This is a genomic window from Fibrobacter sp. UWH4 (assembly GCF_900142475.1).
Classification (GTDB): domain Bacteria; phylum Fibrobacterota; class Fibrobacteria; order Fibrobacterales; family Fibrobacteraceae; genus Fibrobacter.
Genome location: NZ_FRAY01000013.1, coordinates 1 through 43,605, shown reverse-complemented (window position 1 = coordinate 43,605; position 43,605 = coordinate 1). Strand labels below are relative to the sequence as shown.

Here is a 43,605-nt window from a genome sequence, read left to right as displayed (position 1 = left end):
GGGCGGCGGTGCTTTAGGAATCGCGCTCGAAAAGTTCACCGGCACGGAATACGGCCTCGAAGGATTCGCCTGGGGCGTGCCGGTGGGCGCCTTCAATCTTATAGGGGCTCTTTATGAGCGGGGATAAAACTAAAAAAGAACGCGAGGCAGGGCGACAAACTCCTGCATACGGTTCAAGGCTCACGAAGTCCAAGGTAACCCAAGTGGCCAATCTCGTTCCACTAACTCAGCGCGTTCTTTATTCGTAATATACCTCTTTTTTCGGAGAAAAGGAATGATCAAGTCTAAAATTGATGACAAAAATTGCAAAATTCTGATCTTATAGGGGCTCTTTACGAGACGAGGTAAAACTAAGAAGCTTTAGGCGCCTCTCGCCTTCTTCAACAGAAACAAATTCGCTGTTTTGACATCTATATCCCGATAAAGCGGAGTCGGCCTTTATATGGTCTAAAGGGCAATTCTCCCGAATTTGACATTGCTCTTCATAAGTTATACTGCAGGGACTCTTGAAGCAGACGCCGTATTCGTTTATGTTACGGAGCCTCCGTGCTTTTATCGTGTCTAAAATATCTTGTTCGCATTCGCTATAGTCTTTCCCTGTCATGGCATCGTAATTAATCTCTGGAACACAATCCAAAGCTGGATCGTAGCAGTTTTCTTCACAAGGTTCGTCGGTGCCGTAAGCGCAGGCAATATGTTGCAATGCTGTAAAACTTAAGAGGATGGGTGCGCAATCAGACCAACAAAGGGAGCTTAACAGCAAGGTTATTTTTCTAATAAGCTTTCGCATAGACACGAATATACCTTATTTTTGAGAAAAAAATGGAGGGGGCTGGAAAATTGATGGCTAGAGGAGGCTTTTGTGCGTTTCCGAAACAAAAACTTGTCGATATCGGCAAGTTTTTGATATTTCTTGATCGAAGAAAGGCTGAAATTTGCCTATGCCGGCAAATTTTGGGATATCCTTGGCGATGCCTCACAGCCCAGGACAACTACAAGGCCCTGCTGGATTATTTCAAGATAAAGCACTGAGAGAATATTCTATTAATCTTATAGGGGCTCTTTACGAGCAAAGTTTAAACTGAAAAAATAAAAGACTCCCCGAAATTCAGGGAGTTGTTAGGGTATTTGAACACACAAGGGGGTAAGTAATGATCGCAAAGATTATTTCCTTTTGCGGAAAAAATTTGCCCAATAAGGATTCTCTTTATCGAATAAAACTTTCTGCTCTGGAGTGAAATTATGAGGATAATCTTTGAATAGAAATAAAATCGTTTTCTTGTCAAAAGAAACTGCATGAAGACCTGTTTGATCAAAATAATCGACCCACCAGACTTTATCATCCTCATTTTCCTTGTAAAATTCAAATTTGCTCGTTTCTTTGTCAACCGTGATCATGATTAACCTCGCTCTCTAATATACCATTTTACCCAAGGAAAAGCAACCCCATGTCAAAGTCTTATAAGGGCTCTCTATGAGCGGAGGTAAAAGAAAGGCTCTCAAAAATTCAGAGAATTATTGGGATGTTTCAACACGCCAAAGGAGAGATGAAATAATTAGTTTCCGTCACTAAAATAATTTGCCCAATAGGGATTTTCTTTATCAAATAAAGTTCTTTCCTCTTGGGTAAAATTCTTCGGATAATCGCCAAAAAGAAACAAAACCTTTTTCTTATCGAATGAAACAGCATGAATACCTCGCTGACCAATATAAGCAACATGCCAGATTTTATCACCTTCATGCTTCTTATAAAACTCAATTTTTCTCGTCTCTTTGTCAACCGTGATCATGATTAACCTCGCTCTCTAATATACCATTTCACCCAAGGAATTGCAATCCCATGTCAAAGTCTTATAGGGGCTCTTTATGAGCGAAGGTAAAACTCATAAACACTCAGGGGCTATAACGCTTTGTACTAACCGCCAAGTAATTTTTTCCAATAAGGATTCTCCTTATCGAATAAGGCTTTTTCCTCTTTGGTAAAATTCTTGGGATAGTCTTCAAAAACAAAAAGAATTTTTTTCTTGTCAAAAGAAACAGCGGATATTCCAATTTGACCAATATAATCAACCCACCAGATTTTATCACTATCGTCTATCTTAAAGAACTCAATCTTTCTTGTTTCTTTGTCAACCGTAATCATGATTACCCTCGCTCTCTAATATACCATTTCACCCAAGGAATTGCAATCCCATGTCAAATTTTATCAAGTCTTATAGAGGCTCTTTATGAGCCGAGTTTAAACTAAAGCCCCGAGCCGCACGCCCAAAGGAAACAATTTTCATATTTCGAACCACCATTTTTTCATTGCCACAAGAAATTCCGCATTCAACGGAATACCCGACACTTCAGGAAAAATTCAAAATTTTACTTTACTTCAAAAAGGAACAATTTTTTCACCCGAAGCTGATTTCCTAACCCCCAAGGCAAGTAAGAATATCGACCACACAGAAATTCGCCCTTATGTCCAACCTTTTTCAAAACATCCTTATCATCTTGAGTAATTGGCATAGCGGCAGTTCTCATCGAAAAAGAATAAAGTCCCTTTTCAAGAGGATTTTCTGACGTGCCAAAAAACATATCAAAAGCGCCATTTTTCACGACAGCTGATGTATCTCTATACTCCAAGCTATCAATTCTTTCATTTTGTAAGCTAGCATAAGCCCTAAAACCTTCTGGAAGATTTGTTTCTACACGGATATGTGCAATACGTTCCTTGGAAGGATAAATGCGAGGCTTAAAAGAAATGTAGGTCACCTTGCTTTCACGGGGATACTTTTTTACAGAAGCAGGTACAGGTCTAGGCTTTCCCATATTCACTTTAATCCCATCATAAAACCAAGATCCTGATTTACTTCTAAAACCAATATCTTTTACCATTGCAATCGTTTGCGCATCAATTTCACCATCAGTCAAGACATCTTCTGGGCATGTTTCCATATGAACAAGGCGCTGAATTTCTAAAATACTTTTCTTATGTTCTTCCGCAGTTTTCAACAAAGCATATGCCACAGCCCTATCCGTTCCATACTTATCTTCGTAATACTCTCGCAAATTATCGAACATTTCTGTTTCTTTCGAGATGTATGACTTTTGCCAACCGGGCTCATCATCTGCTTGAAGTTCCATTAGACTTGTTTGCCGCTGTACATTTTTTCGAATGGCGCGAACCTCATTATAGATTTTATATTCAGGCCAAGAGAAACCGTAAAAAATCATCTCTGTTATTGAGAAATGATCGGCGGTAAAAGCAAGTGTGCAAGACGTTAGCAGAAATAATAGAGACTTTTTCATAACAAAACCTCCACGTCTAAATATACATTTCATCTATGTCAAAAGGTGACAATTAAACGAAAATGTCCGATTATTTTAAAAATCAGTAAGAATACACATGAGGGCGAGTTTTTCGACCACCCCACATCAGATCAGTTTAGACACCCGAACATAAGAAAAACGATAAGTCGTTTTTTTAATAAACCCTTAGAACATCACCCGGTACGGGATCTGCTTTTCAAAGCTTCGGCCCTTGAGGTCGCGATAGGCCTTGCGGGCGGGTGCCGGAGAAACGAGGCGTACAGCACGCGGGGCAATCGCGGTCGTTCCGCTGCTGGAACTAGACTGCGGTTCAGCGGTTCCTGAGCTGGTCGAAGGGTCGCTGGAGCTGGAAACCGGGTCACCACACGGTGCTTGGTTGCAGACAACCTGCATCGGCTCAAAGATGAGATTCCCGAGAATCGCCTCGCCGGAAATTCCCGATGCCGTCAGGTACAGGTCCTTGATGCCGCGCAGGCCCATGTCGCCCGAGCATTTCGCCGCAGACCAGCCGCCACCCATGAGAGATCTATTTGACAGGTCACATGTGAAGACCGCAGTCCCGTCCTTCTTGCCGTCGCGAATCACGATCTTACCCGACGAAGCATTTTTCACCTGAAGGAAAACATTGCCGATATCCTTGAGCGAATCAAGCACAACGTTCTCGAAAATCGCGTAACCGCCGTCCTTGATGGCGAACTCGTCGTCCTTCGTGAGACGCACGCGGATGCCGTTGTCAAAGCCGTTCGTCGGAATCGTATCGCGGATAATGCGCAAGAAGTCGATGCGGTCGAGTTCCGCAAAATTTCCGTTCGGCGAAGGTTCCAGTTCGATGAAGTTGCCGCCGCGTTTGAGTTTCGCAGGCACCATCACCACAGAATTTTCGGGGAAAGTGCCCCAGGAACCCGTCGGCGGAAGCGTCACCGTCTGCGACTTGCCATTCACCGTCACCTTGTGTTCTGCAGCCGCATCGCCACCGTTCGCGTAGCGGTAACGCAGCAGGTAATCGCCCGCCTGCATAATGTTCATCGGCAGACGAATCTTGGAACCCTCGGTATTCACGTAAGCGAGGTATTCCCCGTTCGAGGCCGTATTGCTGCGGGTAATCGCGAGGTCGCCCGAAACGGCGCGGGTCAGCACGCCGTGCTCGACTTCGGCACTCAAATAACGCCCGAGGAAGGGCTGTCCCATCTCAGCCCAGTTGTCCTCGGTGAAGACGACATCACGAATGTGGATATGGTTGAACTTGTCGCCTGCGTTATCGTAATAATGATGCACAAATCGCACGCGGTTCAGGTCCTGGAAGGCCTCGCCGCCGCCCGGGCCCACATAGCGCCCGTAGCGTTCCAACAGAATCGTGCCGCCGCCGTTCGCCATGGTGTAACCCGCGCGGTCTTTGTACGGCCCAGTTACTTTGTCTGCACGGCCGTAAGCCGTCTTGTACGTTGTCTGCTCGATGTTTGCGCCCTGCTGGCAGCACTTGTCCCATGCGGTAAACAAGAAATACTGCCCGCCATGCTCAATCAGGCTCGGGCCTTCTTCGGCTCCGCCGCTCGCGCTGCTGGTACGGCGTGCAATGTTGTAGACCGTCTTGTCGTCGCTCGCCTGGTAGCCTGTCGTTGCATCTAACTTAATCAGCTGAATGCCGAGCCCGAAGGAACCGAAAGCCATCCAGTAATTGCCCTCGGTGTCACGCACAACGTCGGCATCGATGGCATTGTACTTATCCGTTCCTTCTTTGGTGTGGAAAACATGGCCATGGTCCTTCCAGCCGTAGCCATTGCTACCCGGTACAATCGAGGTCGTTGCGGTATAGCCGATGGCCGAATTGCGCACGCCGAATTCCGACACGCAGTAGTAAACGCGGTACTCGCCGTTCATGTAGAAAATATCCGGAGCCCAGATGCCCTCGGTCTTGGGCGCGTAGGTGTAGGCCCACTGCGGAACCCCGCTCACTGTAGAACGATGGTCCTTCCACGTGTAAGCATCTTCGCTTGTCCAGAGCTGCAGATTGTTGTTCGTGCTCATGAGGGCGTAGCCGTCCTCGAACCGTACCATGCTCGGGTCGTGACCGGGTTGCAAATTGTCCTTCGCGTACCAATCGGCCGCAAAGGTTGCGGTGGCACCCAAAGCCATCGCAACGCCCAACGCACCACGAAATTCCAAGCACATAAAACACTCCCTGACGGTTTACGATTAATATACCTTTTATTTTAGCGAAAGTCAATGTAATTTTTATTAAAAGTCCACAATTAAGCAAAATTTAAGATATATTTACATATTTTACATATAATAAACAAATAAAAAGTCTACATTAAGTTCTGGATCCCGCACTACGTGCAGGATGACAGAGGGTGGGACGTGCAGGATGACTGAGGGGGAACATGCAGGATGACAGAGGGGAGGACATACAGGATGACTGAGGGAGGGATGAGCAGGATGACTGGCGGCGGGATACCCCTCATCCAAAAAGATTGTATACGAAATCACACTTTTTTGCAAATAACATAAAAACAGACAATTTTCATCTTAATTTATCACAAAATTTCTATCATTGTGACATTATTTTAAGATATTAGGAGATCAAAATGAAAAAAATTATCGCTCTCGCCGTTTTCTTGATGGCATTTACCAGCGCATCCGCAGCAATCAACAGCCCCAACGTGTTCGGCGCCAGCCTCACTGAAGGTTCCGTTATCTTCCAGGGTAAAAATGCTCCCGACTATGGCGACTACAGCGCATCGTACACGCAGCTGGCCTTCGACGCCTTGATCGGATTCAATTCCCGCATCGGCCTCCATACAGGACTTGGCCTGATGCTGAACGTCGCAACATTTACCAACGGTGATGACGACACTGGCTACGGCACCCACAGCAGCGACGATGTCGATGACAACATGACCATCGGCATGGCCATCACGATTCCCGCCATGGCACGCTTCTACCTTTCCAACAGCTTCTTCATGGAAGCGGGCGCCACCTTCGATATCAACCTTTTCGAACAGTGGTACTCGGGTTACGCCGAAGAATGGGATAGCAACGACGAGCAGAAACTCCTGAACGTGGAACTCGGCGCAGGCCTCGGTTTTACTCTGGGCTTCGGTCTTGAATTCAACTTCAGGTACACCTACGGCGTGACCGATATGTACAAGCATGCCGAATGGTCCAATTCCCGCCTCAGCCTCGGCATCGGTTACTGGTTCAACTACAGGTAACCAAAACCGACAAGCGATTTTCGACCCGCTCACCCGAGCGGGTTCTTTTTTTATTTAGAACAGCGTTTTCAGACCGAAGCCTATAATTCCGTCCAAGTAATTTTCGCCGTTTCGTAACGCATAGTAAAGATTTACGCTCCAGTTGCCGCGATATTGCGTAAAGGCGACACCGTAGTCATGCTCGCGTTTCCAGCCATGACCAGGAGCAAGCGCGCGATAAAGTCCCGGCTGATAGAAAGCCTCGATCGAGAGGTCATAACCATACTGCCACAGCAACGCCACTTCGGAATACCCATAGGAACGGCTACGCACAAAGCGCACGTCCATTCCCCTAAAGCTATCCATACCGCCAAGCGCAAAGTAATCCAGTCGGTCAAGAGTCGCATCGGTCGGGAAAATGCCACCGACGGCACCGCTGAAGCGCGTCATCCAATTTCCGTAGAACGGGATATAATGAACAAGCTTCGCGCCCGCCCGCAAGAAATTGTCAAGCGAATCCGGGCGGGCCATATTCCAGACGACCGAGCCCTTAAAGCGCGTACCTGAATGGGGCAACACAAATCGGTCCAGAGAAACATAGGAGAGTTCTAGCGACGAAGTCTTGCGGTTATTGCCGACACCCAGGAAAATGCCCACATTAAAATCAAAGCCGATGTCGCGCGAAACACCTAGTTCACCATAAGCCTCGCGCGTCGAAGAATCCTCGTCGAAGTAGCCTCGAGCGACAACATCCCAGGCGGTCCCCAGAATCCACGGTTCCTTATAGGAGCCTTCCAGGCGGCGAGCTTCGTCGGAGGTGAAACCTAGCAAGAAAAGGTCGCGCGCAGTCCCGCGGATATTGTAAAGCGAAACATTCACGTTGCCTTCCCACACGTCGGTCTCACTGGAATAAGTCAGAAGCGCATACGCCTCCGAAACGGCCGCCGCCTGCATCCGGTAAACGGGAATAATGCGATTCCGGGTCGGATCACGGTACATCTGCACAGGCGCCACACGGTCGTAATAACCGATTCGGGCCAGTTTCATATCGGAGCGTTCCAGGTCCTGCTTTGATACTAAATTTCCGGTAACGATTCCCGTCTGCCTACGGAATACCTCGGGGCTGCTTCCCGACGAGTCAAGATTCTCTGGTTCCGCCCACACCCATGCCGAGCCGCGCTCCATCTGCAAATTCAGAACGCCAGCGCTATCGATACTTCCCGAAAGTTTCGCTGCCAGGAATCCGTGATTTTCGTAATAGCGCAATAGCTGATCCCGCGCGAGAGTCCAGTTTTCGCAGGGTTCCCCCACAACCGACGCCATTTGCGACTCGTCATAAGGCTCATGCACCCCCGACCACCGCACCGCCGCAACGCGGCACTCTTCCGAAGCAGAAGATGCACCAACGACGAAAAACATTGTGACAACAAAAAGGAAGCTCTTCACCATACAGGAGCCATGCCCACAAAATAAATTCCGAACTCTGAATTCCGAATTCCGCATTAGAAGTACGCCCTCGCCTCGGTGCTCAATTTCTGGAAGATATTCTCTTCGGCATCGCCAAAACGCAAAATATAAAGACAACCCATTGATAAAAAGTCATTGATATCTACCGACAGCGAAAATTCAAAACGGTAAGTTCTTCCGTCGTTGTACCCCGCCATCACCTGGTACGGAATAATGTCGCCATGGCTATCCACCTGCACCACCGAGAAATTCGCGTAGGAATTCACCTTTTTCTGCTTATGGTAACCAACACGCAAAGCGCCTTCCCACAGATTCGCGTCAAATTTTCCCACTTCATAGCCGGAGCCGTCGGTGCCTTCGCCCGTACGGTAACGGCCCAGTGGCTGCACGAAGAACCCCTGCAAGAAATCGAAACGGTATCGCAGCGAGCCATCGTAAATATTCCACTCCCATTCCTGCATCGCCGAAAGCTCGTTTTCCTGAACCAAGAGAGCACCACCGACAAAATGGTCCAGGTTGATTCGGTACCCCGCATCGAACTGATGCGAATAAGACGTCTCGTAGTACGAAATCGAAGAAAGCTTCTTATCAAACGACGCCCCCGGCTTATAGGCTAGTGACACCCCCGACGGATGTTGCCAATCAACAAGGCCTTCCACCGCCATACGCCCCGAAGTCATGCGGTGCAACTGCGAACGATTCACCGGCGGGAAATAAATCTTGCGTCCCGTCGTGTCGCTCCCCTCGCCCTCATAAGAGCCGCCAAAAGTCACATCGCGCAAAAAGCCATCTCGAATTCCCAAGGCAAGCCCCGGATTAAAACGCAATTCCATATCGAACTCCGCATCGGACGAAAGCACCGCTCCCACGGAATCGTTTCGGCCCATTCCCTCGTAAACGAAGTCGCCGTTGTCCACGCCCTCGATATAACTCGCGGTCAAACTGTCGTAGCGTACATCGCCTGTTCCCGGAGCCACAGCCTTATACACCGCCGTGTAAATCTGTTCTTCGGTCAAGCCCAACTTGTACGAAACATTTCCCTGCACCCCCAGTTCCTCGGCACCAAAACGGGAATCCAGATTGGCAAGCCAACTGTTTTTTGACTCCGAAGAATCCGTCCGCACGCGTTCATACTGCAACAGGTGCGACAAGGTGAAATAGCGGTTGTTGTAATTCGCCTCTTGCACCCAGGTCGACGCCCACAAGGAATCCGCCCATTCGTCTCCGTAGGTATCACCACGGCGTTTTGCCATACGGCCCCCCACGCTTTCGCGGATTTCTCCTCGATCAAAGAAGATGCCGAAACCGCTCGATGACTTTCCGTAAACCACCTCGTCCTGAATGCCTTCCTGATCGATTTTCGTAAAGCGCAAATCCCCCGTTCCAAAGGGGCGAACCATTCCCTGCAAGTACTCCGCATTAGCCGTTCCCTGGTAACGCTCCATTTCGCGCTCCTGCAGGCTCGATACGCGAATCAGCGAGAGCTCCCCTAAAGCATACCGGTTGCGATGCTGAACTCCGAGTTCACCCCTCGACGAATTCCAGTCCTCGTCGGCATTGCGGCGGTACCCCCACTGCGCCAAACCGAACCAGTCCCGGGCAAAGCGCGAACGCATCGCAAGTTCGTCATGCAGCAAATCGTCATCCAAGAACGAAGAATCCGCATACGCCAAATCCCAGCGGTCGCGAAGTCCGTAAAGGTTCCAATCCAAATCGGTGCCGCGGAACTGCAAGATGTCAAACCCCTTCTGCACGCGGTTTCCGTAAACAGACATCGCCAAGGGGAAATGCAGCAGATCACGCGTCGAGTCCGTCGTCACAAACCAGCGGAACGCACGCCCTTCGGGGCCACCCACCTGCGACGAGACAATGTTGGAGTCGCTCCGGTTTAACGCCAGTTCAAAGTCCGCATAGAACTGCTGGTTATGCTGCACGCGCACGCGCGCATTCATGCGTTCCGTTCGGTCGGGGCGATTGAGCGGCGGAAGCGTATCGTTACGGACAAATTCATCGCCACGGTCCGCCTTGAGCATCGCATAATCCTCGTCGGTCCACACGCCGCGTTTCAGACGGTCCACATCGTTTTCCAACTTAAATCCGGAAACATCCAGGTACAGGTTCGGGTGGCGGTAACTTGCTGCCGCACCGTACAGGGTGTAGATATTGTCATTCTCGTAGGCATCGTATTCCACGCGGATTTCGTCGTCAAAACTCGGAACCACCGCCCCCTTGAAATCGAGCATACCGCCCGCATAATTCACCAAGTAATCGCGACCGCGCGTCAGGCGAACCCCGTTCAACCACACCGTTTCGGACTGTGGCACCACCGCAATAAAATTCCCGGCCCCGTCGAGCGAATAGCCCAGCTGCTGGCCACTCACGCCATTAAAGGTAAACGTGTAGTGCTGTACCTCGTCGGTACCCACCACGCCACGCACCTGCGCATAACCTCCGCCAAAATTTCCACGCACGCCCCCCATGGCCCCCAACGAAGCGCGTTCCACCCCCGTAAATCCCATCGAGGAATCCACCCAGGTCAGGTCACCCAAGTGCAAAAAATAATGCGGAGATTCTACACGGAAATAAATCTGGTCCACTTCGCGGAGTGTCGCCGTCGTCTGGTCACCCGCGCGGCGCCCCACATCCGAAAGGAGAGCGTCCACATAGACACTGTCGGTCAACTTTCCCGTAATCGAAAGCCGCAGTTCCTGATCCACCTGCGTCCCGCCATCGCCCACGGTCACCTGCACCGTCTTGTATCCGTGAGTCTCTATGGAATCATGCCGGGAAGCAGTATCCGAATTTTGAACAAACGAATTATTCCGGGTCAAAAGGGACGGGTCCCACACCGGCAGCGAATCGACATTCATGCCGAATGCGCATACCGCAAACAAGAAAAGTCCCAACCAGAACTGCCGGGACATCGCAACTACCTGTTGCTAGGTTCGATAACAAACTGCCGCGTCGACAAGAGCTTTCGGCCCGCTACCAGATCGACGCTCCACTCGCCCGCCTTCAGCATGGCAGGGGCAATCGTCGTAAGGCACACATCCTGCGCAATGTCGCAGGCAAGTTTCTGCACGGTATCGGCACCGTTAAACCAGATATGCATCAAGGTGTCATCCTTGAGCTGCAACGCCGTAGAAACCGTGGAATAATAATAGAGGCGCATCCCCTCTTCAAAGACGCTATCGACACCGAATGGCGAACCGTTCACGATATGGCTACAGACGACACTCTGCGCAAGCGAAAGTTCCGCCTCGGCCGAATCGCGGATAGTCTCACGGCCCCAGTTGGCCACAAGGATCCAGTGAATCAAGAAACCCAAGAAAACGGCGATAACTAGAACCGTCGTCTTCCGCAAATTACGCAGCGGAGGGAGTTTCGACACCGGAGCCTCCAGAAAAGCCCTTAACGAACCAGGCGGCTAGTATTCTGCGTAAAGGCAGGCACCGCGTCGACCAGCTTTTCCACCAAAAGGCGGTTGAAGTCCTCGATACGGTTAGGCAGCTTGGAACCCGGGAAAATCTGCACCAGCAGGAGAGCCTGGTCCACCGGGGAAATATAGATGGAGCGGTTTTCTCCAGAATAGGAAACCGACTGGAAATTTTCACCGCCAAGCATCATGCCCACCTGGCGGGCCGAGTCGAACGAAGCCGTACTCAACACTGCGAGCGGAGTCGCATCAATTCCCAAGGAACCTACTTCTGCAATAATCGATCCATCACGATGGCAAAGGACAATATATTCAGCCTTCACGCTCGCCTGATAGGCAACCATCAAGCGCTGAACTTTTTCGGCATCATCAGAAAAAATGGTAAAATCGCTCATTATGCACCCTCGTTAAATTACTTCTTCTTAGGCACGTACGGACGCAATTCAATTTCGTCATCAGCATCGGCTTGGGGCTTGGCGATATCGCGACCGAAGGTCGGCATACGGGGAACCGTAGTCGCGGCACGGGGTCGACCGAAGGGCGAAGACGTGGCACCTTTCTGGAACAGACCGGCGCCGGCAGTCGAAGGCTGGGCAGGTGCACCAGGGGCGGCCGGCTGAGGCGGCTTGGCTGCAAACGAGGGCATGCGGAAAGGCGATGCGGCTGCGTGAGCGGCAGCAGGCTGGGCCGGAGCGGCGGGCTGGGTTGCCTTGACCGAGACCCCTTCCTTGGTGAGGGAAACATCGTGAACACCGGTATTACCGACATTCGCGGCAGCCTGACGGAGGAAGCCCTGCTTCACGTTAAACTTTTCAATCACCAGCATGGCAATCGTCTTCAAAGTCGTTACGACACCCTTACCGTTATGGGCAGTCGCCGGGAAGAACGGCACATTACGCGGGTTAAGTTCCGCATTCAGTTCATCAAGCGTAAACACATTGTCCATATCGCGCTTATTATACTGGAGCACGAAAGGCATATCGTCCAGGTCCATGCCATAGTCCTGCAGGTTCTGGCGCAGGTTCTGGAGGCTTTCCAGGTTTTCTGCCTGACGGGACCTCTGGGAGTCCGCCACAAAGACGATACCGTCTACACCGCGGAGCACCAACTTACGGGTACTGTTATAATAAACCTGACCGGGAACCGTATAGAGCTGGAAACGGGTCTTGAACCCCTTGATATCGCCCAAATTCAGGGGCAAAAAGTCGAAAAAGAGCGTACGGTCACCTTCAGTTGCCAGGGACACCATATCGGTACGCTTATCCTGGGGCATCTTCTGGTGGATCACCTGCAAATTGGTGGTCTTGCCACTAAGGCCCGGGCCATAGTAAACGACTTTACAACTAATTTCTCGAGTAGCAAAATTTATCGAAGACATTACGCATCCTTGATATATCTGACTCAAATTTAATAAAAAAGTAATTTTTGAGGCCACTTCAGCCTCTATTTTACCGTTCCAAATAGGAATATGCGACTCTTCGGGCCCTTTTAGGCCCTATCTACCACGTGAATCGTGCGCTGCGGGAACGGAATCGTGATATTTTCTTCGGCAAAACGCTTCTTGATCTCGGCGGTATACTTCCAGCGCAAGTTAAAATAGTCCTGCGTACGCGCCCAGGCGCGGAAGGTGACATTCACCGAACTGTCTTCCAGCGAAGATACAAAGAACTGCGGTTCAGGTTTCAGCATGAAAAGCGGCTCCCCCGCCACGACATCGCGCATGACGTCGAGCGCCTTTTCCGCGGAGTCACCGTAGTCGATGCCTACCGTAATTTCAAGCCTGCGAAGCGGATTCTTGCTGTAGTTGACAATCGGTTGCCCCCATAGGGCCGAATTCGGCGCCGAGACGAACAGACCGTCCACCGTCTTGAAGGTAGTATTGAAAAGCCCGATTCCTACAATATTCCCCTTGATGCTGCCACACTCGATGTAGTCCCCCGCCTTGAACGGCCGCAGGAACAGCAGCAAAAGTCCAGACGCAATATTCGAGAGCGTATCCTTAAGCGCAAGGCCAATCGCCAAGCTCGCCGCACCCACCATGGCCACGAGCCCCGCCGTGTTGACACCCAGCACGTGCAGAATTAGCAACAAAGTAACAATGTAGATGCAATAGGAAAAAAGCGAGTAAATCAGCGGTTTGGCCGCCTTGTCGAAACCCTTGTTTTCGGCATGGTCGATAGCCCGCCTTAAAACCACCAACAGAACCCTCGCAACCACCAAGATGACAAGCGCCATCAAGAGACGCTGCAACATAGAGTGATCCATCAAGTGGTTCACCCAGCTACCAAAATAAACTTTCAACTTATCCATCATGGGGAAAAATAGAAAAATTCGATCATTTAAATGAAAAACTCATCCTGGAACGACTGTAAGGAGAGATGGTATCCAGGTTGATAAATGAAAGGGCTGCTACTACGAGAATTTGATGCGCGGGTCTACGAGGGTGTAGAGGATATCGCTGAACAAGCGCCCCACCATAGCCATCAAGCTGCTGAGGAAGATAACTCCCATGACCACGTTGTAGTCGCGGTTCACCATGGAGTTGTAGTAGAGCAGGCCCATGCCGTCGATATCGAAGACTTTCTCGATAAGGAGGGCGCCCGCAAACATCAAGGTGCAGATTTCGGAAAGGCGCGTGGCAATGGGAATCAAGGCGTTACGGAGCGCGTGGCGAACCAGCGCCTGGTTAAAGCTCATGCCCTTGGCAAGCGCCGTGCGCATATAGTCCTTGCCGAGTTCTTCGAGCGCTGAATTTTTCATCAAGAACGTGAGGAACGCGAATTCGCTAATCATGTAGCAGAAAATCGGCAAAATCAAATGGTGGCCGAGATCCACCACTTTTTCAAAGAAGGTGAAGTCCTCGAAGTCATCGCTCGTGAGGCCGCCCAGCGGGAAAATATCCAGGTACGAGCCGCCCGCGAGGAATATAATCAGCAAGATACCGAGAGCGTAGCCCGGCATCACGTAGCCCGAGAAAATCACGCCCGAAGAAAGCGAATCAAGTTTGCTCCCGTGATGCACCGCCTTCCAGAGACCCAGCGGAATACAGACAAGGTAACTCAAGAAGAACGAAGTGATTCCAAAGAACAGCGAAATCGGGAAACGGCTCGTAATCACGTCCCACACGGGGAGCCCGTAGGTATAACTGGAACCCAAGTCCAGGTGCAGAACGTTCCAGAGCCAAGTCAGGTAACGCTTCCAGGCGGGTTGGTCAAAACCGAAGTACGCCTGGATTTGCGCAATCTGGTCGGGCGAGAGTGCCTTGGAGGCATCTACCCCGCCCTTCATGGCCGCAGCCTGTTGCGCACGCGAAATCATTTCCTCCACAGGTCCACCCGGCAACAGCTGGATAAGGATAAAGCATACTAGAGAAATCCCGATGAGAGTCGGAATCATCAAAAGTAAGCGACGGAGGATATAGGATCTCATATCAGTTGGTAGAACTTAGACCGCTTCGCTCATAGAACTTAGAGATCCTTCGACTTCGCTCAGGATGACACTTTATCTAAGCTCTAAACTCTAAGCTCTAAGTTCTAAACTATCTCATCTTGCCGGAGCGGAGGACGTCCATCATGTTAAAGGGCTTTGCGGTTCCGTTTGCAATGTGGCATGCGAGGAAGTTCACGGCGTCTACGGTGCCTTCGGCGTAAATCTTGCGGCCGCACACGTTATGCTGGAATTCAAAGTGAACCGTACCATCGGCGCTGTCGAGGCTGTAGGTGTGGAATGCGTGACCGCCGAGGTATTCTTCGGGCACGTGCATGCGTTCCATCTGTTCCTTTTCATCGCGGACCTTTTCGATATCGTCGACGGTGAAGTCAAATCCCATCTTCTGGAAGTCGCCCACCACGGCCTTCGCGGTACCGCTCGTATCGGCCTTGGTCTTCTGGTGGCTTTCTACCACGGAGAGTTTGTAGCCGCTGAATGCCGTCGGGAATTCCTTGGCCAAGAATTCAATCATCATCTGGAAAGCGACAATCTGCTTTGCCATGTTCGGGGCAATCACACTCGGGTGATTGGCATCGGCAACGAGCTTGGCGAGCGCTTCGCGGTCACCGCCGGTGGTGCCCATCACGAACGGAATTTTGTGCTTTACGTAGAAAGCGGCATTGTCGTTTACGGCCGTCGGGTGCGTGTAATCGATGCAAATGACGTTCGGGTATTTTTCGAGAACTTCTGCGATGCGAGCTTCGCGATTGCTCGGCTTCAAAAGCTGGATGGTCTTGCCGGCGACTTCGGCTTCGTTTTCAACGATAATTTCACCTGTCAGAGAATACGGGACGAGTTCGAGGCCGCGGGCCACGCAGGTTTCGGCCACAATGCGGCCCATGTTGCCCGGAATACCATTTACCATCACTTGTACAGACATAATAACTCCTAGTTTTTTGGACACAAGATAGAAAAAAAACTATATTTTGCGCCGAAAAATTATCTTCAAGGATACTCACTATGAAACGTACACATAACTGCGGCCAGCTTCGCAAGGAAGATGTTGGCCAGACCGTAACACTCGCCGGTTGGGTGGATCGCCGCCGTGACCATGGTGGTGTGATTTTCGTTGACCTCCGCGACAAGTACGGCAAGACCCAGATCGTTTTCAACCCGGACTACAACGCCGACGTGTTGAAGACTGCCGAACAGCTCCGTAACGAATACGTTATTTACGTGACTGGTAAGGTCTACGCCCGCGAAGAAGGCAACACGAACGAAAAGCTCGCCACGGGTGAAATCGAAGTCAAGGCTGACAAGCTCGAGATCCTGAACGCCGCCCTCACCTCTCCGCTCGCCATTAACGACCCGAACGAAGAATGCAAGGAAAACGACGACCTCCGCCTGCAGTACCGCTACCTGGACCTCCGCCGTCCGTGGATCCAGAAGAAGCTCCTCCTCAAGAGCCGCTTCCTCAAGGCCGTGTACGATTTCTTCTACGCTAACGGTTTTGAAAACATTGAAACTCCGTGCCTTTGCAAGTCCACTCCGGAAGGCGCCCGTGACTACCTCGTGCCGAGCCGCGTGAACCCGGGCAAGTTCTACGCCCTCCCGCAGTCTCCGCAGCAGTACAAGCAGCTCTTGATGATTGCCGGCATGGACCGCTACTTCCAGATTGCCAAGTGCTTCCGCGACGAAGACCTCCGTGCCGACCGTCAGCCGGAATTCACGCAGATCGACGTTGAAATGTCTTTCGTCAACCAGGACGAAGTGATGGAAATGTTCGACAAGTTCGTGACTGAAGTTTTGGGCAAGGTTTGGAACTTCGAACCGCCGCGTCACATCCGCCGTATGAAGTGGGCAGAAGCCATGCTCAAGTACGGGAGCGACAAGCCGGACCTCCGCTTCGACCTCGAAATTCACGACGTGTCCGAAATCGGTGCAAAGTCCAACTTTGGCGTGTTCAAGAACTGCGTTGCCGCCGGTGGCAAGATCCGCGGTATCGCTGCTAAGGGTTGCGTTGACTTTACTCGTAAGCAGATCGACAAACTCACCGCTTACGTGGGCAAGTACGGCTCCAAGGGCCTCGTGTGGATGCGCGTCAAGGAAAATGACGAAGTGGAAACGCAGGTCGGCAAGTTCTTTACAACTGAACAGTTGAATGAACTCCGCGACGCTGTCGGCGCCAAGTGCGGCGACATGATGTTCTTCATCGCAGGCCCCGAAAAGGTTGCTGCTACCGCCATGGGTCAGCTCCGCTTGGAAGTTGCCCGTATCAAGGGTCTCCGCGATCCGAAGAAGCGTGAATTTGTTTGGATTACCGAATTCCCGATGTTCGAATACAGCGACACCGAAGGGCGCTACATGGCTATGCACCACCCGTTCACCAACCCGCTTCCGGAACATCTGGACATGATGCTCGGTGGCAACCTCAAGGATTGCAACGCTGAAGCCTACGACCTTGTTCTTAACGGCGTGGAAATCGGTGGTGGTTCTATCCGTATTCACAACCCGGAAGTCCAGGAAAAGGTGTTCCGCTTGCTCGGTCTCTCCGAAGAACAGGTGAAGACCAAGTTCGGCTTCTTCGTCGATGCCTTCAAGTACGGCGCTCCTCCGCACGGCGGTCTCGCCTTCGGTCTCGACCGCGTTGTCGCTACCATGGAAGGTGAAGAATCTATCCGTGACTACATCGCGTTCCCGAAGAACACGAGCGCTTCTAGCCCGATGGACCAGTGCCCGAGCGAAGTGGACCTCCAGCAGCTGCAGGACATCCACATCTCCGTGCAGATGCCGAAGGCAGCGAAGTAGGCCGACAAAAAGCTGTGGACCCTATCGGCCTACGGCCTCCAGGGTGACATGCCATTCTGACCCCCAGGGTGAAACGTCATTCTGACCCCCAGGGTGAAACGTCATTCTGACCCCCAGGGTGAAATGTCATTCTGGAGCCTCGAAGAGGCGATAGAATCTAAAGCATTATAAGGTGCTCCGCAATTCGCGGGGCATTTTTTTCAAAATTTACCCCTAAACACATATGATTGAAAATCTTGTATGTGCGTTTTCGCTCGAAAACAATTTTTCACATTCATTTTATGAATTTATTCGCCCTGCTTTGCTAAATTGAGCAAAGACTCTTAACCCTCAATATATGGAGAAAATTCAAATGAAACTTTCTACTCGCGCTATTGCCGAAGCAATCGGCACCTTCTGGCTTGTGTTTGGCGGCTGCGGTGCAGCTGTCCTCGCATGCGGCGTCCCGACTACCGGTATCGGTTACGTGGGCGTATCGCTCGCGTTTGGCCTTACGGTGCTCACCATGGCCTACGCCATCGGTCACATTTCGGGTTGCCACTTGAACCCGGCTGTCACGCTCGGTCAGGTTGCCGGCGGTCGCTTTCCCGCTAAGGAAGCTCCGGCATACATCGTCGCCCAGGTGATTGGCGGTATCATTGCAGCAGCGCTCCTCTACGCGATTGCCTGCCCCGACCTCACCAACGCAGGCATTGGCGCATTCGCTACCAACGGCTGGTCCGATTCCCTCACCAACGGCCTGAACGCCTTTGGCGGCAAGACCTCCGGTATGCTCTCTGCATTCCTTATTGAAACCGTGCTTACGGCCATCTTCCTGTTCGTGATCATGGGCGCTACCGACGGCCGCGCACCGGCAGGCTTTGCCCCGATTGCCATCGGTCTCTGCCTCACGCTCATCCACCTCATCTCTATCCCGGTGACCAACACCTCCGTGAACCCGGCACGCTCTGCCGCTATGGCCGTGTTCGTTGGCGGCGCCGCCATCAAGCAGCTCTGGCTCTTCTGGGTAGCCCCGATTCTCGGCGGCGTGATCGGTGGCCTGTGCTACAAGTGCATCGCCGAATGCAAGTGCTGCAAGAAGTAATTCTTGTGCAAACAAAGTTTGCTCAAGGGGCAACTTCGCTGCGATAACAGAACAAAGTTTTGGCGGGTTTCGGCCCGCCTTTTTTATTATCCCAAACAGTCCTTTTTGACATTTATTTTTACACGAAAAATTGAGAAAACTCTACAAAAATCTAGTTTTTAAACATTTTATTACATAAAAATTTAAACATTTGTGATTTTCGTCATATCGGTCTAAAAAAAGCCCCCTTTTATGTAAAGATTATATAAAAAACGCTCTTTTTCAAAAAAAACATATTACTTTACCAAGCGGTGTATTGAAGATGACATTTTTTGTTGTCAGGGATGATTATTATGCAAAAAAAAGTCCTTCTTTTACCCGCCTTTGTCGGGGTTCTACTCAGCGGATGCTCGGACGATTCCTCCGATAGGAACCCAATTGACGCAAATTCCGTCCCCATTATCGGTGAACAGTCAGATTCTCTTCCAGGACTTGACCCAAATATTCCCTATGTCGATCCCGTTTCGGGCGACACGGTTGCCGTTCCCGCCACACCTCCGTTATCAAGCGGCGCCATCGCCATTCCCACAAGTTCCGCTACGGCACAGCTCCCCGTCAACCAGGATTCCACACCCGAAGTCACCCCGGCAACTTCCGTATCCTCTGCCGCTCAACCAGTTTCCTCTTCGAGCGGACTCAAGGATTACGAAGACAACCACAAGCCCAAGGAAAGTTTCCTCCCGAAGGCGGGCTTCTATTCGAACCTGACCATCGAGCCGCCCACCCCGCAAAAAGGCGGCGAAATCCGCTGCACCTTCGATGGCTCCTTCCCCACCCAGGGTTCTGAACAAATTACGCAGACCAAACAGATTACCGAGAACACGGTCATCCGCTGCTCCGAATTCGTGAACGGCCTGCCCGCCGACACCACCACGCAGACCTACTTTATCAACGAAACCGTCTCGATGCCGGTCGTGGCCCTCACCGTAAATCATCACGACATGTTCGATTCTACCGACGGACTCTACGCCACCGGCCCGCTCACCAACAACGGCGAAAGCACCTGGGATTTCGGCGGAAACGCAAACGTCACCGACAACAACAATCCTCGATGCACCGAGCCCTGCAAGGCGGCCAACTTCTGGAAAGATACAGAACTCCCCGTACATGTAGAATACTTCGAAAAAGGTAGTTCCACCACCGAGAAGACCTGGGAAATCGACGCCGGCATTTCGATTATCGGCAACTACAGCCGCTACAAGCCCAAGAAAAGCGTCGCAATCAAGATGGACAACGACAACTACGGCGACAAGGTCCTGAAATACTCGCTATTTACGACCCGCCCCGAAGCGAAGAAAATCAAGAGTTTCAACCTGCGCAACAACGGCAACCGTTTCTGGACGGACTACATTGGCGACGCCATGATGACAAGCCTGATGGAAGGCACCGACGTTGACTACCAGCGAAGCCGCCAGGTGGTGGTGTTCTACAACGGCGAATACTTCGGTATCCACGACTTGCGCGAACGACTGAACAGGAGCTACGTCGAAACGAATTACGGAATCGACTCCAAGTCCATCAACATGATCAAGATTGCAGGTTCAAACCTAGAAGCGAGCGGCACCAACGGCGCCTCTACCGGCGATTACCAGCAGCTGGTCAATGAAATTTCAAGCGCCAACTACGCAGGCGAAAACAACCAGCAGTACGAACAACTTAAGACCAAGATGAACGTGAACAGCTTTGCCCAGTACATGCTCACCGAAATGTACTTCCACAACGGCGACTGGCCAAACAACAACGTGCGCGCCTGGGGCGGCAACGGAAATCCCTTCAAGTACGTCGCCTTCGACACCGACCACGGATTCGGATTCACCCCCGGCATAGCCAACTTTGACGTGCAGAACCAGAACATGTTCGACTGGGTGCTCGGCGCCAAACAGGGCGCCACGCAGAACCCCGGCCAAGGCGGCATGTGGGGCGGATTCGGAGGCGGAAGCTGGGGCGCCACCGACAGCCGTACACCAGGAGGAATGCTCAAGAAACTTCTCGACAACCCCGACTTCAGGCGTCTGTTCATCAACAACGCCTGCATTCTGCTGAACGACTACCTGACCTACGAAAAGGTCCAAAAGACCGTACAGGCCATGATGGCGACCATTCCCTCTCAGGAACAGTCGCGCGACCAGGAGCGCTGGCCCCGCAACCAGAGCAACTTCACTTGGGACCCGAGCGGAAGCACTCTGATTGCCTACGCCAGAAACCGCAGCGAAACCGTGCGTCAAGAAATGGCCGACAGGTTCGACCTGCAAAACGAAGTCAACGTCACCATCGCCGCAAGCGGGAACGGAACGATCAAGGTCGACGGCATGAAACTGCCGAGTGCCAATTACCAAGGCAAGTTCTTCGCCGGAATGCAGATGCAGCTTGAAGCGCTTCCTGCCGCCGGAAGAATCTTCTCGGGATGGTCAGACGGTTCAACCGAAAACCCGAGACTCGTCGAAATTACGGACAATATGAATATCACCGCTCAATTCAAGTAGTGGATTACATAACCGATAACTTATTTACCGTCCCTGACTTAGTCAGGGATTTTTTATATGTGCGCAAAAGGTAAATCCGTTTGGGAACATAAAACAGGAACGCCCCCCAATAGCGCAACAAGTACCACGATACTTCCGGAAAATCGAACGGAAGCAAACGCAGCAGATGCAGCCTGTTCCTTACCCACCAGAGGAACACCCCGCCACGCTTGCGGCGGGAACGCTTGCCAAAATTGCCATCCGCCAAAATTGCCTGCAACAGCACCTGCCCTCGCCGGGCATCGGGAGAGCAAAGCAAATACTCGTCTTTTAGCCCGAGACACTCCGAAAGTACCCACATGAGAGCACCCGCCACGGGTTTTAACCCCGTTATAGCAAGGGCAATGCTGACCTCGGCCCGTTCGCATCCCAGAGAAGATCTTAGCAACACGGCATAATCCATAACCTGGCGTAAACCGATTCCATGACCGAGCAAATGCTTGCGGATATGCGAAAGTTGCATCAGCATCGAGAACTTGTTCGAAGCCACGTTGAAACCCTCGCCCACCGCCACCGGATTTTCGATTTCGTACGATAGAATTCGCTTCAGGTGTTTATTTGCAAAGGGGTTCCGGCAATCGTAGATATAGTTGAAATGCACCTCGACATCGACCCCGAAAGCCTCCCTCGGGAGAGTCACCTCGTGAGCAGAAAACTTTGCATCCTTAAGCAAACCCATCTGCGACAACAGCGAGACCACCCTGTCGCGGCCACCGGCCACCCAAATATCGACATCACCCGTCTGGCGGATGAATTTGTCCGGATAAAGACGGGAATTCGCCTGGCCCTTGAGGATAACGGACTTCGCCCCCCGCTCGGCAAAAAGCGCCGTCAACTTTTTAGACCGCTCGTAATGGGTCTGGTTCAACCCACGAATGGACTCGGCCTGGTAAAACCATTTAAGGTATAAATCCTTCGGTATCCGCTGTTCTATATCGGGATACACCCGCTGCAACCCATAAAAAATAACACCGAGGAGCGCCTGCTTGGTTGCCTGTTTATGCAATCCTAGCCACTCTTCGGTATTCAACTCGACCAACTCACCCGGTACATCGCCCAAGGCCGCCCGCAACAGGTCGAAAAATACTGCGGACAAACGATTATCGCGTACAACGCTACTACGCGTGGCGGTCCGTCCCTTTATTAAGGTTGAAACCGAACTCGTCGTCGTACTCGTCGGCATCGGAACCATCATCAAAAGGACCTGAACCAGCGAGCAGGCTCATTTCGCCACGCATATCCAAGATTGTCATCTTGGGCGCAACATATTCTTTTTTCCAAAAAACAACCTTCATCGCCTTCCCCTACTTGATGGTTACTTTCTTTCCGTTATAGAAGTAATTTCCCTTTATGGTCGGTTTCTTACTGAGCTTACGGCCCTTCATGTCGTACCAGCCCGTAGTGCTATTCGAGAACTCACCAGTATAGGTATTCAATGAATGGATTGCCGTTGTCTCACCGTTTTCATCCAAGAAGATTACGTCAATTGTAGCAGGCAAATCTTCTGCTGTCAACGAAGCCGTTACATCAGCAGCCCCCTTAGAAAGGACATTCTTCTTAGGATTATAAATCAAATAAGCTCGCAAAGGACGAATGTAGGCACCGGCTTTTCCCTTGACAAACTGGCCAGCCTGAATCTGCTTGCCATCGACTTCTTTTTCTTTCGCCGCAAAACCATAAATATAGCCCAGTTCAGAATCACCGGTTTCCCAAACCTTATAGGAATATGTTCCCGTAAATTCCCATGGACCAAAGGTATGGGCCTTGTTTCCGCCAGTCGTGGTATTCAGGGTAATCGGGTAGCAATAATTACCTAAGGAGATGTAATCCGCATGAACGCGCAAAAAATACGGAGTATTCGCTTCCGTATCGTCGACATAACTGGCAAAAATTGACCAAGTTTGAGCATTGACAATCGAATCTAATTGATAAATGCCAGCCCAAGAACTCATACAGCTATTTCTTATAGCAAAGGGGAACATGATTGTAGCCGGTTTTCCCCATACACCGGAGAAATTACGGTCGTAATAAAAGGAATCCACCACCACATCCTGGGGGATTTCGACCGTTTCCTTGGAATCGGCATCGAAAATGGCGGTCTTCTTACCATTAAGATACTTAACGGTAATGGCTCCGTATTGGCCTAGAACTTCGCCCTCTTCGGCAGCGAAAGCACAGGCAAGGCCAGCGACCAGCCCCCAAATAGCGATTTTCGTGAAAAGATTCATATTTCACCTACCAAATTTTTACATAAATATAGGTTTTTTCGCCCTATAAGTAAAGTGTGCCCCATCACTTAAACGCTTGATGGAGCTTATTTTAGGGCAATTTCGACGACAAGAGATTATTTCTGTATCCCTATCAGTAGTCAATAGCCGCATCAAAAAAAGTTAATTATGCAACTATTGTTGACATCGAAAAATTACGGGCGGGCTCTTGTCCCGCTTACAGATTTTTCGAAGTCTTATTCTCGATCGTCTTGATAGAATCCAAGAAAGCCTTTTCTACAGACGAGAGCGTCTTTTGCTGGTATTTGCGATATTCACCGGTAGCCTTTTCGACCGCCAGTTCATGTGAAACAGATCCATTGCCTTTTAGCAACTGTTCGCCACCAGCCGTCAGGATTTGATCCAAATGCTTTGACCAGTCCGCCATAGTCATCGGTTCATGGCGTTCGGCCTTGCGCTCCGCGAAATCCAGATAACCCGAAACGATTTGCCCCATGGCGCGCAATTCCCTTTCATCCAGATAATTCTTGGCAATCAACGCCTCTTGGAGAGTCGGCTTGTCCCCAGAAAAAGTCGTAAGCCCCATAAAGACCTTTTCGGCATCTGCACGGCTATAGATGACCTCCGCCGCAGTCTGCCCGTGCACGGCAAAATGCATCTTGTTCTGTACCTTCTTGAAGAACAGGACCGAAGTATCCGCCTTGGGGTCATAGTCAATACTCGTCGCGTAAATATCGAGAACCTGTCGGTAGAACACCTTCTCGCTGGCACGGATGTCGCGAATCCGCGCCAGAAGTTCTTGCCAGTAGCTGCCTCCGCCAAGATTTTTCAGGCGTTCATCGTCCATCGTAAAGCCCTTGACGATGTATTCCTTGAGGCGTTTCGTGGCCCACTGCCTGAACTGGGTGCCACGCAGGGACTTTACGCGATAGCCCACAGAAATAATGACGTCAAGGTTGTAGAAATTCACCTCGTGAGACTGCGTTTTGCCCTCAATCGCCCCATGCGGAGTGGTTATTCGGAATTTCCGAACAACCACTTTTTCGTCTAATTCCCCCTCTTTGAATACATTCTTTATATGCTCATTAATGGTCGATTTAGACTTGCTAAACAGCACGGACATCTGGTCCTGCGTAAGCCAGGCCGTCTCGTCCTCGAAACGGACCTCCACATTGATGGTCTCGTCATCGGTCTTGAAAATTACAATCTCGTCGTTCATACAGCCCCAAAAAAGACTACACATTTGTTCACTACAAAATATACACAAACGCAGGGCGGTTGTCAATAGCCGCGGCCAAAAAAGTTAATTATGCAATTATTGTTGACACCAACGGATTATGCAACAAGTAGCTGGAGACCTAGTCGACCAATTACGCAGTCAAAATCACTTGCTTTTATAGCCCTTTCCGTAATATCCGTAGCCATAACGGCCAGGTTCTTGCTCGCAATGGTTCATCACGATTGCGGCAGGCTTATCCGAGTAGCGTTTGACCCTGTCAATCGTTTCCTTGATTTCTTCTATGGAATGACGACCATAATGCAACACAAACAGTGAATAATCGACCAGCGGACAAATCAGTTCGGCATCCGTCACCAAGTTCAGGGGCGGAGTATCCACAATCACCATATCGAACTTTTGGCGAGCCTCTTTAAACAGCTTGTCCATGGCGTCACCACGCAGCAGTTCACAGGCCGCAAGCTTTGTCTTGCCCGCGTTCATCACAAACAAATTATCGTCGTGTTTAGAAACAACAGCCGTATCCAATGTTGCCAAGCCCAGCAACACATCGGCCAAGCCAAACTTAGAGCCGCTATGAATAACGCCACGGCGCATATCGGCGTCAATCAGCAGGACCTTTTTGCCGCTGGTGGCCATAGTCGCCGCCAAATTAAGCGAAACAAAACTCTTGCCCGCCCCCGGGTTAAGGCCCATCACAAGCAAGACACAGTGTTCGGGATTCGGCATCAAGAAAGTCAAGGCCGTCTGCAACGCTCGGAAAGCTTCGCAAACACCGTTATCAATATTCTGCAAAACAAACGGAGCGCCATGGTGCAAATGCCTATGCCCACGTAGAAGTCTGTTCCTCGATTGCGGAATTTTCGCAAACACGCTGAGACCCGTTTCACGCTCGATTTCGGAAGCGCTCTTGACTCCGTTCCGTAACAGATACGTTAACAAGACAAACAATACTCCTAACATAAAACCAGCAACCGCAGAAACCAACACTATTCTAGACTTATTTGGTTTACTTTGGCTCTGTTCAATCTGAGCAAAATCTACAATACGAACATTACCCACCTCACCAGCACGAACCACACGCAACTGCTGAATATTATTCAGCATATTGGTATAGACTTCATTGTTGACAGCAACTTCTTCTTGCAGACGTTTCACTTCTTGCTGGGTCAACGGCATTTTTTCAGCATTCTTCTTGAGCGCAGCCAATTCGGCACGCAACTTGCTCTGTTGTTTTACTATAGTCTGCACATTAGGATGTTCTTCCTTGAATAACCGTAATGCAGCCTGACGTTCCTGTTCCAACTGCATAATCTGGCGCTGCAACTGGCCTTCTTTATCCAAATGAGCCTTAGTCTCCCCCGTCATATCCACAGAGCCTATGCTGTAACGGTAATCAGCCAAAATCTTTTCGGCACTATCCAATTTCGCCTTTACAGCCGGTAATTGACCTTCAAGAAATTCCAAAGTTTTTTCCGCTTCGGCACTACGCATTTCCACATTCTGGCGCAAATAGGTCTTGGCAATGGTATTCAAAATGGACGCCGCGCGATCAGGATAGCGATGGCTATAACGAACAGAAATAATACCAGTTTGTTTACCACGTTCATTGACATTTAAGGACCGCATCAAGATTTGTTCTGTTTTCAACAAAGATCCCTGAAGAAGCTTAAATCGTTGTCCGACCTTAGCATCCATATAACTAACGCGTATCGTCAAGGAGTCTTCTGCATACTTCGTCTTATAAACATGGCCAACCTTGCCATTAAGCACTTCTTTTCCATCAGGAGCAACTACGGAATACGATTCATCGCTTTTCACGATAGCAGTCCACTTTCCATTACGGGCTTTTTCTGGAATAATCAAAGAATCTAAATCTAGACGGCCTTCACTATGAGTAAAACGATCCCAAAAGCCAATAGGAATCGCTTTTAGATGAAGGTGTTCAACAGAAACCACATAATTGAGTACCATCCGGCTCTTTATCAATTCAATTTCCGCATCAGCAGGGCTTGCCAAATCAAGGACGGCACCCATTTCACCTAAAGCTTTGGTTGATTTGCTACTAGCACCCTTCGTATTTACCTGCAAAAGGACATCACTTGTAAACGAAGGCCTAACCCACATTGCATAACAAGCCCCAAAAATCGTTGCCAACACAACAAAAAGGAGGATTATGAATTTTTTCCTCCATAGGAGCATCAAGAACTCCATCATGGTAATCGCGCTACCAGAAATATGGGTCGAATTACTCGAATTAGATTTGGTTTCTTTTTCTATAATCATAACAAACCTTCATTCAAAATATACAATTTTCTGCATTTTTTTTATTCATGCATGTTTTTTCACATTCAATTTGAGCATTCTAAATAGTTCAAGGAGTTCTTTTTTATAAAAAAGTACATACAACAGGTAAAAAAGCCCATAAACAAGCATCCCGATCAAATCATCTAGGAACCATGCGTTTATCACAAATAGTGCCGTAAGAAGACATTCCAAAATTCCATCTTTAAAAAAAGGCATCGGCATTTTTCGAGAAAGTAAAAATTCTCCCAAAAAAGTCCTAAATGCAAAAATCAAAAGAATTCCCAACACAGCCAATGTCAAATTTTCAAGAACAAAAACAAAGATGATTGTCAACAAGCAACTGACAATCAATGTTGCCAGATTTGACATCAGCAGCACTTTCTCCATCCGCATCGTTTTCAAATAAGTTTCAACCAGCAAACTTAATTTTCCTTCATAAAGACATAATGGGAAAAGCACCGCCATATAAACCAAACAATCTGCATATGCAGGCAACCAATAACGTAAAAAAACGTTCAAAGGATAATACAATAGTAGTCCTCCAAACATTGGGACCAAAAAACCTATTTTCAAATTTGAATATATAGAAGCATATCTAGAAGAATCAGTCCTTCGCAGTGTTGGCAAAAGTACCATCGACACAGACCGAATAAAAATCATCATTAAATTCGATATGGATAAAGTCAAAGAAATCTTACCAAAAACACTCACATTCCATTCACGCTCAATTGACCAACGCACTACACCTAAAATCAATAGACAAGCCACATTAGCAAGCATCAACTTAACACCGACACTAATATTTGTCAAAGCATCTTTAAGCGCTCCCTTCAGAGAGCCCATATGCCCCAAAACAATATCACGACAATGATAAAACGCATAAATGAGTGCAACAAATTTACCGACTAAATCAGTTCCGATAATTAGTGCAAAACTATCTTTTCTAGCAAACACAATCAACAAAGCCAAAGAACCATACACAACCCTTTCAATCATAATAAGAGTTGCATATTCCTTAATTCTATTTGTCCCCTGCAAAACATACTGCAAAAATGTCTTAGGCAAAGCAAAAAGCATTGAAACGCCGATCAAAGAATAGACAATCTGTTTTTCCGCAGATTCTACAAAGAAATTCGCCCAACAACACAAAACGGTTGCAAAAATCAATTCCATTATAACAAACATTCTGAATTGCGTTGCAAACAGAGGTTTGTTCAAATCTTTATAATACATCCCTCCATATCGCAAGTACACTCCATCAGCCCAACCAAAATGCAAGAATCCTGTATAATTGATATAGAATAAATATAACTGGAAATAGCCATAATTTTCAACACCAATATTTTTAGGAACAAAGAAAATAACCAGTACCGAAATAATAGTACAGACTATATTCGAAAAAAACGTAAATGATATATTTTTAAAGATTGGATGCATTTTTTTGATTTGTAGATTCTATAAGAACGCAAGTCTTTATCAAAACAAGAACAAATATAACCCGCTGAACCCAATGGGACATGATCGAAAAAAACTTATCATCAAAAAACTGATTCACAATCGGATCTATCAACAAACAAAGAATAACGATTGTTGCCAGATGAAATGTATCATTTTTCATAAAACGTTTATACAAAAGTCCATAAAATAAGCCCAAAAAGAATTGTACTACAAGAGCCCACCAAAGTCCAAAATCACGAGCACACCAATTAAGAGAGGTATACACATTTGACTGGACACCATTATAAGTTCTAAAAGGCAAAACGGTCGGGACAACATCCGCATTTCCAAAAAGAGCTGATTTTATCGCCCAAAAAAATCGGAATGTATACTTGCCATCAGCATATTCAGGACTTTCTGCAAACCAGTAGAAAAAATTTATTACCGGATTTATAAAATACGAGCTAAAAAGCATTTCCAATTTTTCAAGTTCTGTCATCTCGGCATAGGCATACCTAAACTTATCAAGAGATGAAAAAATAAATATTAAAAGAAAGACAATAAACGAGACTAAACCTATCGTAACAATTCTTTTATTAGAAAAACTTCTAATAAAAAACATCAAATACAAAAGAGTCAATATAATCATAAACCAATCCCCCCGCGCAGAAAAAAGGCACGTCAAAAGAACTGGGGGAAGAATCAAAAGAAATTCAAATCTATTTTTTATCGTTGGTGTACACAAATAGATGGCAAATGATATAAAAAAGATAATCCTGACAAAGTTAAAGATTATACCAATCCATGCAGGAAACAGCTCATCTTCCGACATACCTTGTCGAACAGCCTGCCATGCAGAGAATTCACTAATAGAGATGACACTATAGCATTTTGTAAAAGCAACAAATGAGAAAATATAGACTGCAAAAAAAAATAAATTTTTTAAACACAGGATTCCAATAGACATTATAATCGAGATGATTAAATGGTTCTTCCCTATAAAAATTAACTAGTCTAAATCCAAACGCAAATAGCAACGTAGCAATCAGAAAAGACGGGAGCAAGGAATTATTCAGAATAAACTCATCTTTCTTCACAAACAACGATAAATAAACTAGTAACCAAACAACACCGTATAAGAATACAGGAGTCTTTAAATTTCTGTAAATCAGAAATTCAAGTAGCAGTAAAAAAGAAACTCCCGCAATACAAAACAAAAGCATATTTAAATCGAAGCTTATTCTACAAAATTATTCAACCAATTTTTTACATCATATTCATCTATGAACTCATCACCAGGATTCACATAATCCGATTTGACAAAAACATACAATTCATCAACAGACCGTTCGCCAATGATGAACATGTTGTCCTCGCGGTAAAACGGTTCATTTTTTATAGACTTATTTGTTGTTATAATCTTTTTCTTGTTAAAAAGAGCTTCCATCAAACGCAATGTGGGACCCGACTGGTATGGGCGAAGAACTTCAAGTAAGCATCGACTTTTTGAAGAATTTTCAGCTATTTGCGCATAAGGAATTATTGGACTTTTCATTTCTTCTGGAATTTGGTCATATATCGGATGAACAATTTTCATCTTGCATTTCAAATTCTTTGCAACAATCAAATTATAAAGTTCAATTAAAGATTTTCCTCTTCCAGAATCTCCTCCGTGATAATACACATCACAATCTATGTTAGAATTCTTTTGAATCAAACTTTTAAAATAATACTGATGGTTAAATTTCATTCCATATTTTGCGCAATCAGCAGGATCAAAGGACCATATTGAACATTTTCCTTTAATCAAAGATGGTTCTAATGATATATTAACGCTATTCCAATACCAAGCAACAACATTCGCTTTAGGATTCAGCTTATTTATGTAATATGGAAGCGAAGCCACCAATTTCGACATATGAACAACAACAACATCAGCCTCGGCAACAGATTTTTTCCATTTTTTCGAATACCAAAAATGTTGAAAAGGAATATTGCTTCTTATCCAAAATCTCCGAATCATTCTAAAAAATTTTGACACCGGACGAAATATGATATGAGCATCTATATCATTTCGTCTCCATTCCAAAAGAGTCCAGTCTGTTGAAGCACATTCATACAAAATCAGAAACTTCATTTGGGCCTCACAATGTTGCGTACTAAAATCCATACAAGCATTTCAAGCATAGTCAATCTAAAAAATAATTTGGACGCGCATAACGCAAGTGGGGAAATCTTTCTGTAATTCTTCAAGAAATAATATTTACTGTTTAAAAGTCGTTTTTTTCCAACCAAAGCAGATTTCACAGAATATGAATGACTTTCTACATGATGATGCTCGTATTCAGCCTGTAAATCAACAATAGTTACATACTTTTCACAAAAACGACGATAAAGAACTTTTTCTTCTTCATACAAAAAAATAGATTCATCATAACCACCTACTTCAAAAAACTTTTCAAGATCCACAAGAAGTAGACTACCCGGTATTATATCAACTTCTACACAATCTTTTCCACAAAAGAATTCTTTATTATAATACCTTTTTTTCAACATTTTATTCAAAAAAACACTTGCAGAAAGGACATCATCTAAAGCAGATGTATAGCGCCATGCATATGTACCAAGTTTAACTTCCCTGGCTCCAACAATAGCACACATTGGATGATCTTTCATCACATGGAGCATATGTGAAACACTTTCATCATTGAAATTCACATCTGGATTTGCGATCAGGATATATTTCGCACCCAATTCTTTCGCTTTTTTAGCCCCCAAATTATTCCCATAACCGTACCCACCATTCCTTGATGACTTAACTACATGATATTTGGGATGTCCAAAAGATGCTAAATAATTCAAAGAATCATCAGTAGAATTATTCTCAACAACAACAACTTGATTTATTGAAGAATATTTGCAAATTCGTTTAGAAAGGTCCAAAGTCCTTTTGGAATCATTATAATTAACAATAATACAAGCTACATTGGACATATTTTACCTAAACGTTCAAATAAAAAGATTGTAATTCGGCAGCAGATTTTTTTATATCAAAAGATTCAATCCCATTCACATTTTCTTCATTTTGCATCGACAAGGCATATCTTGTATTTTGCATAGACATATCTACCCAAGCAAGCAAATCATCTGTAGAAATAAAATAGCAGAAATCAGTTACTTTAACAGAACTAGGAACCATATCGCTACAAATACAAGGCAATCCGGTTGCCTGAGCTTCAACAGCTACCATACCGAAGCCTTCCCACAAAGAGGGGAACAAGAAACAGTCTGCAGCATGCAATATTTCAGGAATATCATCTCGGCTTCCCAACAGCAAAACATCATCTTGCAGACAAAGTTCTTCTATTTGTGTTTGAATACTTGAATGCAAAGGTCCATCCCCAACCAATAAAAGTACCGTATTAGGATTACGCCTATGAATTTCAGCAAAGAGATTCAACAAAAAAGTATGGTTTTTTGATGGATGAAATCGACCTACATGAACATAAGTCAATTTATTTCCCAACCTCAATTTTTCACGATATTGTGCACGAGATTCTTCGTTGAACGTATATTTTTCAGTATCAATCGCATTTTTCAGAATATGATATTTAGACGATTCCACAACTTTCTTTCCAAACAGCCATTCTCCAGCTTCTTTGGAGCATCCAAAGAAATAGTCCGCCTGGTAACGCAGTGGGAACTGCATCATCTGTTTAACGAAAGAAGACAAGCCTTTTCCATTAGAGGTACTATGGCTATGAATAATCGTTTTTAGCCCAGCCTTTTTAGCAATGGGCAAATAAAGCGATGCATAACTGCGGACATGCGAATGCAGTATTTTGTACTCAGGATGATCCTTGAAGAAATTTTTCCAGATGCCTTTTAATTGGAAATAATTGATTCCTTTAAATTTGGGAAAATAATAAATTTTTCCACCAAGTTTTTCGATTTCTTCCGTATAAGCCTGACGGTGATTCGTATGCGTGATGAAAACAAACTGAACTTTGGTTTTATCGATGGCCCGATACAGGTTCATTACCATCGTTTCCGCACCGCCTCTGTCCAAGCCGCCTAAAACATGGAGAATACGAATCATTTCGTAGCCTCCATTTCTTTCATATACGCATCCACGACAATCTTGCGGTCAAATTCCTTTTCCACTTTCGCCCTGCCAGCAAGTCCCATCCGCATTTTCTGTTCGTGCGTTAAGATAAGGAACTTCTCGATTTTCTGGATAAGGTCTTCGCTATCGCGCTGTTTCACGATATAGCCGTTCACGCCATCATCTACCACTTCGCGACAGCCGCTACGGTCCGTAGTGATGATAGGGCGGGCACTGGCACAGCTTTCCAAAAGTACATTGCTAAGGCCTTCCGGGTAAAAACTCGGGTGGATGGTGCAATGCGAAATCTTATGAATTTCGCGGACATCACGGACCATGCCGTGATAGATTACAATGCCTTTTTTGATGTATTCATCCAGTTTGCCCTTGTATTCGGGCTCGCAGAAACCGCAGATGTGGAAATGTAGTTTAGATCTTTCGACTCCCCCTATCGCCTGCGGCTCCAGGGTCCGCTCAGGATGACGAGCGTCTGGCACTTCGGCAGGCTCAGCGACCTTGAAGTGTTTTGCAGCTTCCAAATACTGTTCTATGCCTTTTTCACGCATAATGCGGCTGATGAAAACGAAATGGATTCCGTCGGTTTCATCGGGATACGGGAGCGGGGCAAAGCGTTCAAGGTTTACGCCACTGCCGGGAAGCAACGAATACGCCCCTCTCACGACTTTATGCCTGAGCATAAAATCCTGGTTCGCCTGGTTCTGGAAGAACACACGTTTCGCCTTTCTCAATCCGGTTCTATAGAGAGCCAAGGTAATTTTCTGAAGGATTCCGCCATTCTCGACGGCTGTTCCGAGGCCGGTCACATTGGCGACATACGGAACCTTGCACAACTGGCAGGCTATGCCCCCATAGACATTAGGCTTGATGGTATAGGTGAATACGATATCGGGCTTTACGGACTTGATGATTGCGCAATATTTCTTGGTTAAGGCAAGGTCCGTGAGCGGGTTCGTGCCATGGCGAGAGATTTCGGTTTCTATGAAATGGCAACCCATCTGTTGCATTTCATCGATAAAATCGCCATTCGGAACAGATAAAAGGACTTCATGCTTATTTGCGAGCAACGCTTCGAGAAGTTCTCCACGGAACTTGTACAGTCCGGTTGATTTATTTGCCAGAATCAGGACTTTCATTTTTCGTCCTTTTTCGGCAAATATTCGATGTAGTAGTAGCCGTTTTCCAGTGTTTCCACAATCCTTACTTCGTTTACGGCCTTGGAAGATGCCAGCGAGGCGTAATTCTCCGGGGAAATCGTGCCGAAAACTCGCATTTCCAATGCGGAGGCAACTTTTGTGGCGGTAAGTCCCTGGAGTTTCGCGATACCCTTGCCCCTGTAGCGGAAATCTACAATTTTACCCCTAAAGCTTTTCCCGTTCATAAAGCAGCGCAAGAAGAAGTAGCCCACAATCTTTTCGCCGTCAAGCACGAGGAACGTGAGGAACGCCCTGTTCCTGATGATTTTCGAGAGGGTCTTCTCGTCGAAAGCGTGCGGTTTAAAAAATTTGAAGGCATCATCGGGCTGTTCCGCAAAAAAAGTGGCAAGTGCCGGGGCATCTGCTAGTTCAGCCAATCGCAATATATACGTTCCAGAACATTCCCGCAAAATGGCGGGAATCTTTTTCAACGCTGCCTTATGGGTCAATGCAAAGACGAGAGCATTCCCCCACTCGACCAAATTCCAAATAAAGCCGAAGCGATCACGAAGAATATGAGCTAATTTGTAAAGCATTACGCAGCCTCCCTATAGTTCATACATGGCGTTCCCGCAAAAAACTTTTTACAACTCTTTGCAAACACGTGTTTGCAAAGTTCCGGATTTTCGTTTGTAGATTTGTTCGTCAAACTGATTATAGGAACAAATTTATGAAGGTTTCTCCCAAAAGAAAGAATGTTATACGCAAGGAACCCATTCCCGCTAAACTTGTCGGACAGGCTTTCATTGATCCCACTTACGACACTGGTTTTCAGGAGCTGTTCGACAGTCCCAAGGCTCTCAAAGATTTCCTTGACGGGCTCCTTGATTTGCACGGTAACGACCAGATCAAGGAGCTCAAATACACCTTCAATTACACAAGCCGATTTCGGGTGCCTCAGAGCCGCAAAATCATCATGGATGCGTTTGCGACGACTGGCTCTGGCAGATTTTTGGACATCGAGATGCAGCGTGCAGAACACAGTTTCTTTATCGACCGAGCAGTACTGTACAAGGCGTTCCTCGTTATCAAGGGCAAGCAGCAGATGGATGCCGCAGCTGAATTCAAAGCTCTTTCCAAGGAAGAGAAGGAGTACAGGCGTTACCAGCTCCCAGAATGTATCTCCATCTGGATTTGCAACTTTGATTTGCCCGAACTTTGCGGAAAATACATTGACGAATGGGCAATTTACAGCCGTAACTCGATGGAAAATAGAATAAAAGAACCTGTTTTCGCTAAAAATAAGTATATTATTGTCAGTCTTGCGAATTACAACAAGTCCGCAAGCGAGGTCAAGACGGCAACGGATGCCTGGCTGTACTTGCTCAAGAACGCCGGCACCGAAAACGAGATTCCCACCTTTGGGAATAGCGCTATCGAGGATGCCTTGGAACGAATCCGTATTGACAACTTGGACGACGAAACCTTGAAAGCTATGGAGCACGAAATGGTTACTAAAGAAGAAATCGAATGCCGCCTGGCTGGAGCCAAAATTGAGACTCGTTTCGAAATGGTGGATGCTATGCTTTCTAGAAACTATTCCGAAGAAGAAATTTCTATTATTTCTGGTGTATCCAAGGAAGAAATTCTCAAGCGCAAGGCACTCTTGACTAAGTGATTCAAGATTCATTCGTTTGATATTTCTCGCACGCACACCCTTATTCAAGGGTGTTTTTTTTTGCAAAACTCCAACGCATCACCCCGCCTCCGCAATAAGCTTTTTGGCTTCTTCTTGGCCGCGGTCGTATTCTTCGCGGGTAATGCGCCCGCTTGCCAGCAGGTAATCGCCGAGGTCGGTGGCGGTATCGCAATTTTCTTCGGTGATGTCGGAACGCTTGATGAACGCCTTGTTGAGCGTGGTGAGGATGATTTTCACATCGCCCCAGAAAGTGATTTTCTTGATGTATTCAAGGTCGTAGGCGATCTTGGTTTCCCAGGTCACGGCGTTGCGGCCGTTAATCTGGGCAAGTCCACTCAGGCCCTGCCGTACGGTGTGGCGTTTGCGCTGTTCCGGGGTCATAAAGACCATGTCGCGCACGAGTTGCGGGCGCGGGCCGATTACCGCCATGTCGCCCTTTAAAATGTTGAAGAGTTCGGGGAGTTCGTCAAGGCTTGTGCTGCGCAGGAATTTTCCGTATGCAGTCAGGCGAACATCGTCAGGGAGCAGCTTGCCGTTGGCGTCCTTCTCGTTGGTCATGGTGCGGAACTTGACGAGCCTGAAGATTTTTTCATCTTTACCGGGGCGGGGCTGCGTAAAGAACGGATTGCCCTTCATTTTGTAGGCGCCCACTACCGTCAAAAAAAGGAGCAAAGGACTCAGGCAACAAATGGCCGCCAGGGCACAGCAAAAATCTAAGAAACGCTTAAAGAACTTTTGATACATTAAGCCTCTTTGGATCCTTCGCTTCGCTCAGGATGACATTTAGGATGTTTCAGGCAATGGGCGTACATTAGGAATTAATATAAAAAAAACTTTTTCTTAAAGGTTCTCCATCCTGGATTCCGTCGCCCTATCGGGCTCCAGAATGACGGCAGCCACAAAACTCAGATTTTTGATGCGGCGAAGCATTCGCGGATTGCAGCGATGATAGCGTCTTGCTGGTCGGGGGTCATCTTGTTGTCGCTCGGGAGGCAGAGACCGCGGGCAAAGATATCGGCACCCACGTCTATTCCTGCGGCGGTCACGAAGGAATGTTCCCTGTATACGGGCTGCATGTGCATCGGTTTCCAAATGGGTCGACCTTCAGCGTTCATTTCGGTCAGGACCGCGAGAATCTTTTCGGGCGAAACACGCTTCACAGCCGACTCATCAATCAGCATACAGCTGAGCCAGTAATTCGGCACGGAATTTGCAGCATCGTAGGGATTCATGGTCACCGGGAGTCCGGCAAACCCGGCCTTGTAGCGTTCATAAATGGCCTTTTTCTGCGCGATGTGCTCTTCAAGATACGGAATCTGCCCGCGTACCACGCCCGCAATCACATTGCTCATACGGTAGTTGTAGCCAATTTCTTCGTGTTCGTACCACGGTCTGGGTTCGCGGCTCTGGGTACTCCACTTGCGTACCTGCGCGGCATCTTTTTCGGAGTCGGTCAGGAACATTCCACCGCTGCTGCCGGTAATAATCTTGTTGCCGTTAAAACTGATGGCAGAATAGTCGCCAAAGGTTCCCGTCTGTTTCCCCTTATAGGTCGCACCGAGACTTTCGGCGGCATCTTCTATCAAAAGCGCCTTGTGACGGTCGCATATTGCGCGGATTTCGTCCACTTTCGCCGGAGTTCCATACAAATGAACGAGTACTACCAAACGCACTTCGGGATATTTTTCAAAAGCGTTTTCCAACGCCACGGGATCCATATTCCAGGTATCGCGTTCGGAATCAACGAACACAGCCTCGCCATTTTCGTAAGCAACTGGATTCAGGGTCGCCGCAAAGGTCATGTCACTGCAAAAGACCTTGTGCCCCGAAAGAGAACCCTTCCCCGCCGGAGCGCGACCGTAAAGGGCCTCCCCCGCCAGGCGTGTACACAGGTGGAGAGCCGCCGTTCCTGCGCCCAAGGCAACCGCATACTTGCAACCGACCTTTTCGGCCACCAACCTTTCGACCTCGTCGATATTCTTGCCGACGGTACTCATCCAGTTGGTGGAATAAGCCTCTTGCATGTACTTGAGTTCATCGCCATGCATCGTGGGGCTTGCAAGCCATACCTTTTTCTCAAAGCGCATACGACTCTCCTACTTATTCGTCCATATAGAACGGCACCAGTTCCACACGACGGTTCTTGGCACGCCCTTTCTTGGTCTTGTTGTCGGCAATCGGTTTGTGCGGACCATATCCAACAGCACGCAGCCTATTGACCTTGATGCCCTTTCGAATCATGTAGTCGACTACCGACTGGGCTCGTCCTTGAGACAGATTCTCATTGTATTCGGTGTCACCGACGTTATCGGTATGTCCTTGGATTTCAAGATTCACATCGGCAAACTTTTGCATCAAGTAGACAATGTCGTCAAGCGTTCCATAGCTTGGCTTCGTCAAAATCGTGGAGCCGCTCTTAAAATTAATACCCGTCTTAAGTTTATCAAGGTCTTCTTTCTTGTTTACGGGGCAACCATCCTTGTTCACCTTTACACCTCGCACCGAATTGGGGCACTTATCCAGGTAATCCGGAATGCTATCCTTGTCGGTGTCCATGGGGCAACCAGTCGTATCTACAGGAGCATTCTTCGGTGTGAGCGGACACTGATCGCGTCCATCGGCTACGCCGTCCTTGTCTTCGTCCTTGTCGCAACCCTGAGAATCAACTCCCGTATTGGGGCGCGTATTCGGGCACATGTCCTTATAGTTGGGAACACCGTCCTGGTCAAAATCCAACGGGCAACCGTCACGACCAACAGTGGCGCCCTGTTCTGTATCGGGGCACTGGTCGCGCAAATCTTCGACACCGTCCTTGTCAAAGTCCTTCACGCATCCCATAGAATCGACCTCGACTCCGGCCTCGGTATTGGGGCACATGTCAAGAGAATCAATAATGCCATCTCCGTCGGCATCCTTGATAGAATCCGTCACCACGACCGTATCGACCTTGAACAACGTGTCAACCTTCACCAAGGTATCTACGCGGGGCAGGCCCTGCGGACATTCCCTTTCGGCCAAGGCATCGGCAAAGCCGAATTTCCAAGTCAGCACCCCCGTCAAGGCATAGGTTACCGTGGGTGTATAGCCGTAGGTCTTATGATACCCCTTCTGATCGGTATAGCCAATCGTGTAGGCATCGGTATTCTTCATTTCCTTTTCTGTATTGTAACGGTTGCGGAGCATACGGACCGACAGGTCGATACCGCCCGCCAATTCGATATTCCACGGCAAATGGAGCCTGAGGCCCGGCGTCAGGAGCATCGGGTCTTCCATGATGTCGATCGGCATGCCGTTATCTTCGACACGGAATTCGCCACTGAATTCAACAAACGGGGTCGCCCACGAGAAAACATCCCAGTCAAGGCCCGTTCCATAAACTACGGTATTCGCACCTTCGTCAGCGTATACAAAGCCGATATTGGCGTTCCAGCGCACCGGAATATTCACTTTCGAGAGGTCTACTGTCGTAATCGCGTTCATCCCGACAACCACTTCGTCCGCCGTAAACGGATGCGTTTCTCCGTTTCCGCGAATATACCACGCATGACGCGGGCGGACACCCGCAGAACGCACGCCTATCGGCAAATACAGTTCAAATTGCCCCGCAAGGGTGAAAACACTCGAATCGCCAAAGGGCGCACGCGCCTTCGCCCACAAGGCCAAGTCGCCTTGCCTGATTTTACTGGCGGCATCCCAATAACCATCGGCATAGGCCATGTCGTAGTTGATATTGAGCGCGGCACCGATATCCACATATTCCGTAAGGCCTATTCCGCCAAAAAAGTTACCCGTGGCCGAAAGCTTGTAATGATGGAAATGATTTTCTTCGCCATCATTATAATAAATACCCCCACGCGAAAGCGCCCAAGGGTCAAGTGTGATATTACCACCGGTACCAGCAATGATTTGCCCCGTTCCCAGAGTTCTTGTATTAATCTGGTGAATACCGTCGGAGCCGCCCATCAAACCTGTCTGGGCGAAACAGACTACCGCAACCACCAAAATCAAAGAGCTTAAAAAACGTATTTTCATTGTTTTTATCCTATAGACCTAACCTCTAGAAGGAGCGACAAAGTTAGAAATTGCCTTGGAGTTATATTGTTCCGGCGTGGTAAATGTCGGTACGATTTCGTGGAGTGCACGAATCGCCTCGGCATCATCGTTCTTTTCCGCCGAATTTTTCAAATTCCAAAGTTGCTTGATAAAGTGATCGCCGTCGATTTCGAGCTGTTTGCCGATAAAAATAAGCTTGTTACGCGTCTTTTCGAGGCCTTCTTCGTTCATCAGCAGTTCTTCGCGAATTTTCTCGCCGGGCCGAAGTCCGGTAAACTTGATCTCGACATCGGTGTAGGGCACCTTTCCGTACATGCGGATCAGGTTTTCGGCCAAGGTTACAATCTTTACCGGCTGCCCCATATCGAGAACAAAGATTTCGCCACCCTTCGCGATGCTCGCCGCTTCCATCACCAGGCTCACCGCTTCGGGGATGGTCATAAAGTAGCGTATGATATCGGGATGCGTCACCGTCACGGGCTTGCCCTGCTCAATTTGCTTTTTGAACAAAGGAATCACGGAGCCGTTACTACCGAGAACGTTCCCGAAACGGGTACATACAAATTCAGCCGTACTCGCCTTTTGCTGCGCCAGGTACTGTACGATCATTTCGCAGCAGCGCTTGGAGGCACCCATCACGTTCGTCGGGTTCACCGCCTTGTCGGTGCTGATCATCACAAACTTCTGGACCTTATTGAACAGCGAAAGGAAGGCTACATTGAAGGTTCCCATCACGTTGTTCTTAATCGCTTCCATCGGGCTACTTTCCATCAGGGGCACATGCTTGTGAGCCGCCGCATGGAACACGACATCCGGTTTGTAGGTCTTGAAAATATGATTCATGCGCTGGTAGTCACGCACACTTGCAATCAGCGTCACCAGGTTCAGGGAGCCGCCGTATTCCATCACCATTTCTTGCTGGATTTCGTAGGCGTTATTTTCGTAAATATCGACAATGATCAGCTGTTTGGGGGAGTATTTCGCAATCTGTCGTACAAGTTCGCTGCCGATAGAGCCACCGCCACCCGTAACCATGCAGACTTTGCCCTCGATAAAGTCACGGATATCCTTGTTGTCGAACTTGACCGGTTCACGCCCTAAAAGGTCTTCTACGTTGATGTCGCGGATCTGGCTTGCAAAGCTTCGTCCCGAATCATTGTACATGGAATCGCCGAGGGCAGAACCGATGAACGGAAGTACCTTTACCGGGAGCCCCGTCTTGTTGCAAATTCCAAGAATGACGCGGCGATCCTTGGGCGGGCAGCTGGGAATGGCGAAAATAATTTGTTCAATATTTTCGATTTTTGCGATTTTTCCGATATCAGCCGTGCCTCCGGCTACGAGAATTCCACAAAAACGACGACCGATTTTACTGCGGTCGTCATCAATAACGCATACGGGCAAAATCTTGGAACGGCTCCCGCGTTTTCCACCCTCACCCGATTCGCCCAAGCCGCGATTTGCAATTTCGGTCATGAGCAGTTTTCCGGCGCGTCCCGCTCCGATAATCATCGTACGCTTGTAGGCGGCATCCTTGCGACCGGTTTCGACGAGGGTAGCGAAAGCATCCTTGATCAAGTAGCGGAATGCACATACTCCCGCCACCGAAAGAGCGCAGGTCAACAGAGAAAAGCGGCAGTACACCGTATAGGTAAATATGTAATACAGTCCGACAGCAACGACATATCCCGTCACGACACCCTTGACGCAATTCAGGTAATCGTTGCGGTCAAAATAGCGTCAGAGTCTGTTATAAGCCCCAAACAGCAAAAGGGTCGCAAAGCAACAGATAACACAAGTTGACAAGAAGGCAAACAAGTCGGGGCGACCGATACGCGCTGCATATACGGGAATCGGGAAGTTGGCGAGCAACCCCGCCACCACGATAATAAATGCATCCGAAAGCGCAAGCAAGCGCTTGCGAAGTCGGAAATTAGTAAACAGGCCCCTAATTTTTTTCATATTTCCAAACCAAGTTGCGTAAAATTAGTTTTTTTAGCCATTTTGAAAACTTTTTTTTCTTATTTTGGATACGAATGAATTCATTTAGCTATATTTAGTGCGTATTTTTTAACCCGGCCCGTGCATATACTGTTGACGGGCTAAATCAAAAGGAAAAAACAATGGCTGACAATCTGTCCGTCCTCGGCAAGGCCCGCAAGGCCTACCAGCCGAAACTCCCCGCCGCTCTCCGCGACGGCGCTCTCAAGGTCACTCTCAACAAGGGTAAGGCAACCGAATCCGTGCGCGACCAGGCCAAGATCAAGGCTCTGTTCCCGAACACCTACGGTGCACCGTACATTTCCATGAAGAAGGCTACCAAGGCTGCTGCCGGTAAGGCTCTGAACGTGGGCGTGGTGCTCTCCGGTGGCCAGGCTCCTGGTGGACACAACGTGATCGCGGGTATCTTCGACGGTATCAAGAGCATCAGCAAGAATTCCAAGCTCCTCGGCTTCCTCGGCGGTCCGTCCGGCCTCGAAAACGGCAAGTTCATCGTGATCAACGAAAAGATCATGGACTCCTACCGCAACACTGGTGGATTCGACATCATCCAGTCCGGCCGTACCAAGCTCGAAACTGAAGAACAGTTCAAGAAGTGCATGGCTGTCGCCAAGGCTCAGAAGCTCGACGCTATCGTGATCATCGGTGGTGACGACTCCAACACCAACGCTGCCGTTCTCGGTGAATACTTCCAGGCCAACGGCGCAAGCTGCGTTGTTTGCGGCTGCCCGAAGACCATCGACGGCGACCTCAAGAACGAATACATCGAAACCTCCTTCGGTTTCGACACTGCCGTCAAGACCTACTCCGAACTCATCGGCAACATCATGCGCGATGCCAACTCCGCTCAGAAGTACTGGCACTTCATCAAGCTCATGGGCCGTAGCGCTTCTCACATCGCTCTCGAAGCCGCTCTCCAGACCCACCCGAACATCTGCTTGATCTCTGAAGAAGTCAAGGCCAAGAAGATGAAGCTGAAGCAGGTCATCAAGTACGTGGCTGACATCGTCGCTGCCCGTGCTGCTGACGGCAAGAACTTCGGCGTCAGCCTGATTCCGGAAGGCCTCCTCGAATTCATCCCGGATGTCGGCGTGCTCATTTCTGAACTCTCCGAAGCCCTCGCCCACCACGAAAAGGAAGTCGAAGGCCTCGACACCGCCGCCAAGGTTGAAAAGCTCTGCAACTGGATTTCCAAGGCTTCTGCCGAAGTCCTCAAGAGCCTCCCCGCCACCACTCAGGGTCAGCTGATGCTCGACCGCGACAGCCACGGCAACGTGCAGGTTTCCCTCATCGAAACCGAAAAGCTCGTCATCGAAATGGTGAAGAAGGAACTCAAGAGCCGCAAGAACTTCAAGGGCAAGTTCAGCGCCCTCAACCACTTCTTCGGTTACGAAGGCCGCTGCGCCGCTCCGTCGAACTTCGACGCCGACTACTGCTACAGCCTCGGTTACACCGCCTCCGTGCTCGCCTTCAACAAGATGAACGGCTACATGAGTTCTGTGCGTGACCTCACGAAGGGTATCGAAAAGTGGACTGCCGGTGGCATTCCTATCACCATGATGATGAACATCGAACGTCGTCACGGTGCCGACAAGCCGGTGATCCAGAAGGCTCTCGTGGAACTCGACGGTGCTCCGTTCAAGTTCTTCGCCAAGAACCGCGAAGTTTGGGCTAAGACTGAATCCTACACCTACCCGGGTCCGATCCAGTACTGGGGTCCCAGCGAAGTTTGCGACGTCACGAACTTCACGATCAAGCTCGAACGCGGCGCCCTTAAAGTCAAGTAAGCGATAAACATCGTCTTGAATTTCGATCCCTGCAGTTCTCTGCAGGGATTTTTTTTGTTTAAGATCAACATATTATAGTTTAATTCATATAAATTTCACAAATTTGTAAACAATTCATATAAAGTTTCCAATTTGAAACAAATTTTTCTATCTTGTGCCGTCAAGAAAACAATGTCGTTTTCTAAAAAAATCCCCATTAGGAGGACTTTACCATGAAAAAATTTGCAGCGCTTCTCCTCTGCGCAGCTTCCCTCTCCCTCATTGGTTGCGGTGGCAAGGCCGGCCTCAAGAATATCGACCCGACTT

The 43,605-nt window shown here is 48.3% G+C and carries 36 protein-coding genes and 1 pseudogene; 6 read left to right on the top strand and 31 right to left on the bottom strand.

Annotated features, from left to right (window positions below):
• Positions 1–319: 319 nt before the first annotated feature.
• The 6 genes from BUA93_RS14995 to BUA93_RS14965 all read right to left on the bottom strand — a co-directional run bounded on the left by BUA93_RS14995 (position 320) and on the right by BUA93_RS14965 (position 5,484).
• Positions 320–790, bottom strand: coding sequence for a hypothetical protein (locus tag BUA93_RS14995; protein WP_072980773.1), 471 nt, complete (start codon positions 788–790; stop codon positions 320–322).
• A gap of 374 nt (positions 791–1,164) precedes the next feature.
• Positions 1,165–1,398 (bottom strand): DUF7675 family protein, encoded by a 234-nt coding sequence (locus BUA93_RS14985; protein WP_072980769.1) that lies wholly within the window; start codon positions 1,396–1,398, stop codon positions 1,165–1,167.
• 158 nt (positions 1,399–1,556) lie between these two features.
• Positions 1,557–1,790: a DUF7675 family protein gene (locus BUA93_RS14980; RefSeq protein ID WP_072980767.1), complete on the bottom strand. Its 234-nt coding sequence runs from the start codon at positions 1,788–1,790 to the stop codon at positions 1,557–1,559.
• A 125-nt stretch (positions 1,791–1,915) separates the two neighbouring features.
• On the bottom strand, positions 1,916–2,143 hold the full coding sequence (locus BUA93_RS14975) for a DUF7675 family protein (RefSeq protein ID WP_072980765.1): 228 nt from the start codon (positions 2,141–2,143) through the stop codon (positions 1,916–1,918).
• Positions 2,144–2,367: 224 nt separating this feature from the next.
• Entirely contained in the window at positions 2,368–3,294 is a 927-nt protein-coding gene (locus tag BUA93_RS14970; RefSeq protein WP_072980763.1) for a hypothetical protein, read from the bottom strand.
• A 186-nt stretch (positions 3,295–3,480) separates the two neighbouring features.
• Positions 3,481–5,484 carry a family 43 glycosylhydrolase gene (locus tag BUA93_RS14965; protein ID WP_083597510.1) on the bottom strand — a complete coding sequence of 668 codons (2,004 nt, stop codon included), beginning with the start codon at positions 5,482–5,484 and terminating at the stop codon, positions 3,481–3,483.
• A gap of 416 nt (positions 5,485–5,900) precedes the next feature.
• On the opposite strand from BUA93_RS14965, the gene BUA93_RS14960 reads away from it, so the two are divergent.
• Positions 5,901–6,527, top strand: coding sequence for an outer membrane beta-barrel protein (locus BUA93_RS14960; RefSeq protein ID WP_072980762.1), 627 nt, complete (start codon positions 5,901–5,903; stop codon positions 6,525–6,527).
• 54 nt (positions 6,528–6,581) lie between these two features.
• On the opposite strand, the gene BUA93_RS14955 is transcribed toward BUA93_RS14960, so the two are convergent.
• The 8 genes and pseudogenes from BUA93_RS14955 to dapB all read right to left on the bottom strand — a co-directional run bounded on the left by BUA93_RS14955 (position 6,582) and on the right by dapB (position 15,778).
• Positions 6,582–7,925 (bottom strand): BamA/TamA family outer membrane protein, encoded by a 1,344-nt coding sequence (locus BUA93_RS14955; protein WP_254794008.1) that lies wholly within the window; start codon positions 7,923–7,925, stop codon positions 6,582–6,584.
• 83 nt (positions 7,926–8,008) lie between these two features.
• Complete coding sequence (locus tag BUA93_RS14950) at positions 8,009–10,897, bottom strand: hypothetical protein (protein ID WP_072980759.1); 2,889 nt, start codon at positions 10,895–10,897, stop codon at positions 8,009–8,011.
• A gap of 5 nt (positions 10,898–10,902) precedes the next feature.
• Entirely contained in the window at positions 10,903–11,364 is a 462-nt protein-coding gene (locus BUA93_RS14945) for a hypothetical protein (protein WP_072980757.1), read from the bottom strand.
• Between the two features lie 20 nt (positions 11,365–11,384).
• Entirely contained in the window at positions 11,385–11,804 is a 420-nt protein-coding gene (locus BUA93_RS14940; protein ID WP_072980755.1) for a roadblock/LC7 domain-containing protein, read from the bottom strand.
• A gap of 419 nt (positions 11,805–12,223) precedes the next feature.
• Positions 12,224–12,787, bottom strand: a pseudogene (locus tag BUA93_RS16825) (ATP/GTP-binding protein); the annotation flags it as partial.
• A gap of 110 nt (positions 12,788–12,897) precedes the next feature.
• The gene (locus BUA93_RS14930) at positions 12,898–13,722 is read right to left on the bottom strand and encodes a mechanosensitive ion channel family protein (RefSeq protein WP_254794007.1); all 825 of its coding nucleotides are present in this window, start codon (positions 13,720–13,722) and stop codon (positions 12,898–12,900) included.
• 99 nt (positions 13,723–13,821) lie between these two features.
• Complete coding sequence (locus BUA93_RS14925; RefSeq protein WP_072980751.1) at positions 13,822–14,838, bottom strand: ABC transporter permease subunit; 1,017 nt, start codon at positions 14,836–14,838, stop codon at positions 13,822–13,824.
• 109 nt (positions 14,839–14,947) lie between these two features.
• On the bottom strand, positions 14,948–15,778 hold the full coding sequence (gene dapB, locus BUA93_RS14920; protein ID WP_072980749.1) for a dihydrodipicolinate reductase: 831 nt from the start codon (positions 15,776–15,778) through the stop codon (positions 14,948–14,950).
• Between the two features lie 80 nt (positions 15,779–15,858).
• On the opposite strand from dapB, the gene aspS reads away from it, so the two are divergent.
• The 3 genes from aspS (at position 15,859) to BUA93_RS14905 (ending at position 21,252) form a co-directional block, all read left to right on the top strand.
• The gene (gene aspS / locus BUA93_RS14915; protein ID WP_072980747.1) at positions 15,859–17,646 is read left to right on the top strand and encodes an aspartate--tRNA ligase; all 1,788 of its coding nucleotides are present in this window, start codon (positions 15,859–15,861) and stop codon (positions 17,644–17,646) included.
• A 352-nt stretch (positions 17,647–17,998) separates the two neighbouring features.
• Positions 17,999–18,730: an aquaporin Z gene (aqpZ, locus tag BUA93_RS14910; RefSeq protein ID WP_072980746.1), complete on the top strand. Its 732-nt coding sequence runs from the start codon at positions 17,999–18,001 to the stop codon at positions 18,728–18,730.
• Between the two features lie 332 nt (positions 18,731–19,062).
• Positions 19,063–21,252: a CotH kinase family protein gene (locus BUA93_RS14905; RefSeq protein ID WP_254794006.1), complete on the top strand. Its 2,190-nt coding sequence runs from the start codon at positions 19,063–19,065 to the stop codon at positions 21,250–21,252.
• Positions 21,253–21,256: 4 nt separating this feature from the next.
• Here the strand turns inward: BUA93_RS14905 and BUA93_RS14900 are convergent, their stop codons facing one another.
• From BUA93_RS14900 to BUA93_RS14850, 12 genes are all read right to left on the bottom strand, one after another.
• Positions 21,257–22,387, bottom strand: a complete 1,131-nt coding sequence (locus BUA93_RS14900; RefSeq protein ID WP_175547464.1) for a nucleotidyltransferase family protein — start codon at positions 22,385–22,387, stop codon at positions 21,257–21,259.
• A gap of 22 nt (positions 22,388–22,409) precedes the next feature.
• Positions 22,410–22,586: a hypothetical protein gene (locus BUA93_RS16370; RefSeq protein ID WP_175547463.1), complete on the bottom strand. Its 177-nt coding sequence runs from the start codon at positions 22,584–22,586 to the stop codon at positions 22,410–22,412.
• Between the two features lie 9 nt (positions 22,587–22,595).
• Positions 22,596–23,519 (bottom strand): hypothetical protein, encoded by a 924-nt coding sequence (locus tag BUA93_RS14895; RefSeq protein WP_072980745.1) that lies wholly within the window; start codon positions 23,517–23,519, stop codon positions 22,596–22,598.
• 217 nt (positions 23,520–23,736) lie between these two features.
• Complete coding sequence (locus BUA93_RS14890; protein WP_072980743.1) at positions 23,737–24,738, bottom strand: virulence RhuM family protein; 1,002 nt, start codon at positions 24,736–24,738, stop codon at positions 23,737–23,739.
• A 165-nt stretch (positions 24,739–24,903) separates the two neighbouring features.
• Positions 24,904–27,042, bottom strand: coding sequence for a polysaccharide biosynthesis tyrosine autokinase (locus tag BUA93_RS14885; RefSeq protein WP_139258118.1), 2,139 nt, complete (start codon positions 27,040–27,042; stop codon positions 24,904–24,906).
• A 45-nt stretch (positions 27,043–27,087) separates the two neighbouring features.
• Entirely contained in the window at positions 27,088–28,500 is a 1,413-nt protein-coding gene (locus tag BUA93_RS14880; protein WP_072980741.1) for a lipopolysaccharide biosynthesis protein, read from the bottom strand.
• Entirely contained in the window at positions 28,484–29,467 is a 984-nt protein-coding gene (locus tag BUA93_RS14875) for an O-antigen polymerase (RefSeq protein WP_072980739.1), read from the bottom strand. Before BUA93_RS14875 ends, BUA93_RS14880 begins: the two co-directional genes overlap by 17 nt.
• A 270-nt stretch (positions 29,468–29,737) precedes the next feature.
• Entirely contained in the window at positions 29,738–30,637 is a 900-nt protein-coding gene (locus tag BUA93_RS14870; RefSeq protein WP_072980737.1) for a WaaS/CpsH family glycosyltransferase, read from the bottom strand.
• The gene (locus BUA93_RS14865; RefSeq protein WP_072980736.1) at positions 30,634–31,494 is read right to left on the bottom strand and encodes a glycosyltransferase family 2 protein; all 861 of its coding nucleotides are present in this window, start codon (positions 31,492–31,494) and stop codon (positions 30,634–30,636) included. Before BUA93_RS14865 ends, BUA93_RS14870 begins: the two co-directional genes overlap by 4 nt.
• Positions 31,495–31,501: 7 nt before the next feature.
• On the bottom strand, positions 31,502–32,599 hold the full coding sequence (locus BUA93_RS14860) for a glycosyltransferase family 1 protein (protein WP_072980734.1): 1,098 nt from the start codon (positions 32,597–32,599) through the stop codon (positions 31,502–31,504).
• Positions 32,596–33,759 (bottom strand): glycosyltransferase family 4 protein, encoded by a 1,164-nt coding sequence (locus tag BUA93_RS14855; RefSeq protein WP_072980732.1) that lies wholly within the window; start codon positions 33,757–33,759, stop codon positions 32,596–32,598. The genes BUA93_RS14860 and BUA93_RS14855 overlap by 4 nt, the downstream gene beginning before the upstream one ends.
• The gene (locus BUA93_RS14850; RefSeq protein ID WP_072980730.1) at positions 33,756–34,355 is read right to left on the bottom strand and encodes a GNAT family N-acetyltransferase; all 600 of its coding nucleotides are present in this window, start codon (positions 34,353–34,355) and stop codon (positions 33,756–33,758) included. Before BUA93_RS14850 ends, BUA93_RS14855 begins: the two co-directional genes overlap by 4 nt.
• Positions 34,356–34,489: 134 nt before the next feature.
• Here BUA93_RS14850 and BUA93_RS14845 point away from each other — a divergent pair, with 134 nt between their 5' ends.
• On the top strand, positions 34,490–35,437 hold the full coding sequence (locus BUA93_RS14845) for a PD-(D/E)XK nuclease family transposase (RefSeq protein WP_072980728.1): 948 nt from the start codon (positions 34,490–34,492) through the stop codon (positions 35,435–35,437).
• 78 nt (positions 35,438–35,515) lie between these two features.
• Here the strand turns inward: BUA93_RS14845 and BUA93_RS14840 are convergent, their stop codons facing one another.
• From BUA93_RS14840 to BUA93_RS14820, 5 genes are all read right to left on the bottom strand, one after another.
• The gene (locus tag BUA93_RS14840; protein WP_072980726.1) at positions 35,516–36,202 is read right to left on the bottom strand and encodes a sugar transferase; all 687 of its coding nucleotides are present in this window, start codon (positions 36,200–36,202) and stop codon (positions 35,516–35,518) included.
• Positions 36,203–36,363: 161 nt separating this feature from the next.
• Positions 36,364–37,545 carry a DegT/DnrJ/EryC1/StrS family aminotransferase gene (locus tag BUA93_RS14835; protein WP_072980724.1) on the bottom strand — a complete coding sequence of 394 codons (1,182 nt, stop codon included), beginning with the start codon at positions 37,543–37,545 and terminating at the stop codon, positions 36,364–36,366.
• Between the two features lie 13 nt (positions 37,546–37,558).
• On the bottom strand, positions 37,559–39,490 hold the full coding sequence (locus BUA93_RS14830) for an OmpA family protein (RefSeq protein WP_083597505.1): 1,932 nt from the start codon (positions 39,488–39,490) through the stop codon (positions 37,559–37,561).
• 18 nt (positions 39,491–39,508) lie between these two features.
• On the bottom strand, positions 39,509–41,206 hold the full coding sequence (locus tag BUA93_RS14825) for a polysaccharide biosynthesis protein (RefSeq protein ID WP_254794005.1): 1,698 nt from the start codon (positions 41,204–41,206) through the stop codon (positions 39,509–39,511).
• Between the two features lie 45 nt (positions 41,207–41,251).
• Complete coding sequence (locus tag BUA93_RS14820; RefSeq protein ID WP_072980722.1) at positions 41,252–41,473, bottom strand: hypothetical protein; 222 nt, start codon at positions 41,471–41,473, stop codon at positions 41,252–41,254.
• A 161-nt stretch (positions 41,474–41,634) separates the two neighbouring features.
• Between BUA93_RS14820 and BUA93_RS14815 the strand changes: the two genes are divergently transcribed.
• Positions 41,635–43,299 carry a diphosphate--fructose-6-phosphate 1-phosphotransferase gene (locus BUA93_RS14815; protein ID WP_072980720.1) on the top strand — a complete coding sequence of 555 codons (1,665 nt, stop codon included), beginning with the start codon at positions 41,635–41,637 and terminating at the stop codon, positions 43,297–43,299.
• Positions 43,300–43,605 lie beyond the last annotated feature (306 nt).

What these genes read in the sequence shown, in the direction of transcription:
- BUA93_RS14995 (WP_072980773.1), bottom strand. Translation starts at nt 790, where the DNA reads ATGCGAAAGCTTATTAGAAAAATAACCTTGCTGTTAAGCTCCCTTTGT.
- BUA93_RS14985 (WP_072980769.1), bottom strand. Translation starts at nt 1,398, where the DNA reads ATGATCACGGTTGACAAAGAAACGAGCAAATTTGAATTTTACAAGGAA.
- BUA93_RS14980 (WP_072980767.1), bottom strand. Translation starts at nt 1,790, where the DNA reads ATGATCACGGTTGACAAAGAGACGAGAAAAATTGAGTTTTATAAGAAG.
- BUA93_RS14975 (WP_072980765.1), bottom strand. Translation starts at nt 2,143, where the DNA reads ATGATTACGGTTGACAAAGAAACAAGAAAGATTGAGTTCTTTAAGATA.
- BUA93_RS14970 (WP_072980763.1), bottom strand. Translation starts at nt 3,294, where the DNA reads ATGAAAAAGTCTCTATTATTTCTGCTAACGTCTTGCACACTTGCTTTT.
- BUA93_RS14965 (WP_083597510.1), bottom strand. Translation starts at nt 5,484, where the DNA reads ATGTGCTTGGAATTTCGTGGTGCGTTGGGCGTTGCGATGGCTTTGGGT.
- BUA93_RS14960 (WP_072980762.1), top strand. Translation starts at nt 5,901, where the DNA reads ATGAAAAAAATTATCGCTCTCGCCGTTTTCTTGATGGCATTTACCAGC.
- BUA93_RS14955 (WP_254794008.1), bottom strand. Translation starts at nt 7,925, where the DNA reads ATGTTTTTCGTCGTTGGTGCATCTTCTGCTTCGGAAGAGTGCCGCGTT.
- BUA93_RS14950 (WP_072980759.1), bottom strand. Translation starts at nt 10,897, where the DNA reads ATGTCCCGGCAGTTCTGGTTGGGACTTTTCTTGTTTGCGGTATGCGCA.
- BUA93_RS14940 (WP_072980755.1), bottom strand. Translation starts at nt 11,804, where the DNA reads ATGAGCGATTTTACCATTTTTTCTGATGATGCCGAAAAAGTTCAGCGC.
- BUA93_RS14930 (WP_254794007.1), bottom strand. Translation starts at nt 13,722, where the DNA reads ATGATGGATAAGTTGAAAGTTTATTTTGGTAGCTGGGTGAACCACTTG.
- BUA93_RS14925 (WP_072980751.1), bottom strand. Translation starts at nt 14,838, where the DNA reads ATGAGATCCTATATCCTCCGTCGCTTACTTTTGATGATTCCGACTCTC.
- dapB (WP_072980749.1), bottom strand. Translation starts at nt 15,778, where the DNA reads ATGTCTGTACAAGTGATGGTAAATGGTATTCCGGGCAACATGGGCCGC.
- aspS (WP_072980747.1), top strand. Translation starts at nt 15,859, where the DNA reads ATGAAACGTACACATAACTGCGGCCAGCTTCGCAAGGAAGATGTTGGC.
- aqpZ (WP_072980746.1), top strand. Translation starts at nt 17,999, where the DNA reads ATGAAACTTTCTACTCGCGCTATTGCCGAAGCAATCGGCACCTTCTGG.
- BUA93_RS14905 (WP_254794006.1), top strand. Translation starts at nt 19,063, where the DNA reads ATGCAAAAAAAAGTCCTTCTTTTACCCGCCTTTGTCGGGGTTCTACTC.
- BUA93_RS16370 (WP_175547463.1), bottom strand. Translation starts at nt 22,586, where the DNA reads ATGAAGGTTGTTTTTTGGAAAAAAGAATATGTTGCGCCCAAGATGACA.
- BUA93_RS14895 (WP_072980745.1), bottom strand. Translation starts at nt 23,519, where the DNA reads ATGAATCTTTTCACGAAAATCGCTATTTGGGGGCTGGTCGCTGGCCTT.
- BUA93_RS14890 (WP_072980743.1), bottom strand. Translation starts at nt 24,738, where the DNA reads ATGAACGACGAGATTGTAATTTTCAAGACCGATGACGAGACCATCAAT.
- BUA93_RS14885 (WP_139258118.1), bottom strand. Translation starts at nt 27,042, where the DNA reads ATGATTATAGAAAAAGAAACCAAATCTAATTCGAGTAATTCGACCCAT.
- BUA93_RS14880 (WP_072980741.1), bottom strand. Translation starts at nt 28,500, where the DNA reads ATGCATCCAATCTTTAAAAATATATCATTTACGTTTTTTTCGAATATA.
- BUA93_RS14875 (WP_072980739.1), bottom strand. Translation starts at nt 29,467, where the DNA reads ATGTCTATTGGAATCCTGTGTTTAAAAAATTTATTTTTTTTTGCAGTC.
- BUA93_RS14870 (WP_072980737.1), bottom strand. Translation starts at nt 30,637, where the DNA reads ATGAAGTTTCTGATTTTGTATGAATGTGCTTCAACAGACTGGACTCTT.
- BUA93_RS14865 (WP_072980736.1), bottom strand. Translation starts at nt 31,494, where the DNA reads ATGTCCAATGTAGCTTGTATTATTGTTAATTATAATGATTCCAAAAGG.
- BUA93_RS14860 (WP_072980734.1), bottom strand. Translation starts at nt 32,599, where the DNA reads ATGATTCGTATTCTCCATGTTTTAGGCGGCTTGGACAGAGGCGGTGCG.
- BUA93_RS14855 (WP_072980732.1), bottom strand. Translation starts at nt 33,759, where the DNA reads ATGAAAGTCCTGATTCTGGCAAATAAATCAACCGGACTGTACAAGTTC.
- BUA93_RS14850 (WP_072980730.1), bottom strand. Translation starts at nt 34,355, where the DNA reads ATGCTTTACAAATTAGCTCATATTCTTCGTGATCGCTTCGGCTTTATT.
- BUA93_RS14845 (WP_072980728.1), top strand. Translation starts at nt 34,490, where the DNA reads ATGAAGGTTTCTCCCAAAAGAAAGAATGTTATACGCAAGGAACCCATT.
- BUA93_RS14840 (WP_072980726.1), bottom strand. Translation starts at nt 36,202, where the DNA reads ATGTATCAAAAGTTCTTTAAGCGTTTCTTAGATTTTTGCTGTGCCCTG.
- BUA93_RS14835 (WP_072980724.1), bottom strand. Translation starts at nt 37,545, where the DNA reads ATGCGCTTTGAGAAAAAGGTATGGCTTGCAAGCCCCACGATGCATGGC.
- BUA93_RS14830 (WP_083597505.1), bottom strand. Translation starts at nt 39,490, where the DNA reads ATGAAAATACGTTTTTTAAGCTCTTTGATTTTGGTGGTTGCGGTAGTC.
- BUA93_RS14820 (WP_072980722.1), bottom strand. Translation starts at nt 41,473, where the DNA reads ATGAAAAAAATTAGGGGCCTGTTTACTAATTTCCGACTTCGCAAGCGC.
- BUA93_RS14815 (WP_072980720.1), top strand. Translation starts at nt 41,635, where the DNA reads ATGGCTGACAATCTGTCCGTCCTCGGCAAGGCCCGCAAGGCCTACCAG.